This window comes from Clostridium sp. CM042 (genome assembly GCF_055080995.1).
Genome location: NZ_CM143646.1, coordinates 2,497,844 through 2,555,514 on the forward strand (window position 1 = coordinate 2,497,844; position 57,671 = coordinate 2,555,514).

Sequence of the window (57,671 nt, forward strand, 5' to 3'; positions counted from 1 at the left end):
TTCCCTAATAATTCTAATTACTGCTTCAAAAACAGCATAATGAGTTACTACTGGTGATCCTTTGCTCTCAATACTTAACATGTTAGGTTTTAAAAGTACTTTACTATTCTTTGGTATTAATTTTTTCAAAAATTGATGTCCACCTAATAATTCAAATCCCTCCCGTAACTTTTTTTCTACTAAATCAACATCATATTCCGTACATTTTAAAAGTGCAACATTTTCCATAACATTTTCTCCTTTAATAATTAAATTAATCAGAAATTAATAACAAATTAATCACAAATTAAATAATTCTTATTTTTTAACTCTTTTATAATACATTCTATAATCTCTTCATTATCTGCTTTTATAGTATGTAAATGTACTCCTTTAGTTAACAAGGATAATGGCTCGGCACTAAATTCTTTAAACTTTTTTGTGAATTTCTCAATATCCATAATTGTTTTTATCATGAGCATTGCTCTTATCTCACCGTATAAAGAGTGTTCTACTGTTACATCCTCTACTATCCCACCAAATTTAACAATGCATTCAAGCTCATTATATATATCATCTCTTGTGTGTGAAACTGCGATTACTCGCCTTACATAATTACTTTCTTCCTTGGGTATTAAATAGCCTTCAGAAGTCGCAATTATATTTACTCCTTCTGCTCTTATAATTGCAATATCTTTTACTATAACTTGTCTTGTAACACCTAATTTCTCTGCTAAAAACTGACCTTTATATGTAATATTGTCTTTAATTAGTTTATTTTTAATATATCCTCTTCTTTCCTTTGAATTCATTCCATCCTCCCATTATTTGTATTTAATTATATTCTATCACTTTTTTCATATTATTAGAAATACTTTATAACATATAATTGATTTTAAATTAAAATATACTTTTTTAGTGTGATAAGTATAAAAAAAGAAACTATATATTAGTTTCTTAATTTCTATCATCACATTCTTTTAATAAGTCTAATTCTATATCCTCTGTTATATTATTATTATGATGATTTTTCACTAAAAATAAAATTCTATCATTGTAACCATACTTTCTTAATAAATTATATCCTATATCTCCATGATTATAATAAATATTAACTTTTTTATTTTTCTTATATGCTCTAATTTTTCCATTCGTTATCTTATGAATTATAACCATTATAGCTTTATCTATTGGATTCATACTACTATATATTTTACCTATATCATGTAACAATGCAACCTTTATCAAATCTTTTGATTCTAATTTTCTTTGATTACAAGTTAATTTTACATCCCTAGCTACATTTATACAGTGTTTTTGCTCATAAGTAGGTAATTGGTTTAATAATTGTAATTCATAAGTTTCTAAATGCATTTTAAGAAACTCTATATCTTCATCATTAATCTTAGAAATCATTGACCTGTAAAACTGCTTTACTCTATATAATGACATCATAAAGTTCCTTTCATATTTTATATTTTAATACTTTTTACCTAATAAATCTATAAAATCTATAATTAAATCATCTCTTGCGGAGCTGTTGTATCTCCACAGGAGATGATTTAACGACTTCATAAGGAGATTTATACTCCCACTGAAGTTTTATTTTTGCTAGGGTAGTTCATTCCCACTTATAGAAATGGGAGACTTTCCTTCTGAAATGTCGTTAATGAGTAGTTTTTAACGAAATAAAAAACAGCCCATATTTGGACTGTTTTTTGGTGGAGATAAAGGGAATCGAACCCTTGACCCCCTGCGTGCAAGGCAGGTGCTCTCCCAGCTGAGCTATATCCCCACATATGGTGGACCTTCAGGGACTCGAACCCCGGACCGACCGGTTATGAGCCGGTAGCTCTAACCAGCTGAGCTAAAGATCCATGTATTGACCTGGCGACAACCTACTCTTCCACAAGGTCACCCCTGCAGTACCATCGGCGCATTGAAGCTTAACCTTCGTGTTCGGTATGGGAACGGGTGTTACCTTCATGCCATAATCACCAGATTTATAAGGTATTAACCTTACAATTAAAGTATACCAAGCTATTGTTAACTTGTCTATATACCTTATGAGATATTCTCTCAAAATTGCACAGTGAATTAGTCTTTTCGCTCACGCTCAAAGCCTTGCTTCTTTCTTACGAAAGAAGTATATCGCATTACTTTTAATTATATATTTAGGTCAAGCCCTCGACTTATTAGTATTAGTCAGCTGAACATGTTACCATGCTTACACCTCTAACCTATCAACCTGGTGGTCTTCCAGGAGTCTTACTAACTTGTGTTAAAAACACGCATTATGGGAAATCTCATCTTAGGGTGGGCTTCACGCTTAGATGCTTTCAGCGTTTATCCCTTCCAAACATAGCTACCCAGCGATGCCACTGGCGTGACAACTGGTGCACCAGAGGTTTGTCCATCCCGGTCCTCTCGTACTAAGGACAGCTCCCTTCAAATTTCCTACGCCCGCGACGGATAGGGACCGAACTGTCTCACGACGTTCTGAACCCAGCTCGCGTGCCGCTTTAATGGGCGAACAGCCCAACCCTTGGGACCTACTTCAGCCCCAGGATGCGACGAGCCGACATCGAGGTGCCAAACCTCCCCGTCGATGTGGACTCTTGGGGGAGATCAGCCTGTTATCCCCGAGGTAGCTTTTATCCGTTGAGCGATGGCCCTCCCACGAGGTACCACCGGATCACTAAGCCCGACTTTCGTCCCTGCTCCACTTGTAAGTGTCGCAGTCAGGCTCCCTTCTGCCTTTGCACTCTTCGCGCGATTTCCAACCGCGCTGAGGGAACCTTTGGGCGCCTCCGTTACTTTTTTGGAGGCGACCGCCCCAGTCAAACTGCCCACCTAACAATGTCCTGTGACCAGATTCATGGCCTCCAGTTAGAACCTCAGTACTGTCAGGGTGGTATCCCAAGGATGACTCCACACAGGCTGACGCCCATGTTTCTCAGTCTCCCACCTATCCTGTACAGACAATACCGAAATTCAATGCTAAGCTACAGTAAAGCTCTACGGGGTCTTTCCGTCCAATCGCGGGTAGCAAGCATCTTCACTTGCACTACAATTTCGCCGGATGTGTTGTTGAGACAGTGCCCAAATCATTACGCCATTCGTGCGGGTCGGAACTTACCCGACAAGGAATTTCGCTACCTTAGGACCGTTATAGTTACGGCCGCCGTTTACTGGGGCTTAAGTTCATACCTTCGCTTGCGCTAAGTAATCCCCTTAACCTTCCAGCACCGGGCAGGCGTCAGCCCCTATACATCAGCTTTCGCTTTAGCAGAGACCTGTGTTTTTGCTAAACAGTTGCTTGGGCCTATTCTCTGCGACCTACTTACGTAGGCACCCCTTCTCCCGAAGTTACGGGGTCAATTTGCCGAGTTCCTTAACAACAATTCTTCCGATGGTCTTAGGATTCTCTCCTCACCTACCTGTGTCGGTTTGCGGTACGGGCACCAATATCCTCGATAGAGACTTTTCTTGGCAGCGTGGAATCAGATACTTCGGGAATAAATTCCCTTCCCCATCACATCTCAGCGTTAAGAGCAAACGGATTTGCCTGCTTGCTCCGCCTAAATGCTTAGACACACATCCAATAGTGTGCACATCTTATCCTCCTGCGTCATCCCATTTCTAATAACGTCCATTGGTGGTATCGGAATATCAACCGATTGTCCATCACCTACGCCTTTCGGCCTCGGCTTAGGTCCCGACTAACCCTGAGAGGACGAGCCTTCCTCAGGAAACCTTAGGTTTTCGACCGTTAAGATTCTCACTTAACTCTCGCTACTCATGCCAACATTCTCACTTCTGTACCGTCCACCACTCCTTACGGTATGACTTCAGCCAGTACAGAAAGCTCCTCTACCGCGTACACAATTGTGTACACCCATAGCTTCGGTGGTAAGTTTTAGCCCCGGACATCTTCGGCGCAGGATCTCTTGACTAGTGAGCTATTACGCACTCTTTAAATGAGTGGCTGCTTCTGAGCCAACATCCTAGTTGTCTTAGAAATCCCACATCCTTTTCCACTTAACTTACACTTTGGGACCTTAGCTGATGGTCTGGGCTGTTTCCCTTTTGACTACGGATCTTATCATTCGCAGTCTGACTGCCGAAATAAAAGTATATGGCATTCGGAGTTTGATAGGGTTCAGTAACTGTTGTCAGCCCCTAGCCCATTCAGTGCTCTACCTCCATTACTCAATTAATCGACGCTAGCCCTAAAGCTATTTCGAGGAGAACCAGCTATCTCCGAGTTCGATTGGAATTTCTCCGCTATCCACAGCTCATCCCATGGTTTTTCAACACCAACGTGGTTCGGACCTCCACGGAATTTTACTTCCGCTTCATCCTGGCCATGGATAGGTCACCCGGTTTCGGGTCTACGACATGCAACTTCGTGAACTTGCGTTCACAACGCCCTATTCAGACTTGGTTTCCCTTCGGCTCCGTACCTTAAGTACTTAACCTTGCTACATATCGTAACTCGTTGGCTCGTTCTACAAAAAGCACGCCGTCACACATATAAAGTGCTTCGACCGGTTGTAGGCACACGGTTTCAGGTTCTATTTCACTCCCCTTCCGGGGTTCTTTTCACCTTTCCCTCACGGTACTTCTTCACTATCGGTCACTAGGTAGTATTTAGCCTTGGGAGGTGGTCCTCCCAGCTTCCCACAAGGTTTCACGTGTCTCGTGGTACTCTGGATTAGATCTGACTGTTTTTCCTTTTCATTTACAGGCCTATTACCTTCTGCGGAGCAGCTTTCCAGCTATCTTCAATTAAGGAATTGCAGTATTTATGATCTATCCTCAACCCCCAGGTCAAAGACCTGGGTTTGGGCTCTTTCCCTTTCGCTCGCCGCTACTTAGGAAATCGATATTTCTTTCTCTTCCTCCGGGTACTTAGATGTTTCAGTTCCCCGGGTCTACCTCTGCATACCTATTTATTCAGTATGCAGTACATAGTTGTTACTATGTGGGTTCCCCCATTCGGAAATCTTTGGATCACAGGCTATTTGCGCCTACCCAAAGCTTATCGCAGCTTAACGCGTCCTTCTTCGGCTCCTAGTGCCAAGGCATTCGCCATGCGCCCTTTGTAGCTTGACCTTGATTCTGTCTATTTACATAGACGGTTATATTAATTTTGCGAAATTGTATTAAATCAATTCATAAACTATTTTCATAGTTTTAATTTTTTTAAAACAACTTTTTTCACTGTGCAATTTTCAAAGAACATTTTAAGAAAAACTATTAATTAGCTAACTCCTAAGAGTTAACTAAAATTAGTCTCTCAAAATTAAACAGAGAACTAGGTACGATTAATTACAATAGATATTGTGCATCGACCGAAGTCAATACATCTACTCCCTAGAAAGGAGGTGATCCAGCCGCAGGTTCTCCTACGGCTACCTTGTTACGACTTCACCCCAATCATCAATCCCACCTTCGGCCGCTGGCTCCTTACGGTTACCTCACGGACTTCGGGTGTTACCAACTCTCATGGTGTGACGGGCGGTGTGTACAAGGCCCGGGAACGTATTCACCGCGACATGCTGATTCGCGATTACTAGCAACTCCGGCTTCATGTAGGCGAGTTGCAGCCTACAATCCGAACTGGGATGAGTTTTTGAGTTTGGCTCCACCTTGCGGTCTTGCATCTCTTTGTACTCACCATTGTAGCACGTGTGTAGCCCTAGACATAAGGGGCATGATGATTTGACGTCATCCCCACCTTCCTCCCGGTTAACCCGGGCAGTCTCACTAGAGTGCTCAACTTAATGGTAGCAACTAATGATAAGGGTTGCGCTCGTTGCGGGACTTAACCCAACATCTCACGACACGAGCTGACGACAACCATGCACCACCTGTCACCCTGTCCCGAAGGACTTCACCCATCTCTGGGTTATGCAGGGGATGTCAAGTCTAGGTAAGGTTCTTCGCGTTGCTTCGAATTAAACCACATGCTCCGCTGCTTGTGCGGGCCCCCGTCAATTCCTTTGAGTTTTAATCTTGCGATCGTACTCCCCAGGCGGAATACTTAATGTGTTAACGGCGGCACCGAGGTTCGACCCCCGACACCTAGTATTCATCGTTTACGGCGTGGACTACCAGGGTATCTAATCCTGTTTGCTCCCCACGCTTTCATGCCTCAGCGTCAGTTACAGTCCAGTAAGTCGCCTTCGCCACTGGTGTTCTTCCTAATCTCTACGCATTTCACCGCTACACTAGGAATTCCACTTACCTCTCCTGCACTCTAGACACCCAGTTTCAAATGCAGCACCCAAGTTAAGCTCGGGTATTTCACATCTGACTTAAATGTCCGCCTACGCATCCTTTACGCCCAGTAAATCCGGACAACGCTTGCCACCTACGTATTACCGCGGCTGCTGGCACGTAGTTAGCCGTGGCTTCCTCCTCTGGTACCGTCATTATCGTCCCAGAAGACAGAACTTTACAACCCGAAGGCCTTCATCATTCACGCGGCGTTGCTGCGTCAGGGTTTCCCCCATTGCGCAATATTCCCCACTGCTGCCTCCCGTAGGAGTCTGGACCGTGTCTCAGTTCCAATGTGGCCGATCACCCTCTCAGGTCGGCTACGCATCGTCGCCTTGGTGAGCCGTTACCTCACCAACTAGCTAATGCGCCGCGGGTCCATCTCAAAGTGGAATTTTCCGAAGAAAAATCCTTTGATGTTTCGATCATGCGACCAAAACATATTATGCGGTATTAATCTCCCTTTCGGGAGGCTATTCCCCTCTTTGAGGCAGGTTACCCACGTGTTACTCACCCGTCCGCCGCTAATCAACGTCTCCCGAAGGAGACGAATCATCGCTCGACTTGCATGTGTTAGGCACGCCGCCAGCGTTCGTCCTGAGCCAGGATCAAACTCTCAATTTAAAAGTTTACACTTTTTCAGTTGAAATGATTAATCTGCGCCAACTGTTAAGCTGGTTAGCAAGCTCATTACATACTTTTAGTCTTACGACTAAATTTTACTTTATACTAAAGTAATTAACTGGTTTAACGAAATATTATTTCGCTATCTTTACCTATTTCTCTGTTTAATTTTCAAAGACCAATTTGCTTTGTCATCATGTGACGACCTCTATTATTTTACTATTTAATTTAAAAATTGTCAATACATTTTTCTGTTTTTTTCAAATATTATTTTGAACTTAGAAAATCATTTGACCTTTAAAATTAAATTTCTGTTATTACTAATTCGTAACGACAAGGAGTATTTTATCAAATCTACTTACTACTGTATTTACACTAGTTCTATTCCTACATAGATTATACTAATTTTTCTATATATATCTTTGTTTTTCTCTAATTTACTGCTTGAGATACACTAGGTTAGTTATAATATTATATATAACTATAAATTAAAAAAATACTTATTTGAAATAATTTCAAATAAGTATTTTAATATTTTAATCTTCTATTTTATCATTTACTTCACTAGTTGTTTCTAAGTCATGTTCCTCATTAACAGAAGTTTCTTTAATATTCTCTTGAATAGAATTTGTTTCTTCTTGCGAAGAATTCTCATCTGTATCAATTTCATCACTACAATTTATTTTAGCTATAGCAACTATATTATCTCCTTCTCCATTCCTCATTAAAGTAACTCCCATAGTATTCCTACTTGTAGTTGATATTCCAGATACATTTAACCTTATAACAACACCATTACTGTTTATAAGTATCATTTCGTCTCCGTCTTTTACTATTCTAGCACCTACAAGTTTTCCTGTTTTCTCTGATACCTTATAAGTTATTACTCCCTTACCACCTCTACGTTGAAGTGAGTATTCTGAAACCAATGTTCTCTTTCCAAATCCATTTTCACTTATAACTAAAAGTTCTTCTTCAGGTTTAACAATATTCATAGATACTACAATGTCGCCTTTTCTTAAAGTTAAGGACTTAACTCCAGTTGCAGTTCTTCCCATACCTCTTACATCTTTTTCACTAAATCTTATAGAATAACCATTTTTTGTAACAAATAGCATTTCGCTATCTCCAGTAGTTATTGCAGCTCCAATTAGTTCATCATCTTCTCTTAAATTTATTGCATTTAAACCATTCTTTCTTATAGCAGCATATTTATCAAGTGATGTTTTCTTAATTAAACCATGTTTTGTTCCCATTACAAGATAATTATCCTCAGGAAATTCTTTAAGACATATAACAGCTTGAATCTTTTCCTCGCTAGCTAAAGGTATAATATTTATCAAGTTTGTTCCCTTGGCTGTTCTTCCACCTTCTGGAATCTCATATGCTTTTAATTTAAATGATTTTCCCTTATTTGTGAATAATAAAATATTATTATGAGTGGTAGTTGTAAAAATATGTTCCACAAAATCATCTTCTTTTGTAGTAACACCTTGTATTCCTCTACCCCCTCTTTTTTGAGCACTATAAGTATCAGCTGGAAGCCTCTTTATGTACCCTGCATGAGTTAGCGTTATTACAATATCTTGTTCTTGAATTAAGTCTTCCTCATCTATGCTATATGGATTTTTTTCTATTGACGATCTTCTAGTATCACCATATTTGTTTCTAATTTCTATAAGTTCGTCCTTAATTATGTTCAATAATATTATTTCATCTGCTAAGATTCCTTTTAAATAATTAACTGTTTTCATTATTTCGTTATACTCAGCTTCTACTTTATCTCTTTCAAGACCTGTAAGTCTTCCAAGTCTCATTTCAACAATAGCAGTTGCTTGTTTTTCTGATAAATCAAAAGCATTAATTAAACTTTCTTTAGCTTTACTAATATTTTTAGATGCTCTTATTAAACGAATTACTTCATCAATGTGGTCTAGTGCAATTTTCATACCTTCTAAAATATGAGCTCTAGCTAATGCTTTATCAAGATCAAATTGAGTTCTTCTTCTTATTACATCTTTTTGATGGTCTAAATAATGAACTAAAACTTGTTTTAAATTTAAAGTTTGAGGCTCGCCATTTACAAGCGCTATCATTATAACTCCAAAAGTGTCTTGCATCCTCGTATGTTTAAATAGCCTATTTAATACTATATTAGGGTTTGCATCTCTTTTTAGTTCTATAACAATTCGCATACCTTCTCTATCAGATTCATCTCTTAAATCTGATATTCCATCTATCTTCTTATCTTTTACTAAATCTGCAATACCTTCTATAAGTTTTGCTTTATTAACTTGATAAGGTAATTCTGTTACTATTATCGTATTTCTGCCTTTGGTCTCTTCAATATCTGTTTTAGCCCTTACGAGTATTCTTCCTCTTCCTGTTTCATAAGCACTTTTTATTCCTGCTCTTCCTAGGATAATTCCTCCCGTAGGAAAATCTGGACCTTTTATTTTTGTCATTAAATCACTTATGGTAACTTCTGGTTCATCAATAACCATAAGTACTCCATCTATAACTTCTATTAAGTTATGTGGAGGTATATTGGTTGCCATCCCTACAGCAATTCCTGTTGATCCATTAACTAAAAGATTAGGAAATCTTGATGGTAATACTGATGGTTCCTTTTCTTCTCCATCAAAATTAGGAATAAAATCTACTGTCTCTTTATTAATATCTCTAAGCATTTGCGTTGTAATTTTACTCATTTTAGCTTCTGTATATCTCATTGCCGCCGCTGAATCACCGTCTACAGAACCAAAATTGCCATGACCATCAACCAACGTACATCTTTGTGAAAAATCTTGAGCCATTCTAACTAATGCACCATATACTGCAGTATCACCATGTGGGTGATATTTACCTAAAACATCTCCTACAATTCTCGCGCACTTTCTGTATCCTTTTTCTGGTGTTAATCCCAGTTCATGCATAGAGAATAATATTCTTCTATGGACAGGTTTAAGCCCATCTCGTACGTCTGGAAGCGCACGGCTTACAATAACACTCATAGCGTAATCTATATAAGATTTTTTCATTTCATGTCTTATATCAATAGGTAAAATTTTTCCCTGATTATTAATCATGTTACACCTCTTTAAACAAAATATTTTAATGCCACTCTGGAAAGCAATTTCACCATACTCCATGGGTAACGGTAATTACTTTAATTGATTAACCTTCGTAGTAGTTAACTAACTCACTAAAGTTGCCTAATTCACTATATTGGATTGATCTGCTTTAATGTATTATCAAACTATATATCTAAGTTAAGTACACCTTTAGCATTTTCTTGTATAAACTCTCTACGAGGTTCTACTTTATCTCCCATAAGAATAGTGAATATTTCATCTGCTGCCATTGCATCCTCAACATGTACCTGAAGGAGTATCCGCTCTTCAGGGTTCATTGTTGTATCCCAAAGTTGGTGTGCATCCATTTCCCCAAGACCTTTGTATCTTTGTATATCAGTATTATTATCTTTTCCGCCTATTTCTAAAAGCAAAGCTTGTAATTCCTTATCAGTATATACATAATGCTCTTTTTTAGCTTTAGAAACCTTATATAGTGGAGGTTGAGCTACATAGACGTGTCCTTGCTCTACTAATTCTTTCATGTATCTATAGAAAAATGTTAGTAATAAAGTTCTAATATGTGCTCCATCTACGTCCGCATCTGTCATAATAATAATACGATCGTACCTTATTTTTTTTACATCAAAATCCTTTCCTATACCAGCACCAAAAGCAGTTATCATGGCCCTAATCTCTAGAGATGCGAGCATTTTATCAATTCTTTGCTTTTCAACATTCATTATTTTTCCTTTAAGAGGAAGTATAGCTTGGAATCTTCTATCTCTACCCTGTTTTGCTGAACCACCTGCTGAATCACCCTCCACCAGATATATTTCGCATTCCATAGGATCTTTTGAAGCACAATCTGATAATTTACCTGGAAGTGTAGTACTTTCTAATACAGACTTTCTTCTTGTAAATTCTCTTGCTTTTTTTGCTGCTTCTCGGGCTCTTGCTGCATTTAATCCTTTATCGATTATGTTTTTACCGAGTTGTGGATCTTCCTCTAGAACATTACTGATAGACTCACCAACTATACTATCAACTATTCCCCTTACTTCACTATTACCAAGTTTAGTTTTTGTTTGACCCTCAAATTGAGGATCAGTAAGTTTTATTGATATTACTGCTGTAAGACCTTCCCTTACATCTTCACCTGATAGATTTTTATCATTTTCTTTTAAGAAACCAAATTTTTTAGCATAATCATTTACTACTCTTGTTAATGCCGACTTAAAACCAACTAGATGTGTTCCACCTTCTACAGTATCTATATTATTAGCAAATGAGAATATATTTTCTGTATATGTATCGTTGTATTGCAGTGCTATTTCAACAACATAATCATCCTTTTTGCCTTCCATGTATATGGTCTCATGAATTGTTCCTTTATTTCTATTCAAATAATCTACAAAAGACTTTATTCCTCCCTCATACAAGAAATCTTGCTTTTTATCTTCTCGTTCATCTTCAAGGGTTATTCTTAAACCTTTATTTAAAAAGGCCAACTCTCTAAGTCTTTGAGACAAAGTTTCATAATCAAAATCAATTTCTTCAAAAATTTCCGGATCAGGGGTAAAGAATACTTTTGTTCCATGTTCCTGTGTTGTTCCTATATTTACTAGTGTACTAGTAGTTTTTCCCTTCGAAAAGGTTTGTTTCCATATTTTACCATCTGCACTAACTTCTACTTCACAAACCACAGACAAAGCATTAACTACAGATGAACCAACACCATGGAGGCCACCTGATACTTTGTATGCGCCACCACCAAATTTTCCACCTGCGTGAAGTACAGTCATTATAACTTCTACAGTAGGTATTTTCATTTTATGATGCATTCCTACAGGCATACCACGACCGTCATCTATAACAGTTATAGAATTGTCTGCGTGTATAATTACATTAATATTTTTACAAAAACCTGCTAATGCCTCATCTATACTATTATCTACAATTTCATAAACTAAATGATGAAGGCCTCGAATGCTAGTGCTACCTATATACATACCAGGTCTTTTTCTTACCGCTTCTAATCCTTCAAGTACTTGTATTTGACTCTCGTCATAAACATTATTATTTTCCATGTATATCCTCCTAACTTACTCTAAAGCGCATAATATACAGTTTCTGTTCTTTTGCATAAAGTTGAAGATGATATTGGTGATATATATATTTTACTTTTTTTATCTACCTCTGCAATTACAAAAGATTTAGCAATATTCTTTGTTATTCGCTCTACAAAACCATCTTCTTCAGCCATTCTTAAAAATTGGATAGTGTCTGAGCTATACATAGTAGTTTCCATGTCAAATATACCTATAATGTCTTTTATAGGCACTACTACATTTTCCCCTAAATGTAAAAACATATTATATCCTCCTTGATAATCCATTCTACTTTATTTTAATCTATGTAATCTCTTTTACTTCACCTGACATAACTTCAAATATCTTACTTTCTGAATTTAAATATTTTTTTATATCGTTAATTCCGGTGCATGTAATTAATGTTTGAACTTCTTTTATGGATTTTAATATATATTCTTGCCTTTTTGTATCTAATTCAGACAAAACATCATCAAGTAATAATACTGGGTATTCTCCAGTTAGTTCTTTTATTATTGCTAGAGCTCCAAACTTAATGGTTAAAACCGAAGTTCTCTGTTGACCTTGGGATCCAAATATTCTGGCATTGATACCATTAATATCTATGGAAAAATCATCTCTATGTGGACCTATTGATGTAGTTTTAGTTTCTATATCTCTTTTTCTATTTTTGCATAAAAGCAAGTAAAGGTCTTCTTGTATATTATCTAAATCCTTAATAGGTGTTAAATATTTAATATCTATTACTTCACTTTTAGATGTTATATTGCTATGTATTGTTTTCGATATTTTGTTTAATTTATCTATATAAGTTATTCTATCTTTTATTATAATTGCACCAAATTCACTAAGTTGCTTATCATATACATCTATAATATCACTATTTGTGTTCCATTTTTTTATAGTCAAGTTTCTCTCATTTAAAATTTTTTTATATTGCGCTAAGCTATAGTAGTAATGACGGCTTAACTTACATAGCTCTATATCTAAGAATTTTCTTCTGTATGATGGAGATTCTTTAACAATATTTAAATCTTCGGGTGAAAACATAATTACATTGAAACTTCCTACTAACTCGGAGAGTTTTTGAACTTTTATATAATTTATATTAACTCCTTTTCTACCTTCTTTAAAAATCTTTATTTCTATTTTTTTATCTAATCTAGTTTTACACACATAAATCTTTATATATGCTTCTGTGCCGTTCCAATTTATCAATTCCTTATCTCTATTGGTTCTGTGAGACTTAGCTAAACTACAATAATAAATAGATTCCAAAATATTTGTTTTTCCTTGTGCATTATCTCCTACAAATACGTTAGTACCTTTATTTAATTCTAGAAATAATTTATTATAATTTCTAAAATTTTCTAGTTGTAAATATTTTATATGCATACAATCACCTATTATGATTATAACATATATATATAAGTTTATTATTTTATATATATAAATAAATTCTTATAAATTTTATTATTATAGACATAAATTGTGCACCGGAGATTATTTAATAATTTTCCGGTGCATTCATATAATTTAAATTATTTTATAAGTTTCGCCGTTAAACTCAATTATATCGCCTTTAGATAATTTTTTACCTCTTTGAGTTTCTATTTCACCATTGACTTTAATATCCTCGTTTTTGATATAAAATTTTGCTTCTGAACCTAAACAAGCTATTCCAGCCCATTTTAGAAAAGAATCTAATTTTATTATATCTGTTTCTATTTTTATTTCATTCATTTCAAAACCTTCTTTTCCCAAATATTATTAAATATATATTTTAATTAATTATTATTAGATCTTATTCTTACTGGTAATACCATATAAGTACAATTACTTTTTTCTTTGTTTTTTACAACACAAGGATTAACTCCACTAGAGAATTCCATAATTATCTCTTCTTCTTCCATTATTTTCAGAAGTTCTATTAGGTATTTTGAGTTAAATGCAATTTGAAGAGGCTCGCCCTGCAAAATTATATTTATTTCCTCTCTAGCCTTTCCCAATTGAGAATTAGAAGTGATTATCATGTTATCTTCTTCTATGTTGAATTTAACTAAATTGGTATTTCCCTCTTTCGCCATAAGAGAAGCCCTTTCTATACAGCTTAATAATTCATGTCTTTTAGCTGTAATTTTTAGATTATATTCCTCAGGTATTATTGAGCTATATTTTATGAATTCACCTTCGAGTAGTCTTGATATAACCTTTGTTTTTCCAATATTAAATAAAATATGATTTGGTGTGAATGTTATATTAACGTTCTCATCTGTTTCCTCTAGTATTTTTGATACTTCACTTAATGTTTTACCTGGAATTACAGCATTTATACTAAAATCGTTATCTACCGGTTCACTTCTAAATGCAACTCTATAACCATCCAAAGCTACAAGATTAAGATTTTTATCTTTTATTTCAAATAATACGCCTGTAAGAATTGGTCTAGTCTCATCTTGAGCAACTGCAAAAATAGTACCTTTCATCATGTTTTTTAATAACTTTTGAGAAATTGAAAAAATCATGTTCTCTATTATATTGGGTAAATTAGGATAGTCATCACTATTCATATGTATTATAGTTGCATATGATTTTTGGCAAACGATTTTAATAGAGTTATTTTCTTCTGTTGCTATCTCTATTGCACTATTGGGTAATTTTCTTATGATTTCACCAAAAAGCTTAGAATCTAAAACTACACTTCCCTCTTCCATAACCTCTGCATTAATTTTAGCCTCAATACTTAAATCAACATCAGATCCTATAAGTGTTACTTCTCCATTTTTAACAATTATTAATATACCTTGTAATACGGGTAAAGTTGATTTTCCAGTAATAGCTTTTTGAACGTTTGAAACTGCTTCTTGTAATATACTTTTTTCACATATAAATTTCATATAATAAAGACCTCCTTATCCACATGGGAAATTTATTAAAGATAGGTAAGATAATAATAAATTATTAGTAGTAATAGTAGTAGGGGCTGTTGATATGTTAAGAACCTATCTTAGACTATAATCTGTAACAATGCTAGGTAGAAATGATTGTGGATAAGTATGCAAAAAAAAATCATAGTTATCCACAATATCAACAGCTAAGTTTTATGTATTATTTTATGCACAGGATTATATATGAATAGTATCAACACCTGTTAATATCGAGATTATACTATTTTTGACTAATTTTTTTAGTTAGTTCTGCTATGTTATCTTGTAAATTTTCATCTTCTTTAAGACCATTTGATATTTTCTCGCATGCGTGGATTACAGTTGTATGATCCCTACCTCCAAATTCTTCACCTATTTTAGGGAGAGACATATCTGTAAGCTTTCTGCACAAATACATTGCGATTTGTCTTGGAAATGTTATGTTCCTAGTTCGCCTTGAAGATTTAAAATCCTCAATTTTTAAATTGAAATAGCTAGAAACTATATCTTGTATTAGCTCAATAGTTACTTGTTTCGAATTTCTATTAGAAATAATATCTTTGAGTGCTTCTGACGCCAAATCTATACCAATTTCTTTATTAGTTAGTGAAGAAAAAGCTACAATTCGAATAAGAGCGCCTTCTAGCTCTCTTATATTAGATTTTATTTTAGTAGCAATATACACCAATACTTCATTTGGAATATTTAAATTCTCTATATCTGCCTTTTTCTTCAAAATAGCTATTCTAGTTTCAAAATCCGGTGGTTGTATATCAGCTATAAGACCCCATTCAAATCTAGATCTCAATCTATCCTCTAGAGTAGGTATCTCTTTAGGAGGTCTATCACTAGATAAAATAATTTGCTTATTTGCTTCATGAAGATCATTAAATGTATGAAAGAACTCTTCTTGCGTACGTTCTTTACCTGCAATAAATTGAATATCATCAATTAGAAGTACGTCCACATTTCTGTACTTGTTTCTAAATTCTACGTTTTTGTCGTCTTTAATAGAATTTATAAGTTCGTTTGTAAATTTTTCAGAAGAAACGTAAACAACCTTAGACTTTGGGTTGTTTGCTAATATATAATGACCAATGGCATGCATTAAATGTGTTTTTCCAAGACCAACCCCTCCATAAATAAATAGTGGATTATATGCCTTAGCGGGAGATTCAGCTACAGCAAGTGATGCAGCGTGAGCAAACCTATTACTATTTCCAATTACATAAGAATCAAAGGTATATTTTGGGTTTAGTGTTGCAGACATTTCATCATTAAATATTAGGCTGTTTTTTTCAGCTTCTGGTTTCGATTTAGGTGCTTCAATTTCGGCTACTTCCTCAGATAATATAAAGAATTCTATTTTATATGTTTTAGAAGTAAGTAATTTAACAGCATTCATTATTAAATCCTTATATCTATTTTCAAGAATGTCTTTGGTAAAATTATTAGGAACACCTAATTTAAAAGTATTATTATCTAAGGCCATAGGTTCTATACTTTTAATCCAAGTATTAAAACTAACCTCTGTAAGTTCACCTTTTATTATACTTAAAGTTTTTTCCCAGATATCTTTAATTTGGGTGCTCATTTCCTACCCTCCAGTTCAAATAAAAAAATTTTTTCATGTAAAAATAAACAATATATAAACAATATTATAAACAAAGTTATAAGCAATAAATTAATACATTGTAGTTTGTTGATAAATAGCATTAAAAATATGCACATGTTAATAACTATGTTTATATTTTTAATAGGACTTAAATTGTTAACAATACAAAAAAAAAACTATTAACATATTAAATAAGGAATAAATCTGCTTATATAGCTAAAAATAGATAAGCAAAAGAAGTTTAATACAATATTGTAGTAGTTATTAACAGTTTTGTCCACAAGTTGTGAATAACTTTATCAATAAACAGGTTATTAACAGTTCTTTCTTATATAATATCAAAAAATAACAAGGTGTTCAAGAAGTTATCCACAAAAAAACATATAAATATAAAAAATATTAACAATAGTAATAAAAATGCTTATCTTGACATTAAGAGGATGTGACTATATAATCTAATAGTAAAACTGTAAATATACGATTGTAAGATGATTGATATAATGTATGGTTTAAAGAAGGAGGTGTAGTAGATATGTTCATGACTTACCAACCGAAGAAAAGACAAAGAAAAAAAGAACACGGATTTAGAAAGAGAATGAAAACCGCTTCTGGAAGAAACATTCTTCAAAAAAGAAGACAAAAAGGTAGAAAAAGATTGACAGCATAAAGGCCGCTAATGTGGCCTTTTTCTGCAATTTGTGGAAAAGAGGGCGGCTAATATTAATATTAATGTTAAGAAATATAGAATTAGAAAGAATACTGAATTTAGAACAGTATATAGAAGAGGAAAATCTTTTTCTAACCAATTATTAGTATTATATATTTATAGAAATGGTAAAGATATTAATAGATGTGGAATATCCGTTAGTAAAAAGGTAGGAAACAGTGTAATTCGCGGTAGAGTTAAAAGATTAATAAGTGAAAACTATAGGCTTAATAATGAAGGATTAAAAACAGGATATGATTTAGTGTTTATTGCAAGGAACCCTTCTAATTCTAAAAATTATAAAGAAATAGAGAGTGCTTTGACTAAACTGCTTAAGAAAGCAGGTTTAATTAATAATGAAAAAAATACTTATACTGGGCATTAAGTGTTATAGAAAATATATATCACCGTTTAAGAGACCTTGTTGTATATTTTACCCTACATGTTCTCAGTATACTTTAGAAGCTATTGAAAAATACGGAGCAATAAAAGGATCTATTATGGGAATAAAAAGAATACTTAAATGTCATCCTTATAATAAGGGCGGCTTTGATCCAGTTAAATAACCACTTGGGAGGTTTTGTATTTGAAATTACAGTTTTTAAGTGATCCACTTTCAAAGTTCTTTTTCTTGATACATAATGGAGTGAATACACTTATACCAAATAATGATATATCATTTGGATTAACAATAATTATTTTTACAGTTATAATAAGAGTAATATTATTGCCATTAAGTATTAAACAAACTAAATCAACAGCTAAAATGGGTGCAATTCAACCAGAAATGAAAAAAGTTCAAGAAAAATATAAAAAAGATCCACAAAAATCTCAGCAAGAAGTAATGAAGCTATATAAAGAAAATGGAGTAAATCCAATGGGTGGATGTTTACCAATGCTTGTTCAAATGCCTATTTTATTTGCTTTATTTTATGTGTTTAACAACTTAGATATGCAGGGTGCTGGTTTCTTATGGATTAATGATTTAACAAAACCTGACCCTCTATATATATTACCAATATTGTCTACCGTTACAACATACTTTTCATCAAAGCTTATGCAACCACCTGGAGACGCTGCTAAATCTAAACAGACGTCAACAATGAATACTGCAATGGCTATTTTTATGGGATTTATGAGTCTTAAATTTAAAGGGGCATTAGTATTATATTGGGTAATAAATAACTTATTACAAGTTATTCAAACGTTAGTTATAAATAAAATAGAACTTCCCAAAAAAGAAGTTTAACGACATTTTAGAAGGAGAGTCTCTCAGTTTTATAGGTGGAAGTCTAAATTACCTTCTGAAGTCGTTAATGTTACAGCATCGAAGATGATGATTTAACACAAGTGCCTAATTTTGATATTTAGAAAGGCGGGTGAAGTGTGGTATGAAGAATATAGAAGTGATGGGGAAAAATGTAGAGGATGCAATTAATAATGCATTAATTCAGTTAAAAGTTACAAGAGATAAAGTAAAAGTGGAAACGATTGATGAAGGTAGCAAAGGATTTTTAAATATCATAGGAGTAAAACCTGCTAAAATAAGAGTTACAGTTAAAAGAGATAGTTTAAACGAGGCTAAAACTTTTTTAACGGAAGTATTGCAGTCTATGAGTATGAAAGCTGAAGTAAACCTTAAATATGAAAACAATGAAATAAAGATTGAATTAATTGGACCTAATATGGGACTATTAATAGGATATAGAGGCGAGACGTTAGATTCCCTTCAATATCTTATAAGTTTAGTTGTGAACAAAAATCATGATGAAGAGTATAAAAGAGTAACATTAGATACTGAAAATTATAGAGCAAAAAGAGAAGAAACTTTAAAAAGGCTTGCATCAAAAATTGCCTATAAGGTAAGGATTAGTGGTAGAGTATTAAAACTTGAGCCTATGAATCCTTATGAGAGAAGAATAATACACTCTACACTTCAAAACGATTCATATATTTATACTTTTAGTGAAGGTGAAGAGCCCTATAGAAGAGTTGTAGTTGATTTGAAGAAAGCCTAAGGGCTTTCTTTTTAAATTTATAAAACTAAATGTAATATTAATTATATTCTTAAGTTTCAAAGCTATTTGTGCAGTTGTAAAGGTAATAAGTTAACATTGAATTTTACGAATGTTATTAAAAATACTAATAAGAAAGTAGTAGAAATTACAGAAGATATTGAGATATAATATATTTATAATAATAAATACTCATAAAATTAGGAGGTTATATTTAATGAAAGAATTTGATACTATAGCTGCAATAGCAACTAGTATAGGAGAAGCTGGTATATCTATAATTAGAGTATCTGGTGATACGTCGATAGATATAGTCGGTAGTATATTTATAGGTAAAAATAATAGAAAACTTCATGATTTAAAATCTTATACTATGAGATATGGACATATTATTGATAAAAATGGTAGTAGACTTGATGAAGTTATTATTTCATATATGAAAGGCCCTAAAAGTTTTACTGCAGAAGATACTATTGAGATAAATTGTCATGGTGGAGTAGTTGGAACTAATAGAATTTTAGAAGAGGTTATTCGCGCTGGAGCGAGAACGGCAGAACCTGGCGAATTTACTAAAAGAGCATTTCTGAATGGTAGAATTGACTTAAGCCAGGCAGAGGCAGTTATAGATATAATAAGAGCAAAGACAGATCTAAGTATGAAGTCAGCTCTTATGCAATCAGAAGGTTCAATTTCCAGGGAAATAAAAAATATAAGAAGTAAATTACTTAGTGTAATTGCAAGTATAGAGGTTACAGTTGATTACCCTGAAGAGGATATTGAAGAAGTAACTTCAGAAAAAGTTAATGAAGATGTTATTGATATAATTAGTGAGATAGATGCACTTTTAAGTACGGCTGACGAAGGGAAAATTCTAAGAGAAGGCCTAAGTACTGTTATAGTTGGAAAACCAAATGTAGGAAAATCATCACTTCTTAATGCTCTTGTTAAAGAAAAAAGAGCTATTGTTACAGATGTACCGGGTACTACAAGGGATGCAATAGAAGAATATATAAATATTGAAGGTATACCAGTTAAAATAGTAGATACTGCAGGGATTCGCGAAACTGAAGATATAGTTGAGAAAATTGGAGTAGAAAAATCAAAGGAAAAAATTGATGAGGCGGATTTAGTTATCTTAATATTAGATTCAAGTAACAAATTAAGTCATGAAGATAGAGAAATTATTAAATATATTAAAGATAAAAAATATATTGTACTATTAAACAAAAGCGATTTAGGTGGTAAAATAGAGATAGAAGAGTTACAAAGTCTAAAATCAAAGTACATAACTAATGTTTCAGTAAAAACAGGTGAAGGATTAAATCATGTTAAAGAATATATAAAAGATTTATTCTTTAAGGGTGAGATTAAAACTGAAGGAGTATTTGTTACCAATAATAGACATAAGGAATCTTTAGTAAGAGCAAAGGAAAACTTAGAATCAGCATTAAATGCACTAGAATATACATTAGCTATAGATTTGGCATCAATTGATATACGAAATGCATGGATAAGGTTAGGTGAGATTACAGGCGAGGTTTTAGAAGAAGATATTATACATAAAATATTCTCAGAATTTTGTTTAGGAAAGTAGGGATAAATATGAAGTATGATGCAGGAAATTATGATGTTATAGTTATTGGAGCTGGTCATGCAGGTTGCGAGGCGGCACTTGCAGCTGCAAGAATAGGGTGCAAGACTTTAATTTGTGCTATAAATTTAGATAGTGTGGCTTTGATGCCATGCAACCCCAATATTGGTGGAACGGCTAAAGGACATTTAGTAAGGGAAATAGATGCTCTTGGTGGTGAGATGGGAGTAAATATTGACAATACATATATACAATCGAGAATGCTAAACAAATCAAAAGGCCCAGCTGTGTTCTCATTAAGAGCTCAAGCGGATAAAAAAGCATATGGACAAAGGATGAAACATGTATTAGAAAATCAAGAAAATTTACAATTGAGACAATTAGAAGTAATAGCTATAGACGCTCCAAAAGGAAAAATAAAGGGTGTACTTACGAAAAATGGAGCATATTTTACGACTAAGTCTATTATTATAGCTTCTGGAACGTATTTGAAATCAAAGGTTATTATTGGAGATTGTTGTTATAATGAAGGACCTAGCGGATTACTTCCAGCTAATGAACTTTCTAAATCTTTAGATGAAATGGGTATAACTTTAAGAAGATTTAAAACAGGAACTCCAGCTAGAATAAACAAACGGTCAGTAGACTTTTCTAAAATGGATGAGCAACTTGGTGATGCGGAAGTAGTTCCATTTTCATTTATTAGCGAAGATATTAGTCGAAATCAGCTATGCTGCTATTTAACTTATACAAATGAAAATACTCATAATGTAATTAGAAAAAATATTCATAGATCTCCGCTATATAATGGATCAATTAAGAGTACTGGGCCTAGATATTGTCCGTCTATCGAAGATAAAGTAATGAGATTTACAGATAAAGAAAGGCACCAAATATTCATAGAACCCGAGGGTGAGAATACGCAGGAGATGTATGTTCAAGGTATGTCTAGCTCACTTCCTGAGGAAATTCAGGTGGAAATGCTAAAAACAGTACCTGGACTTGAAAATGTAGAAATTATGAGAACGGCTTATGCCATAGAATATGATTGTATAGATTCAACGGATTTAAAACTTTCACTAGAATTTAAAAACATTCAAGGGTTATTTTCAGCTGGTCAAATAAATGGTAGCTCAGGATATGAAGAAGCTGCCTCGCAGGGTATTATTGCAGGGATTAATGCCGCACTTACTATTCAAAATAAGGATCCATTAATATTAAAAAGGTCTGATGGATATATAGGAGTTTTAATTGATGACTTAGTTACTAAAGGGACTAATGAGCCATATAGGATGATGACCTCAAGAGCAGAGTATAGATTACTGTTAAGGCAAGACAACGCTGATTTAAGACTAACTGAAATAGGATATGGAGTAGGCCTTGTTAAAGAAGATAGATACGAAATATTTAAGAAAAAGAAGATGCAAATTGAAGAGGAAATTGAGAGAATAAAACATTTGCAAATCACAAATAAAAAAGAAATTGAGGAATTTTTAGTTTCTTGTAATTCTACTCCACTGAAAAAGCCTATTAGTTTATACGAACTTATAAAAAGACCTGAACTTGATTACTATATAGTTGAAAAACTGGATAACGATAGACCTAAATTAAATAAATATATACAGCAGCAAGTTAATATTGTTTCAAAGTATGAAGGGTATATCCAGAAACAATTAGATCAAATTAATCAATTTAAAAAATTTGAAAACAAAATCATATCAAAAGATATAAATTATGACAATATAAAGGGATTAAGGATAGAGGCTATGCAAAAACTAAGTAAAATAAAACCAGAAAGTATAGGTCAAGCTTCTAGAATATCAGGTGTTTCTCCTGCAGATATGTCTGTTCTAATGATATATCTTGAGCAACAGAAGAGACTTAACAACATTTCAGAAGGAAAGTCTTAACGTTTATAAATAATATTAAACTATTTTAAAAAATGAATCTTAGGTGGAGTTAAAGCTCCTTCTGAAGTTGTTAATGCAGCTGCGAAGGTGATGAACAGCTGCGAAGGTGATGAACAGCTGCGAAGGTGATGAACAGCTGCGAAGGTGATGAACAGCTGCGAAGGTGATGATTAACTAACAATAAAAAAACATGGAGTTGAAATATGAAATACTTTGATATATTAAATAAAGCTAGTAATAACGAAGGACTTGAATTTAGTGAAAAGAAATATGAGCAATTTATGAAATATAAAGATCTTATAAAGGAATGGAATGAAAAAGTAAATTTGACTGCTATAAAAGAAGATGAAGAAATAGTAAAGAAACACTTTATTGATTCTATGAAGGTTTTTAAGTTTGATCAGTTAAAGAATGCAAAGAACATTATAGATATAGGTACTGGAGGGGGTTTCCCAGGTATACCTATGAAAATAATAAAACCTGAAACAAATATAGTTTTATTAGATTCACTGAATAAGAGAATTAAATTTTTAAATGAAGTAATTAAATCACTTAATCTAGAAAATATTAAAGCTATTCACGGTAGAGCAGAAGATTTTGCACAAGAAGTACAATATAGAGAAAAATTTGATATTGCAGTATCTAGAGCTGTTGCTAATTTAACAGTTCTGAGTGAATATTGTATACCTTATGTAAAGGTTGGAGGATATTTTGTTGCAATGAAGGGGCCTGCAGTTGAAGAGGAAATTAAGCAATCAAAGAATGCAATTAGGATGCTCGGTGGACGAATCGAACATATAGAAAAGGTACAAATTGAAGACAGTGATTTAAACCATAACTTAGTAATAATAAGTAAAATTTCGCAAACACATAGAAAATATCCTAGAAAAGCAGGTATGGTTACTAAAGAGCCTTTATTTTAATGTTATAATTTGTCGTACGAAATAATAAAAAAAAAGAAGGAAATAAGATAAAAACGGAGAATTGTTAATAAAAGGTAATGAAAAGGAAAAATTGAGGGATGGTATATTATGAAAAATAATGTAAATCACGTATCTATAGAATTAATTTCTCCAAATGTTTATCAGCCTAGAAAGCATTTTAATGAAGAAACTATTGAAGAACTATCTCAGTCAATAAAATCCTATGGGATAATTCAACCGCTAACAGTTAGAAAAATTGGGGAAAACAGATATGAACTAGTAGCAGGAGAGCGAAGACTAAGAGCAGCAAAAAAAATAGGGCTTGAACAAGTCCCAGTAATTATTATAGATATTACAGATAAAGATTCCGCAGCAATTGCACTATTAGAAAATTTGCAAAGGGAAGATTTGAATTTTTTGGAAGAAGCTGTGGCTTATTATAATCTTATTCAGGATCATTCTTACACACAAGAACAGTTAGCACAAATGATAGGCAAAAAACAATCAACTATCGCAAATAAATTAAGATTACTAAGATTGGATAAGCAGATAACAAGTATTTTGATAGAAAATAAGCTTACTGAAAGACATGCTAGAGCTTTGCTAAGATTAACTGATATAAACATCCAAAAGAAAGTGCTTAAAATAGTAGTTGATAAGTCGCTTAATGTTAAAAATACAGAGGAACTTATTGAAAAAGAACTATTGAAGTTATGTAGAGATGGAGTTCCTGTTGGTGGCAAGAAAAGAATCAAAGGAATTTTTGCACCTAGAGTATATATAAATACTATAAAACAAGTTTTTGATAAGTATGGCATAAATGCAGAATACAAGTCTAAAGAATTAGAAGATAGTATAGAGGTAATAATAAGGATACCTAAAAAATAGACATTAAAAACAGAATGTTTCACGTGAAACATTCTGTTTTTTTGATGTTTTTTTGAAAAATTCAAAAAAGTACTATTAAAATATTTAACATAAATATATAATGAACTATATAGAAAAATCAAATTATATAGAAAAATCAAATTATAAATTACAAATTATAGTTTATATAGCTTTAACCTATATAAATCGTAAGTTATAGATGGTTATATAACTTATAAACTATAGAAATACAAATAATATTATGAAGGGTAAGTGTAGCCATGAAAACCATATGTATATTTAATCAAAAGGGTGGAGTAGGTAAAACTACTACAAATATAAACCTATGTTCTTATTTAGCTATGCAAGGGAAAAAAATATTAACAATAGATATTGATCCTCAAGGAAATACTACAAGTGGATTAGGATTTGATAAGAAACAAATGAATTTATCAACATATGATTTATTAACATCAGATATTTCAATTAGGGATACTATAAAGGAATGCGAGTTAGTAAATAATTTGTATTTAGTACCTTCTACAATGGAACTTGCAGGTGCAGAAGTAGAATTGATTAGTATAAATAACCGTGAAAATAAGCTAAGAGAAAAGATTAAAGAAGTTGAAGGTGAGTTTGACTATATTTTTATAGATTGCCCACCTTCATTAGGGATTTTAACCATAAATGCGCTTACAGCTGCGAGTAGCGTGCTTACGCCTATTCAATGTGAATTTTATGCATTAGAAGGTGTGGGCCAATTAGTTAATACAATCCAATTGGTTAAAAAATCTTTAAATAAAGAATTAGAAATTGAGGGTATAATTCTTAGTATGTATGATAATAGAACAAAGCTTTGTAATGAGGTTGTATCAGAAGTGAAAAAATATTTCAATGATAAAGTTTATAAAACAACAATACCTAGAAATGTGAGGCTAGCTGAAGCTCCAAGTTTTGGATTACCAATTATGTTGTATGATGATAAATGCAAGGGAGCAGAAGCTTACGAAAAGTTAGCAAATGAATTTTTAAATAGACAAAGGGGATGTTAAATATTGAACAAAAAATTTGGATTAGGTAAAGGGTTAGGAGCTTTAATACCAGAAGAAAAATTTACAGAAGATAGTTCCACAGTTTTCAAAATATCCATGAATTTGATTAAAGCTAATAAAGATCAGCCAAGGAAAAGCTTCGATCCTGAAAAAATATCCGAATTAGCACAATCAATAAAAGAACATGGAGTTATTCAACCTATTATTTTGAATAAAGAAGAGGATGTATATATAGTAGTAGCAGGTGAAAGAAGATTTAGAGCAGCAAAAAGTATTGGACTCGCAGAAATACCTGCAATCATTATGAATATAAATAATAAAGAAGTATTAGAAATATCATTAATAGAAAACATTCAAAGAGAAGATTTAAACCCAATTGAAGAAGCTATAGCCTACAAAAAACTATTAATAGACTTTAATCTTACTCAGGAAGAAATAAGTAAAAAGGTTTCCAAATCAAGAACAGCTATAACAAATTGCATGAGATTATTAAACTTAGATGAAAGAGTTCAAGATTACATAATAGATGGAGTAATTTCGGAGGGACATGGAAGGGCAATACTCGGCATAAGTGATACACAGCTTCAGTATCAAATTGCTCAAATGGTTATAGATGATAGTCTTAACGTGAGAGAAACAGAAAGGTTAGTAAAAAACTTTGGAAATGAAAAACCAGAAAAAATAGTTAAAAATCAAAATAATATATATTATAAAGATATAATGAATAAATTAGAAAATCGTTTTGGCACTAAAGTCCTTATAAATTCTAAAAATAAAAATAAGGGTAAAATAGAAATTGAGTATTATTCAGAAGAAGATTTTGAAAGGATTTTAGAGGTTTTTAATATATAATGTTTCACGTGAAACATAATGGAGAGGATGTAATTCAAAATGCAAAGTATAATTAATTTTATAGACAATGAACAGATTTATATAGTAATAGCTCTTATGATTATTGTATTTATACTAATAGTAATAATTATAATAACCTATGCATCTTTAAATAAATTAGAGAGAAGATACAGAAAATTAATGAGAGGTGTAAATAGTAAAAATTTAGAAGAAGTTGTTACATCTTATTTAGACAAAATTGACGAAGTTAAAGATCAAAATGAAACTATAAAACAACGGTATGAACAAATAAATGGGGAACTGAAAACTTGTGTGCAAAAAACTTCAATGATAAGATACAAAGCATTTGATGATAGTGGAAGTGATTTAAGTTTCTCTATAGCATTGATTGACGGAAACGGTAGTGGTGCTATATTAACAAGTATTTATGGTAGAAACGAGAGTACTACTTATGGTAAACCAATAGATAAAGGGATATCTAGGTATGAATTATCTCAGGAAGAAAATAAAGTTTTAGAGCAAGCTATAAATTTATAAAAATAAAAAACAAATATAAATCCCAAGATATCCATTAGATACCTTGGGATTTTATATTTGTTTAATAAAACTTAAAATCTAATAAAGCAGTTAATCAATATAAATTAACCTTCAACGTCCTTTATGTTGAAATCACCATAAATGGAATTGGATTTTTTTCCGCCTGCGATTTTGAGTATTGAATGGTATAAACCATTGGATATAGCATCAGCAAGCATCATTACTGTATATAATCTTGTGTTTTGAAGAACCATAAATTCAAAGGCTCCAGATATATTTACAACGCCTGTTATGCTTAAATCGCCTACTTTAGGTAAATCTTTATTCATAGCAGCACCAGGACTTAATGGTTTTTCCTCAACAATGATTTTTCCTACATTTTGCAAACTTCCCAGACAAGCATCTATTGCAATAATGTAAGGGTTGGTATAGGAATAGTTAATTTCATCAATTGTTTCACATAAATTTTTTGCATGGACTGGACATTCAAGACTACCGTAAATATGAATTCTATTTCTAACTAAAAATTTAAGCTTGTTTCCAACTAGGGGTCCTAAACTATCACCAGTAGACCTGTCGGTGCCAATACATAAAACAACAATAGGACGTGAGCATTTTGCTATGGGAAAAATATATTGACTTATAATATCTCTTAACTTAAAAGTGCAATCTCTGGACATAGAATCTAAAATAACTTTATCTACCATAAAAAAACCTCCTATTTGGATATTAGCCATTTAGGAGGTTTTCTATTCTATAAAACTTCAACTTTTTTCAATATATTGTAAAAGACTAAAAAGAACATACAGAACAACATCCCAACAATACCATTTGCTTTTAATCCTATAAATATAGAAGCGAGAACTGCTACGGGGTGAATACCTAGTGATGAAGACACAATCTTAGGTTCTATAATTTGTCTTACTATAGTGACAATTATATAAGATATCAGAAGGCCTAACGCAGCTACATAATTATTAGATATAAAAAATATTATTATTACAGGAAGGTAGATAGCTCCTATACCGAAAATAGGGAGTAAATCAAATACTCCACATAATACACTCAGAGTAACAGCATAATTAACTTTGAAAACTAAAAAAACAACTAATGTTTCTAAAAATGTTATAGTGATTATCAGTAAGTAAGAAAGTAAATAATTTTTAAGCATTTTTTTTGATTCATCAAGTATAGAATGTAATCTATCTTTATTTTTTAAGGGAATTAAATCAAACTTTTTTTTACTTGAAGATGAGAAATCTTTTGTGAAGAAATATGTAGTAAGTAAAGTAAATAATAAAACCATTAAAATATAAGGTATAGTAGATACAAAACCTAGAGTTTGCGAAAAAATTTTTGTGGATGCATTCATGCTAATATTTATAGTCTTGGTTATATAATTAGTAATATTTGACTCAATATTACTGACTACGCTTGGATCTAAAGTTTTATAATAATTTTGTAAATTACTAAAAAGATTAAGTAGAATGTTTTTGTTTAAAGTTATATATGATTGAATGTTTTTTCCAAGTAGTATAGATTCTGAAGTTAAAGTGGTGATGATTAAAGATAATAATACAACAATTACAGTGAAAAATATGGTAGTAGTAAATAATGAAGCTATAGTGTTTTTTAGTTTGAATTTTTTCATCAAAAATTTTGTTGGTATCTTAAGTAGTGAAGCTAAAATAAAAGCAAATACAAAGGGAAGGGTGTAACCGATAGTTCCAAAAAATATTACAAAAATAAAGGTATACAAAACAAAAAATATAGCTAGTTTATCAATTTTTTTTAGAATATTTTCCATGTAAATAAAATCACACCTTTCTAATAATGGTATTTAGAGCGTTAAGGGTATAGTTAATGTCTTTAATATCGTTAAAAGGGCCAATTCCAAATCTTAAAGTACCAGTTGGATATGTTCCAATGCACTTATGGGCCAGGGGTGCACAGTGAAGGCCAGTTCTTGTTGTAATTCCATAGTCATTATCTAGAATAAACCCTAATTCGGAATTGTCGATTTTTGTTGAATTAACAGAGATAGTAGCGGTTCTTTTAGAACTATCCGTGAGACCATAGACATTAATAGAGGATATATTTAGAAGCCCCTCTATAAAATTTTTGCACAAATATTCTTCGCTTTCACGAATGGAGTCTAAACCCTGGTCATTAATAAAATTAATACCTTCTAAAAGGCCAGCTATACCTGGGGCGTTTAGAGTCCCGCTTTCGAATTTATCAGGCAAAAAATCTGGTTGAACAATACTAGATGAAAGACTACCTGTTCCGCCTTCTATAAAGGGGGTGCATCTTTCATTTAAATTATCGTCAATTAAAAATCCACCGGTACCTTGAGGTCCAAGTAAACTTTTATGACCTGTAAAAGCTAGGGCATTACAATTTAATTTATAAAAATCTATTGGTAATGCTCCGGCAGTTGCCGCAGTATCTATAACAAAATAAATGCCCTTGTCTTTACATATCCTACCGATAGATTCTAAAGGCTGAATACTTCCAATGATGTTAGACGCATGTGAGAGAACTACCAATTTTGTATTAGGTTTAAGTGTATTTACAAAATCGTCTACATTAATTAAGCCTTCTTTTGAACAAGGGACAATGTCTAATTCTATAATCCCTTTTTCGCAAAGGGAGTTTAATGGTCTTAAGGTAGCATTATGATCCATTGAAGAAGTTATTACATGCCAGCCTTTTTGGCATGTAGATTTTATAAGTATATTTAAAGAAGTAGTAATATTTGGTGTAAAAATTATGTTTTCAACTTTATCAAAGTGAAAAATGTCCATTAAGGCATATCTACAATTTAAAATAACTCTATTTCCGGTAAGTGAAGTTGTAGATACACCTCTTCCTGGGTTTGAACCTATATTCATCATGTAATTCATCATTGAATTATACACTGCGGGCGGCTTAGGAAAGGTGGTGGCTGCGTTGTCTAAATATATTTTCATGATTTCCTCCAATATTACATAATAATTTATTATTATATTCTATAAAAAATATAGAAGCTATTAATATTATGTATAACAAGTTAAATTTTGTTTTCATACAATTAAGGCTATAAATAGTTTATAATAAAATTAGATAAATAATAAAATACATTTTTTATAAGAATATTTTAAAAGTTAGAATTTTAGATTCATATAATATGAAATGATAGACAATATTGCATTATAAATACATTTTTTTAATTAACATATTATACAATATTATAATCTAAAGTTCTGTAAATGTATATGAAGTGATTAATATTATGACGTGGAAGTAGGGTGAAAAATATTGAATAAATATTATATAGTAACATTTCAAAATACACATGAAGCCATGAAAGCGGAAAGAGAAGCACTGCGAAAACAGGTTAAGGTAGTAGTTGTTCCTACACCTACGTATATAACTAAAAGTTGTGGGATTAGTTTAAAAATAGATGATGAGAATATTCAAAGTATAATTGAGCTAATTAAATTAGAAAAGATAAAGGTAAAAGAAATTTTTGTACGGGATAAAGAAAGTGTAAAAGTTATGACAATATAGTAATAATAAATTAAAGGCGGGATGTGTAATGAAGGTATTCAATTTAGGCGATATTGTTGAAATGAAAAAAACTCACCCTTGTGGCAGCAAGAATTGGGAAATAATTAGGTTAGGTGCGGATATAAAAATAAAATGTTTAGGTTGCGCTCGGATAGTGATGCTTCCAAGGATAAAATTTGATTCTGGTGTAAAGAAAATTATAAAAGAAAATGTACTAAATAAAGAAAAAGAGCTTTAAAGAAAAAGCACCTATAAAAAAATAATTACTTGATTAATGCATAATTAAATGATATAATCTATTATTGTAATCCCTGCCGTGCAATGCATGGCCGTTAGTCCGAGGGGAGGAGGTGAAATTAATGAGAAAATATGAAACTATATTCATATTACATCCTTCATTAGACGAAGAAGCTGTTAAAGCTAACGTTGAAAAATTTAAAGGTGTAATAGAAAATAATGGTGGAGAAATTGAAAATGTTGATGCGTGGGGCAAAAGAAAATTAGCTTATGAAATACAAAAAGTTGGTGAAGGTCACTATACATTAATCAATTTCAATGCAAAACCTGAATTACCGAAAGAATTAGATAGAGTATTCAGAATTACTGACAGTGTTATAAGACATATCATAATAAATCCAGAAAAATAGGTGGTGCATTTATGAATAAAGTTGTTTTAGTTGGTAGATTAACAAAAGACCCTGAGTTAAAGTTTGCTCAAGGGACAGGAACAGCTGTAGCCACTTTCACTGTAGCCGTCAATAGAAGATTTAAAAGAGAAGGTCAACCAGAAGCAGACTTTATACCAGTAGTGGTATTTGGAAAGCAAGCGGAAGCTACTGCTAATTACATGAGTAAAGGCAAGCTTTTAAGCGTATCTGGAAACATTCAAACTAGAAATTATGAGGCTAAAGATGGTACTAGGAGATATGTTACTGAAGTGATTGCTGATGAAGTTGACTTCCTTGAATGGGGAGGAAATAAAACATCAGGTACGAATACTAATCAAGGTGGAAATAATAGCGAATCAAATGCTGGATCTCATAGTTTTAGCAATGATAGTGATATAACACCAATTGATGATGGAGATATTCCATTCTAATATTAGGTAAGGAGGAAAAACAACAATGGCTATGAACGAACATAAAAGAAGCGGCGGCGGTGCTGGCGGAAACAGAAAGAGAATGAAAAGAAAAGTTTGTGCTTTCTGTATGGATAAAGCAACTGCAATCGACTATAAAGATATAAATAAATTGAGAAAATATGTTACAGAAAGAGGAAAGATTCTTCCAAGAAGAATTTCTGGAAACTGTGCAAAACACCAAAGAATGCTTACTGTATCTATAAAAAGAGCAAGAAACATAGCATTATTACCATTTACTACTGAATAGTAAACTCTTACTAATAAATAGTAAATGACTGAAAGCAGCGCCTTAAGGTAGCTGCTTTTATTTTTTTACAAATAAAAATAAATATTTTACTCAATAATCAAAATATAAATATAAAAGTATATATTATGCAGTATGATTTGTAGTATACTTGTAGTTGTAACCCATAAAATGTAAACGAGAAAAATATTAGATATTAACCTACGAATTCTCTATATAGAAATAAACTTTAGTTGCATAAATTTAGAAAACTAACTAAAATGGAGTTATAAGCATAAGCCTACAAGGGGAGATGATATACTATGAAGAGACAAGATTTTAATATAATGTCTAATGTTAAGATAATTGAAAGTTTGAAGGCTGAGCTATTATGTATAATAGGTGATTTCTTCAAGTTGCTAAGTAAAGGAAGCAATGTTGCTCAAGACGCCATACTAGATTGCATTTCCGGGGCAATAATACTTTTATATATATTAGGCGAAAGGCTAGGATATTCCAATGTAGCCGTGGATGAGAGTATGAAAAAGAAACTAAAGGTGGGAATAGTTGAAGGAGATAATATAGAAAAGGATGGAAAAGATCTAAGTAAACTATATTCGCATATAAAGGAAAGATAAGTAATGGAGGAAAAAATGGAGAATAAAAAGTATAGTACAAAGGCAATTGTAGAGGCTTCGCTTATAGCTGTTATAATTTCAGTAATAATGATTATAACGGGATACTTGCCAATTGTTTCATTTATAGGAACTTTAATATTGCCAATTCCGGTGGCAATACTCTACATAAGGCATAACATCAAAATAACAATCACTGCTATATGTTTGAGTATAATTTTAACATCTTTAGTATATAATCCAATAATGGCAATATATTCAGCTATAACTTATAGTATTATTGGAATTGCGCTTGGGTATTGTGTTAAAAAAAATAAAAAGTCATCCATAACTTTATTCTTTTTAGCTATCGGCTCTGCAATATCAAATATACTAACCATAGCTTTTTCTATGTTATTTATAGAAAAAGTAAGTTTTGTGAATTTTATTTCCAAAAACTTAGAATTTTTTAAGCAAACAATGAAAGTTTCCTTTGATGGAGCAAAAAAATTTTATTCGCAAGCAGGAATTACCCCGGAACAGTTGAAGATTTTAGATAAAAATTATGAAATGATAAACAAAATGGATGTTATGACAATTTTGGTAGGAATACCGGTAGTTATTTTTATGTATTCCTTTATATCAGCTTATTTGAATTATATAGTGTCTAGAGCCATATTAAAGAAACTAAACTACAAAATGGTTGAAGTATTACATTTTAGCAGAGTTTACGTTTCTAACATACTAGGAGCTGTATTAATAGGCATAGTATGTATAGGCATAATACTTTCATCAAAAAAAATAGCCGGAGGGAATTATATACTAAATTCCTCCCAATTACTTGTGCAACTTGTATTTGTGATAAATGGACTTGCGGCAGCTACGTATTTTTTAAGAGTTAAAAAGAATTTATCTAAACCAGTAGTACTACTAATTTTAGTGTTAACAGTGCTTTCGCCTCTAGGTAATATTTACTTTTCAATAGGACTCATGGAGATGGCTTTTGATTTTAGAAAGCTTGATCCATATAGAATTAAAAGAAAATAATTGGGGGCTAATTATGGATAATAAATATAATTATTTTAGTGTTAATAATAAAATATATATGGTGACAATGGCCCTACTCATATGTATAATATTTTATTATGGACACTTTGAAGTGGGAACCCTAACACTGGGACTATACGCAATACTAGTAGTGTATAATATCTATAACTCGAAGGTTAAAAAAAATGAGTGGAAAAAATTTATTGAAAATTTTTCATCTAAACTTGATATAGCAACCACAAGCACCTTAGTAAAACTTCCTTTTCCACTAATAATAATAGGGTATATGGGAAATATATTATGGTATAATCAAAGTGTAACTACAATGCTTGAAGGGGAAGATCTTCTAAATAAAAATATTAGAGATATAATTAAGGAACTAAATCTAAAACAGGTTTTAGAGGGTAAGAAGAATATATTTCCAAATATTAAAATAAAAGATAATTGGTATGAAATTTACACAAATATTGTTGACACAAACGAGAATAAAAATGTTAAAGATAAGATTATGCTTTTATATTTTTATGATATAACAGAAAAAACCAATTTGATAAAAGGTATTAACGGTAACAGGGAAAGCGTTATGCTAGTGGAGGTTGATAACCTTGCTGATGTTGTTAAAACTACAGAAGAAGATAAGGCGCCTTTACTTGTAGCAGATATTGAGAGAACAATAAACAGCTATGGACAGAGCGTAAATGCTGTGGTAAAAAAGTATACATCGAATAAATATGTTATTATAGTTCAAGACAAGTATATTGAAAAAGAAATAGAAAAGAAATTTGATATACTAGATAGTGTTCGCGAAATAAGTAATGGTAATAAACTCGCAGTTACTTTAAGTGTGGGCGTTGGTAGGGGAGAAGATACACCACTTAAAAACTATGAATTTGCTACCTCAGCTAAGGAACTTGCCTTAGGTAGGGGTGGTGATCAAGCAGTTGTAAAAAAAGGTGAAAAGTTATCTTTCTTTGGAGGGAAAACAAAAGAAGTTGAGAAAAGAACTAAGGTTCGTGCAAGGGTTATAGCTCATGCATTAATGGATTTAGTAAATGAGAGTAACACAATTTTCATTATGGGACACAAAAATGCTGATCCTGATTGTTTAGGTTCGGCCATAGGGCTATATAGTATTATTAAAAAATCAAACAAAGAATGCTATATTATTCTCGAAGGAATAAATAGTGGTATAAAAAGCATGATGGATATAATACTCGCAGATGAAGAATACAAAAATACTTTTATAACAAGTGAAAAATTTAAAAGTGTTAAAAATTCAAATAGCCTAATTATATTAGTAGATGTGCACAATGAAAGTCATGTTCAAAATTTAGAAATAGTTAAAGAGGTAGAAAAAGTAGTTATAATTGACCATCATAGAAAGTCACAAGATTTTATACAAGGGGCGGTCCTGAGTTATATGGAAACTTACGCATCATCTACTGCTGAATTAGTTACTGAGATGATTCAATATATGGTAGATAAGCCAAAGCTTAAACATATAGAAGCAGTAAGTCTTTTGGCAGGAATATGTGTGGATACAAAAAATTTCTCTTTTAAAACAGGAGTCAGGACCTTTGAAGCAGCAGCTTTTTTAAGGCGGCATGGTGCAGATACTATGGATGTTAAAAAAATGTTTTGTGATGATTTGAGTATTTATTTGAAAAGAGCTGATATTATAAGATCAGCGAAAGTTAAAAATGAAATTGCTGTAGCCGTCTGTCCAGAAGTAATAGAGGATACTGTATTAGCTGCCCAAGCTGCGGATGAACTTCTAAATATTACTGGTATCGAAGCGTCATTTGTTATTGTAAAAACAGGAGATGAAGTATTTATTAGTGGAAGGTCTCTTGGGAAAATAAATGTACAGTTAATACTCGAGACATTAGGTGGAGGCGGACATATGACTATGGCTGGTACGAAATTTACTTCATTGAAACTTGAAGAAGTGGTGGTGAAATTAAATGAAGCTATAGATGAATATTTAAAGGAGGGCGAAAAATAATGAAAGTTATATTATTAAAGGATATTAAAAGTATGGGTAAAAAGGGTGATGTGGTAAACGCTGCAGATGGATATGTAAGGAATTATTTAATTCCTAGGCAATTAGTCGAGGAAGCTACAGACTCAAATATGCACATATTAAATAAAAAAAATGATATTGAAAGAAAAAGGAAAACATCTGAAATTGAAGATGCACAAAAATCAGCTAATGAACTTAAAGATAAAGTTGTAAAAATAATTGGTAAAGCTGGAGAAAATGGAAAACTTTTTGGTGCGATTACAACTAAAGATATAGCGTTAGAATTAAATAAACAGTGTAATTTAGATATTGATAAAAAGAAAATAGTAACAGATACAATAAAATTATTAGGAACTTACGATGTAGAAATTAAAATATACCCAGAGATATCTACTAAGATAAAAGTTCTTGTTTGTGAGGAATAATCATATAAACCGAAGGGAGGAAACGCTTTAGTAAATAAATGATAATCATATTTATTAAAGCGGATTACGTTTGAAGACATTATTAGTTAATCAAATTGGAGAACAGGTTGAAAGAGATGCATTACCTCTGGATACACAAATAGACGTTTTATATGAAATAATGAGGAATGTGCTAGATGAAGGCACTATAAAGTCTAAAATTATAAAATTTAAACTTCAGAAGCATATTAAAAGCGAAAGTATATATAGAAGGTTATTCGCTTTAAATAAAATTATCAGCAATGGTAAGGGTATAGAGATAGTGCCTAATGAAAAAAATATACAAGAAGCACTAGATAATACTAATGAATGGTTGACTGATGAAATAGCTAAAAGATATGTGCAAAATAAGATTGAAGCTGAAGTAGAAAAAAATCTAATGGAAAAGCAAGATAAGTATATTGATGAAGTAAGACTTGGAATAATTAAGAAACAAAAGGGTCCTGAAAATGCTAAAACACTTAAAAAATATGCGGATTTAGAAGAACTTGATAGCAGAAAACTTACTAAAAATATACAAGCTATATTAAGACCTGAGAGTTTTAGTGAAATAGTTGGTCAGGAAAGAGCTATAAAATCTCTGTTATCTAAAATGGCATCGCCGTATCCTCAACACATTATTCTTTATGGACCACCAGGAATTGGAAAGACTACTGCGGCTAGGCTTGCCCTTGAGGAAGCTAAAAAGCTAAGTTATACTATTTACCATAAAGATGCTAAATTTGTAGAAGTGGATGGTACAACACTACGGTGGGATCCAAGAGAAATAACAAATCCACTTTTAGGCTCTGTACATGACCCGATATATCAGGGAAGTAAAAGAGATCTAGCTGAGGGTGGGATCCCAGAACCAAAAATAGGTCTTGTAACAGAGGCTCATGGAGGAGTATTATTTATTGATGAAATAGGTGAACTTGATAGTATACTTCAAAATAAATTACTTAAAGTATTAGAAGATAAAAGAGTTGAGTTTTCATCATCTTACTATGATCCTGAAGATGAAAACACACCCAAATATATAAAATATTTATTTGATAAAGGTGCTCCAGCAGATTTTGTTTTAATAGGGGCTACTACCAAGGAACCATCAGAAATAAACCCAGCATTAAGATCAAGATGTACTGAAGTTTATTTTGAACCATTAACTGCTAAGGATATAGAAAATATAGTGGTAAATGCTGCGAAAAAATTAGAAGTTAAAATAGGTGATGGGGTTGCACAAACTATTAGTAGATATACTATTGAAGGAAGAAAAGCTATAAATATTTTAGCAGATGCTTATGGATTTGTACTGCATAATAGAAAATCAGTAGATGATTCTCAAGTCAAAATTGAGGTTAAGGACTTGTTAGATATTATATCTATAAGTAGACTATCTCCCTACGAGGAATTAGATAAAGAGGTTAAAGCTGAAGTTGGCCACATATATGGACTTGGGGTATCAGGATATATAGGATCAACTATAGAAATAGAAACATCGGTATTTGAGGCCAAGGAAAAAGGTAAAGGTCAAGTAAGGTTTAATGATACTGCTGGAAGTATGGCTAAGGACTCAGTGTTTAATGCTGCCTCTGTAATAAGGAAAACAACAAATAAAGATATTAAGGATTATGACATACATGTAAATATAGTAGGTGGAGGTAAAATTGATGGACCATCGGCCGGAGCAGCTATAACTGTATGTATAATTAGTTCTCTTTTAGACAAACCTCTAAGGCAGGATGTTGCAGTAACTGGAGAGATATCCCTTCGGGGTATTATAAAACCAGTAGGTGGCATATTTGAAAAAATTTACGGTGCAAGAAGAAAGGGAATTAAGCTAGTTATAGTTCCGAGTGATAATGAAAAGGAAATTCCTATTGACCTTAAAGATATTGAAATAAAAACATCATCAAACATTGAAGAACTAATGAAATTAGTATTTGAAATAAAATAAATTAACTATAATTAATGGCCCTGTTAAATCATCACCTTCGGTGATGCATTTTTAGCAGGGCATAAAACATTACTTTAGGGGAGATAAAAAAATGGATACACCTCTTAGAAGTTTACCCTATAATTTAGAAGCAGAACAATCAGTAATTGGATCAATGCTTATAGATAAAACCGCGATATCACAAGTAGTAGAGGTTCTAAAAAGCGATGACTTTTACAGAGATTCCCATAAAGTTATATTTAGCGCTATTTTTGATTTATATCAAAAAGATACACCTATTGACATGATTACTTTGCTCGAGCATTTACGTTCTTCTGAAAAGTTAGAAGCTTCAGGGGGAATTACTTATATTTCAGAGATAAGTAACTCGATACCCTCCACAGCTAATTTAAGTTCGTATATAAAAATTGTAGAAGATAAAGCTACTTTAAGAAAACTTATTAGAGCTTCTACGGAAATTATAGAAAATTGTTATAATAAGCAAGATGATGTAGAAGCTGTAATGGATCTTGCAGAGCAAAAAGTATTTAATATATCACAGAAAAAAAATGCAGGTGACTTTGAACCAATGAACACGGTTCTAGAGCGAGGTTTCTTAGAAATAGAAAGAATATTTAATAATAAAGGGGAAACAACAGGAATATCTAGTGGGTTCCCAGAACTTGATGATAAAACCGCTGGATTTCAAAAGGGTGATATGATTCTTATTGCTGCAAGGCCGTCTATGGGCAAAACTACCTTTGCATTAAATTTAGCAGAGTATGCAGCTCTTAGACAAGGGAAAAGTGTAGCTGTATTCTCCCTGGAAATGTCTAAGGAACAACTTTCTTATAAACTGCTTTGTTCAGAAGCAAATGTTGATATGTCAAAGCTTAGACATGGTGATTTAGAAGATAGGGACTGGGAAAACATAGCGAAAGCATCCGGACCGCTTGCTGCTGCTAAAATATTCATTGATGATACAGCAGGAACTTCTGTTATGGATATGCGTTCAAAATGTAGAAAATTAAAAATGGAGCATGGCATAGATCTGATAGTTATAGATTATCTTCAACTTATGACTGGTAGCAATACAGAAAGCAGACAACAAGAAGTATCAGAAATATCAAGATCTATTAAAGCTCTTGCAAAGGAGATGCAGTGCCCTGTTATAGCATTGTCACAGCTATCACGTGCGCCAGAGCAAAGAACTGATCATAGGCCTATGTTATCTGATCTTAGAGAGTCAGGGTCTATTGAGCAGGATGCTGACCTTGTTATGTTCTTATACAGAGATGAGTATTATAATGAGGAAACGGAAGATAAAAATGTAGCAGAACTTATAATAGCAAAACAAAGGAATGGTCCTATAGGCACAGTAAAACTTGCATGGATAGGCCAATTCAGTAAATTTGCAAGACTTGATGTAATTCATAGAGAGTAAGAATACGCTAAAGTAGATTTATCTACTAGATTAGATAAATTATGATAGGATAACAAAATTTATAAAATTTTGTTATCCTATTTCTATTTGTGTACATATAGTGTGGGAGAGGTTGATATGACTAGTGAGCTATTAAGGATATTTTCTTTAATGTGGATATATATATGTTTACATTTGTAGATAGATATATATATAGATATATCTATCTATATTTACAAGGATGTAGACAAACATCTATAAATAGGTTTATAAATATATATATAAATATTTTATTACAAAAGAAGGATATTGATACATAATATAGAATATATAACAATAAGGAATAATTAGAAAAATTTAGGAGGAAAAATAAATGAACTTAACAGAAATATCAAAAAAGTATCCTGTATTAAAGAAAGCGCTAGCATCTGTACTAACTGTTGACATAGGAAATACATTTACAAAAACAAGTACCAATGTAACTTTTGCTAGTAGAGTCTCTGCTGTAAGCAAGCATGGTTCTAGGGCTACTGGAATAAGTAACATCACTTGGAATGGAAAGTTATACACCGTAGGTAATAAAGAAGGCAAGCTTAACATGGAATCTAATAAATACATGTCCGAGCATTATAAGTTGAATCTGCTTAACGCTATTGCACTAAGTTTTAAGGGGGAAACTAAAATAAAAGTAAGACTCGCTGTAGGACTTCCAGCAGAATATTATATAGATCACAGTATTCCACTTAAAAATGAAATAAAGAAGATGGAAAAGCAGTCTATAACAATAAATAATATAACATATGATATAGAAATATTAGATGTACAAGTATTTAAACAAGGAGGTACATTAAGCGCTGAAACCATGGAAACATTTACTTATCCAATGTTATTACTTGACTTTGGTGGTGGTACTTTAGATGTATCTCATTGGAAATATGAGAAAGATGAATTCGGTAACAAGGTGCTTGGAATGACTAAGGCTAGTAGTTTTGCACAACATGGATTTGAGCCAACAATAGAAGCGTTACTCACTAAGTTCAACTCTGCTGACGGATCTGATGGTAATTATGATATATCAGATGCTATCGAATATTTAGAAGATGACGAACTACCTTTTGGGGAAGCAAATGTATTAAAAGACATTAAAGATCTAGTGTTAAAACCATACGTGGAGAAAGCAATAAGTTCAATTAATAGCTCTTTTAAACCAAATACTTGTAAAGATATAAGAATAATAGGAGGGCCTGCGCAGTTACTATTAGAATATTTACAAACTGAGTTCATGAAAACTCAGCCAAAACTTATAGACAATAAAAATCCTCAATGTGCAAATGCTATACTGTTCGCTGAAAGATATAAAGAATTGTTAGTACTTGAATACTTAGATGGAAATAAAGAAGTTGCTGCAACGACAGTAGCAGGTCAATAAGTATGGGAGCACTCCGTAAAACTGTATCATCAAATTTAGGAGAGGAAACAGATAAAGACTTAATTAATTATGTGAGCAATATGGAGAAGAAAGGTATTAATAATTCTAAACTTATAAAGCAGGCTCTGAGATTTTACAGGGACTACGGCAATAAAGTTAAGAAGCTAGATACAGTAGATATTGCAAATATTTTAGATAACCCTGAAGTTAAAGATTATATAGGTAATATAGTTGGAGAGCTTTTTAAAGGTGCTATGCCAAACTCAATTCCACAAATTAACGATGCAGTTATTGTTAAAAAATCAAATGAGAGAGAGATAGATTCTGTTGAAAGTGATTATATGAAAAAACTTAATTGTGTGAAAGATATGTCGTTATAGCTTGGAGTGGCGTCTTCGCCACTCCTTTTTACTTTTAAGAATTCATTTTATTTTAAAAACACTTATTTCATACATATAGTAAAATGATACCACATATGATAAAATATAAGAAAGTCATTTAAAATAAGCTAAAAAGGGTGATTTAATGTTCTGTCCTAGTTGTGGATCTCAAAATGAAGATAGCTCTAATTTTTGTAAAATATGTGGGATTAATTTATTAATTCAACCTAATACGACTGGTGAACGGATTATTAGTGAAAAAAACTGGTTAGTTGCTTTATTGCTGTGTATTTTTCTTGGCGCATTTGGTATTCATAGATTTTATGTAGGTAAAATAGGTACGGGAATTTTAATGATTTTAACCTTTGGTGGTTTTGGAATATGGGTGTTAGTTGATATTATTTTGATTGCTACTAATTCATTTAAAGATATAAATGGATTACAACTAAATAAAAATCTATATAGGTATTAGTTTAAATCGTTTTGTATATGCTGAAATAGCTCAGTTGGTAGAGTAACGCACTCGTAATGCGTAGGTCGAGGGTTCGACTCCCTTTTTCAGCTCCAAGTTTGTAACATGAAAACAAAGCTTTTTTTTAAGCACTGGCATAACTGCTGGTGCTTTTTTGTACGTTCAGCATAGCTAAAGTAGGCAGACGGTGGGTTATAAAGTGGCATAGTAAATGAATAGAAATATAGTAAAACGCAGCTTGAGGGTAGAGAAATCTATCTTCAGGCTTTTATATTTAACGGATTGATTAATATTACATATATTGGGTAATAATACTGATAGACAGAATAAATAAGAGGAAATAATCGTGTTTTATTAGTACTAGAAGTGTAATTATATATAAGGTGAGGTTGAATGTAAATGAAAAAGATAAAAGTGAAAGTTGGAATAGATAAAAGTAAATTAATAAAAGGTAACAAACGAATCGTTGCTTGTGGCAAGAACTTTTAACGACATTCCAGAAGGTAAGTCTCCTACTTATATAAATGGGAGTTACATACCATAGCAAAGATAAAACTTCAGCGGGGGTATAAATCTCCTTCTGAAGACGTTAATGCAGCTCCTGCTGAGCTGTTGCAGCACCGCAGGTGATGGTTTAAAAGCATAGCAAAAAAGTAGTTGAGAGTTATATCTTAACTACTTTTTTAGTGTAGCATTTATTTCAGAATACTTTCAAGGAGGAGTCTTATTCCTTCACTCTTTTTTATATTGCTTGCCTTGCAGAAACTTTCTAAAGAGTTTGATATGTCTTCACTTATTCTTACATGAATCAATTCGCTTTTAGAATTTTCAATTTTCTTTCTTCCTCTGGGCATAATTATCACCTCGCAAGATTTGTGTTACATAAAATAAGCTTATGTATGCTAAATAGAATGTTGTAACACAATAATAATTATAATACATATTGACAAATATTACCATAGAATTTAAATCGGAAAGTATAAGGATTATTTGTATAATTACATTCTCATTTTATTTGACTTAATAAGTGAAATTTAGGTAAGAATCATGAAAATCAGTGATTTTTTATAAATTATATGTATATAAAAAATTATTACTTTCTGTTACAATGGTATTATATAAAAAAAGTGAAAATTTATGCCATTTGTGTTAGTGTCAAGTTAAAGGGGAAGATTGATGTAAACATATTCATAGTACTAGTTATAATAAGTAGACAAGCTAACGTTCAAAACATTTCCTGGAAAATATTGCAGAGAATAAATATGCAAGCAAAACTCTAGGAGAAAAAAATAAAATATTTACATTAGAAATAATTTACATATTTCAATAATTTATATTCATCTAAAATATAGGAGGTAGTATATGAAAAAGAGAGTAGCTTTTATAGCAATGTTATTAACTATGGCGGGTTCACATGTTGTATTCGCGGACAATGGAACGGTGACTGCAAGTTCATTACGTGTCAGGCAAAAATCATCAATTTCATCATCGATTATAGCTTCTCTTGCGAGAAATACGGCGGTAGAGACACTTGGTAAAGAAGGTGAATTCTATAAAATAAATTATAAAGGACAAACTGGATATGTACATAGCTCATATATAAAATTATCGTCAAATACGTCTGGTTCTACAAGTACAATAAATGGAGCGGGGACTGCAGGAATAATAACAACAGACTATTTAAATGTAAGATCTGGATCTGGAATAAATTATTCTGTTGCTAATGTTATTACACGCGGAACTAAAGTGACAATGTATGAAAAATCAAACGGTTTTTATAAGATAAATTATGGTGGCAAAACAGGTTATGTAAGTGAGCAATATGTGAAGGCTGCAACAGGACAGGATACAAGCACAAATACAGATAGTACAAGCAGTGTGACTACTGGAATTGGTTATATTACAGCATCAAGTTTAAATGTAAGAAAAACGGCGTCTATGGGTAACAATATTATGGGCGCAATAAAAATAAATGCAAAAGTGGATTTATATGGAACACAAAATGATTTCTATAAAATCAAGTATAACGGACAATGGGGATATATAGCTAAAACATACGTAAGCCTAGGTAATGACACTCCAAGTAGAGGTGATACCACAGAAAATAATTCAAATGGACAACAAAGTACTGCAACAAAAAATATAGAGAGTTTAATCTCGCAATTAAACACGTTTTTAGGAATGCCATACTTATGGGGTGGTACAACACCAGCGAAGTTTAATTCTAATGGCAAATATGTAAGTGGTGGTTTTGATTGTTCAGGTCTTATACAATATGCTTATAAAAACATAGGTATAAATTTACCTAGAACGACTATGGACCAAATAAATATAGGTACCTCAGTTAATATAAATAGTCTCCAAAAAGGTGATCTGGTATTCTTTAGGACAAATCCAGCATCGCCTTCCCAAGCATCTCACGCGGGAGTATATATTGGTAATAATAAATTTATACAATCTCCCAAAACTGGTGATGTTGTAAAAATATCTGAATTAACTGGATATTATAAAAGTAATTTTATAATTGGAAAAAGAGTAGTAAAATAAGTATATTTAATATAAACCAGGAATAATTAATATTATAGATGAATGTATGATTTTTATTAAATCATACATTCATTTTTTATATCCAGTTTATCATAATTAAAAAAGTTAATTTAAAAATATTTCTTAACTTAAAGATTTCTAAATTTTACAAACGATATTGATGTATAATTGAAAGATATATTAAAGTTATGTAATTTAATTGATTGATATAGAGATATTAAGCACTTGTATCAGCATAATGTATTAGATATAATAAGTTTATTACAATATAAGGAGATAAATATGGAAATGAAGAAAATAAGTGGAATGAAGAAAGGCGATAGGATTGAAGGTTTTTATGTTATAAAATCTGTAGATAGCAAGGTTTCCAACAATAGTAACACAAATAAATATTTAGATTTTAATTTAGGCGATGCCACCGGCGATATAAATGCAAAACTTTGGGAATGCAATGAAAAATTAGAAAATACATTTAAACAAAGCATCTTAGTGAAAATTAAGGGTACAGTAAATGAGTGGAGAGGAAAGCTTCAATTAAAAATTGAAATGATAAGACTAACTGAGGAAAAAGACGAAGTAAACATTTGTGATTATGTTGCAGTGGCACCGTATTCACCAGAAAAAATGTATGATGATATTTTAAAATATTTATCTAAGATTAAAAATATAGATATTCAAAATATAGTTAGCAATATTTTAGGTCATAATGAGGAAAAGCTAATGCATTATCCAGCTGCTAAGTCTAACCATCACTCTATAAGATCAGGTCTGTTATATCACACAACCACCATGCTTAAGGCAGGAGAAAAATTAAGCGAAATTTATACGTTTCTAAATACGGATTTGCTATATGCAGGTATAATACTTCATGATATTGGTAAAATATATGAAATGAAGGCTAGTGAACTTGGAATCGTAAGCGAATATTCAGTGGAAGGACAGCTTTTAGGTCATATAATTCAAGGAATTAAAATGATAGAAACAGCAAGCCTTGAGGTTAAAGCAGATACTGAAGTATCTATGTTACTACAGCATATGGTGCTAGCTCATCATTATGAAGCAGAGTATGGAAGCCCTAAAAAACCTATGATACCAGAAGCGGAAATGCTACATCATTTAGATATAATGGATGCAAGAATGTATGATATGAATAAGGCTTTAGGGGATACAGAGGAAGGCAAATTTTCAGAAAGAATAAGGTCCCTAGATAATATAAATGTTTATAAGAGTTTTGTTAATAAATAGATTAAAGTATAAAATGCTTTTAACTACATTTGAGAAGCACCGCAGGTGATGATTTAATAGAGAAAATACAGTTATTCAATGTGAGTAAGTGTATTTTTTATTTTAGATAAACAATGTATATACGAACTATTACTTAAAATAATTTATTAATATTCGCATTTTATATTGACTGGGTTATACTGCTCTGATATCATTAAGTAGTATGGCAACCATTGATAAATTTTATTTCCTACAGAGTAATTCAAGGAGGTATATGAAATGAAAAATTTTTATGATATAGTTATTGTAGGAGCTGGTCCAGCGGGAATATTTACGGCACTAGAAATTTCTAATAAAAAACCTGAACTTAGAGTACTTATAGTTGATAAGGGAAGAAATATAGAAAAAAGAAAATGTCCAGCTAGAGATACAGGAAAGTGTGTTAAATGTAATCCGTGTGGGATAACATTTGGTTGGGCAGGTGCTGGAGCTTTTTCAGATGGTAAGCTTTCTCTAAGCCCAGAGGTGGGTGGAAAACTTCTTGAATATTTTTCTGAAGACGAATCAAAAAAATTAATAAAGTATTGTGATGATATATATATAAAATTTGGGGCAAATGAGAAGGTATATGGGCTTAATAGTGACAAAGTTGACGAAGTTGAATATGAAGCAAGTAAGCACAATATTCGTCTTGTTGAATGTCCAGTAAGACATTTAGGAACAGAACTTGCCTATGAAGTTTTAAAATCTATGTACCATCATTTAATAGATAATACAAATACTGAGTTTATAGAACTTAGTGAAGTGGAAGAAATATTAATAGAAGATAATAAAGCTACTGGAGTATTATTAAAGAATAAAGAAGGTGTGTTTAGGGTTAATGCAAAGTATGTTGTAGCAGCACCAGGTAGAGGTGGGGCGGAATGGGCTTCAAATGAAGCTAAAAAACATAATATTAAGGTTACTAATAATGCAGTAGATATTGGAGTAAGAGTTGAGGTACCTAATTCTGTTATGGACCATTTAACAAAGGACTTATATGAAGCAAAATTAGTATATTATTCTGATACCTTTGATAACAAGGTTAGGACCTTTTGTATGAATCCAGGGGGAGTAGTGTCAGCGGAATATTATGATGATAACACGATTGCAGTTGTGAATGGTCATAGTTACTCAGACCAAAAGCTTAGGACAACTAATACAAATTTTGCGATGCTTGTATCTACTACTTTCACAGAGCCTTTTAATCAACCTATAGGTTATGGAAAATATATAGCTCAGCTAGGTAATATGTTAACTGGCGGGGGGATAATGGTTCAAAGACTCGGGGATTTACTAAAAGGAAGAAGAACAGATTATGACAGATTAGGTAAATCGACTACGACACCTACTTTGAAATCAGCAGTACCAGGTGATTTAAGCTTTGTATTACCACAAAGGCACTTAACGTCTATTGTAGAAGCATTAAAGGCTTTTGACAAGATAGCACCAGGTTTATATAGCAAAAACACATTGCTATATGGAGTTGAGGTGAAGTTTTATTCTAGTAAAATTAGTACAAATGATAAGTTTGAAACATCTGTTAGTAATCTATATACCATAGGGGATGGAGCAGGGATAACTAGAGGACTAATGCAAGCATCTACAACAGGAGTCGTAGTAGCAAGAGACATAGCTCAGAAAGAAGACTAAGAATTTAATATAAATAATTGGTTATATGAATATTAAAAGTGTATAATTCAACATGAAGTAAACATAGAAGACAATAAAAATTCTTAACACTAGTAGTTAAGAAATTTTATTGTGAATTAAAGAAAGCGAGGAATTTATATGTCAGCATTTATAGTTTTAGGAGCCCAATGGGGAGATGAAGGTAAAGGTAAGATGACAGATTATCTTGCCGAGGGAGCTAACGTAGTAGTCAGGTTCCAAGGTGGAAACAATGCAGGTCATACAGTAGTAGTAGGAGAAAAGGAATATAAACTTCACTTAATACCATCAGGAATATTATATAAAGAAAAATTGAATGTAATAGGTAATGGCGTGGTTGTAGACCCAGAAGCGTTATTTACAGAAATTGACTATTTAGAAGCTTTAGGTGAAAAAATAACTCCAGAAAGATTGATGATTAGTGATAGATCACAGGTTATAATGCCATATCATAAAGAGTTAGATAATTTATACGAAATAGCTAGAGGTAAAAATGATATCGGAACTACAAAAAAAGGTATAGGACCTTGTTACACTGACAAGTTTGAAAGAAGTGGAATCAGGGTTTGTGACTTAATGAAAAAAGATGTTTTTAAAGAAAAGCTTAAAACTAGTCTAGCAATGAAGAATGATATAATAACAAAAGTTTTGGGTGGAAAAGCTTTAGATTTTGATAAAATATATACAGAGTATTTAGAGTATGCAGAAAGAATGAGACCTTTTGTAAAAGATATATCAGTTAAAGTTTACGATTCAATAAAGTCCGGAAAAAATGTTTTATTTGAAGGAGCACAAGGAACGTTGCTTGATATAGATTATGGTTCATATCCTTTTGTAACTTCATCAAACACTATTGCGGGCGGAGTTTGTGTTGGAGCAGGAATAGGACCTACTATGATAACAAATGCTGTAGGGGTAGCGAAAGCTTATACTACAAGAGTAGGAAAAGGACCATTCCCAACAGAACTTAATGATGAGGTAGGAGAATGGATTCGCGAAAAAGGTTTTGAATTTGGCGTAACAACAGGTAGGGCAAGAAGATGTGGATGGCTTGACCTTGTTATATTAAAAACTGCAGCAAGAGTTTCAGGACTTACTAGCTTTGCTGTAACTAAAATAGATACATTAGCAGGACTTGAAAAAATAAAAATTTGTGTAGGATATAAATTTGAAGGTAGTGTTATAGATTATTTCCCAGCAAGCCTCGAGGATTTAGCTAAATGCGTGCCAGTATATGAAGAGTTCGATGGTTGGGATGAAAATATAGCTGATGCAAGAAGCTATGAAGAACTTCCTGAAAATGCAAAAATATACTTAAAGAAAATTGAAGAGTTTACAGGAGTTAAAGTTTCCATAGTTTCAGTTGGACCTAAAAGAGATCAAACAATGGTGCTAACTGAAATATAGCATATAGACATATATTATACAAAGGTTATTTTTTTAATATGTATGTTTTTTAATATTATAGGAAATTATAATTATTGTGGGAAATATATATTAAGGTATACAAGTGCATACTAGAGATTAAAAAAGTGCGTACTAGTAAAATTCAAGTATATAAAATATAATGAGAATTAAAGTTAAATAATATTTTTATTTATTTGACATTTCAATTCTGGTATAATTATTTTAAATTAACATAAAGTGAGGTAGATAATATGAAAATAACTAAAGACATGACAATAGGCGAAGTTGTAAGACAAAAGCCAGAATCAGTTGAAGTATTAATGAGCTTTGGAATGGGTTGTGTAGGATGTCCTTCAGCACAAGCTGAAACACTAGAAGAAGCAGCAATGGTTCATGGTCTTAATTTAGAAGAATTAATGACTGCATTAAACGCATAAAAAAATTAAGACACTTAGCAAATGCTAAGTGTCTTGTTTTTTATCTTTTCTTTATTTTCTTAATGGCGAGGATAACAGGTATGGTAATTACAGTAGCTATGATGGCCTCTGGAACACCGTTTATTATACCTATACCATAAATCGTCTTTGCAGCAATAGATGGATCTATGCACTTAGAAGCAGCAAATCTAGCCGCATATAAAATATATATCATAGTAAGAACCCCAAAAGTGTTAGTTAGAGAACCAACAACGGTAGCAAGTCCAATCCTTAGGCTATCGTTTTTAACGTGGATTAGGTTATAAACATAGTAAGAAGTAAGACCAATAAGAACTCTTGGTAATACAGATACTAAAGGATTTATAAAAGCAAAAGAGAGTATATTGGGAGTTGTTATGTTTTGCATAATACTAAACAGCCCAAATATGAAACCAATAGTCATTCCTACCATAGGGCCACCTATTATTGATCCTATAATAACGGGAATGTGCATGATAGTAGCTTTGGCACCAGGAAGTGGAATAAAACCATATCCAGTTAATCCAAGTACGACGCAAATAGCTGATAGCATACCAATAGTTGTAAGTTCACTTGTTTTTATTCTTCTGAGTTTAATAGAATTATTATTAATCATGTGTTCCCTCCGCTCTTATTCCATAAGGATATAAGTCGTTCTATTCATAATCCTTATTTATAGTTCAGTTTCATAATGAATACTGACTACAATATTTTAACACTATTTTGAGAACAATTACATAGCTAAATAAAAATTTAACAAACTTTATGTTAACACTATACGGTTAATGTTTACTATATTGGTTTAGTTTGGTATTATTTTAAATATGAAGAAAATTAAGAGGCATAAATTAATAGTTATTATGTACTCATGAGAAATATAGGAGGGGTATTATGGGAAAAATCCCAGCGGTTACAGATAGAGATTATAATATTCATTATTATGAAGTGGATATTCATAAAAGAGCTTTGATGACAAGCATTATAGATTATCTTGGTGACATGGCAATGTATCAAAGTGAAGTGCTCGGAGTCGGCATAGAACATCTTAAAGAGAATAAATCAGCTTGGGTGTTATATAAATGGGATATAACAATGGAGTCATATCCTTTATTAAACGAAACTATAAAGATTAAAACTTTTGCATATTCTTTCAATAAATTTTATGCATACAGGAAATATGAAATCTTTGATGTGAAAGGGAATAAAATAGGCTATGCGAGTTCTGTGTGGATTTTAATAAATACAGACAGAAGAAGGCCAATAAGGATTACGAAAGATATGTATGAGGCTTATGGTGTAGATGATAGCAATAATGCAATTATAGATATCGAAGATATACCAACAATAACTAAAGTGGACAGTGAGAAAAGTTTTGATGTGAGGTATAGTGATATTGATACGAATATGCACGTAAATAATGTTAAATATGCTGCATGGGCTTTAGAAACAATTCCTAAGGATATAGTAATAAACTATGAACTAAGGAATATTAAGGTAACTTACAAAAAGGAAACAACATATGGAGAAACCATAAAGGCGAGCACAGAAATTATAAGAGAAGAAGATAAAATAATATGTAGACATAAAATTATAAATGAAGAGGGAACTGAGCTGACGCTCTTAGAAAGTACTTGGATATAGATGTGCGATATAGTATGAAATTTCTCTGGAAGTGAATTTTTTAATCAACTTTTACGTTTCAAAATCTTATTTCAATTCACGCAGGAGAAACTTCATAGGTATCGCACTCTTATTTTTTATTTGGAGGCATTTTTTCCTGCAATAGCACCAGAACTCCATGCCCATTGAAGGTTAAAACCACCACAATCGCCATCTACATCTAATATTTCTCCTGCAAAGAATAAGTTCTTAGTAATATTAGATTCTAGAGTTTCGGGATTAATTTCTTTTGTATTAATGCCTCCTGCAGTTATCTGAGCATTTGCAAAAGAATTAGTACCTGAAACCTCAAATTGCCATTGTTTTAACAAAGTATATATAGCATTTTTTTCGTTTAAGGTCAAATCGCAACAAGGCTTATGAATGTCATCTATTTTTGCTTCTTTTAAAATTATTGGAATGATCTTTTTGTTAATTATTCCGATGAATGAATCATGAACGCAGCGACTCGGAAATACTGACCAATGATTGTTTAAAAATGTTTTTAGATCTTCGCAGCCAATAGTTGGTAGCATATCAATACTTAAAGAAACATTGCTATTTTTAGACAAACCATAAGATGCAGTTCTACTAAGTTGAAGAATAGGAGGTCCAGAGATGCCGTAATCTGTGAAAAGTATTTCTCCGAATTCCTTTTGAACATATTTATCATTTATAAATATGTTCGCAAAACCATCAAATTTTACTCCAGATAGAGCCTTTAGTTTATTATAGTTTAATTTAAGCTGTACAAGGGCTGGTACGGGAGAGATTATACTGTGGCCTAATTGTGTAGCCAATGAATAGCCGGAGCCGTCAGAACCTGTTTTAGGGGCCGATTTACCACCGGTGGCAATAATCAACTTTTCACATTCATATGTAGAATTATCTGTGCTGTAAATTTTAAAACCATTCTTTGTTTTAATAATCTCCTTAGATTTGGTGTTTGTATACAGTGGAATTTTTTTTTCTTCTATAGCAAAGCGTAGTATATCAAGTACTGATGAGGCTTGCAATGACATAGGAAACATTTTACCCCCATCTGTTGTTACTAAAGGTATTCCTAAAGATTCGAAAAAATCTATAGTATCCTTTATGGTAAAAGAATCTAGTGTATAACCTGCGAAATATGGATTTTCACTGTGATATCTATTATTATTTATATGTGCATTACTGATATTACACCTGCCGTTACCGGTGGTTAGTATTTTTTTACCTACTCTGTCGGTTCCTTCAATTATTGCTACATCTATTCCAAAATCTTTTGCTATTAAAGCAGAGGTTAAACCAGAGGCACCTCCGCCAATTACTATAAGAGAATGTTTCAAGAAAATCTCTCCTTTCGAGAAAAAAATATTTTTATAATATAAAGTGGTTGCCTATAATCTTACCCTAAAATGAGTAGGATGAAAATGAATTTTTATTTTGTTTTATAAGAAACCATAGAATTTGGGTAGGTTGTTTAGTGAAAAGGTAATTATTTTAAAAAAAATATAAATATTTATCTATAAGATGAACCCTTGATTTAACTGGATTCGATCATTTTGTGAAAAAAAAACAAAAAAAAAACAAGAAAACATGTTGACACTTTAAGAAAAATTAGGTATTATAGTTTATGTCGGGTTGCGAGACGAAAGCCCATAATAAATAAAGTGACAAATTAGTATGGCTCCTTGGTCAAGCGGTTAAGACACCACCCTTTCACGGTGGTAACAGGGGTTCAATTCCCCTAGGAGTCACCATAAAACATATATGGGAGCATAGCTCAGCTGGGAGAGCATCTGCCTTACAAGCAGAGGGTCACAGGTTCGAACCCTGTTGTTCCCACCATATATGGCTCAATAGCTCAGTTGGTTAGAGTGCCGCCCTGTCACGGCGGAGGTCGAGGGTCCGAGTCCCTTTTGAGTCGCCATTTTTACTAAACTGGTATGGTTTAGTAAAAAAATAGTTAATTTGCAAGTATGATTCTTATGGCAAGAGTCATTGGAAAATAATAAGGCTCCTTGGTCAAGCGGTTAAGACACCACCCTTTCACGGTGGTAACAGGGGTTCAATTCCCCTAGGAGTCACCATTAAAACATATATGGGAGCATAGCTCAGCTGGGAGAGCATCTGCCTTACAAGCAGAGGGTCACAGGTTCGAACCCTGTTGTTCCCACCATATATGGCTCAATAGCTCAGTTGGTTAGAGTGCCGCCCTGTCACGGCGGAGGTCGAGGGTCCGAGTCCCTTTTGAGTCGCCATTTTTGCTGGCATGGCTCAACGGTAGAGCAGCTGACTTGTAATCAGCAGGTTGTAGGTTCAATTCCTATTGCCAGCTCCAAAAAGTCCTAAACATTAGTTTAGGACTTTTTTTTATTTAGGGTCGGGAAAATAACGTGGATAAACATGAATATAGATACGCATAATAGTATGAACTTTATCCAGAGTGACTTAAAATAAGAAGATCAGAAACATTGAAAATCCATTTAGTAATTCTTCTTTTGCCAATATAAAATTCTCGTGAGACTTCCTGTAAGGAAGTCTAGCAAACCGGCTGTAAGCCGAATGTGAGCGCTAGAGAAATTTATATTGGCAAAAGATTAGAATTATTTAATGGATTTTCACGTTTCAAGCTCTTATTTTGAGTCATGCAGGATAAAGCTCATACTGATGAATCCATTTACTTTGATTTATTCAAATTTTTCTTTATTCTTATGTCGTCTCCAAAGAATTTGCAAAGTGTAAAATTGCCAATTAATCTAGAAGTTATTCTCTCAGTATAGGTATTTAATAAATTTTCAAGAGTTAAATTAGTAGACACTAGCATTTTTTTTTGTTTTAATAATTTGGTGTTAAGTAGATTGAACATTTCTGTTTTAGTAAAATCTGAAATTTGCTCAGTACCCAAATCATCTATAATAAGTAGATCACAATTTATTAGTAGTTCCTCTAAAGAGGTGTCGCCATTAAATCGAATTTCTTTTAAAGCCTTTATCAATTGTTCGGCTGTTCTATATACTACAAAAGAACCTTTGTCGAGTAATTCCTTTGTAATGCAATGAGACAGAAAGGTTTTTCCTGTACCAGAACTTCCATAGAATAATAAATTTTCATCAGTGGTATTGAAATTCTTTAAAAAGTTCATAGATCTAGATAAAATCTTTTCAATGTTCTTTTTAGGAGATTCTGATTCAATGTCACTTTTTCTAGAAGGATAGTAATCTAATTTGAAATTATCAAAGTTATGGGTATTTAACATACCTCGAAGTTCAGAACTAGTATAATAAACATCTATAACTTTTTGCTTAAAACAAGAGCATTTAGTATTTCCAATAAAACCTGTATCGCGACATTTTATGCATCTATAATGCAAATTCAAGTATTCCATATCAAAACCATTAGATACTAGCAGCTCAGATTTTTTCATTCTTAAATCTAATATTTTTTCCTTCAAAGCATGTAAATATTCATCTCTATTGTTAATACTTTTCAAAGCACTAATAGATAATTCTATACATAGCTTACCTATTTTGTGATCTAGTTCAATAATTTCAGGGTGAGCCTTTTCTATGTGAACTTTTCTTTTTCTAAAGTCAGCTTCTTCTTCTTGCCTTATTCGATCATACATAGCTAATATTTTGGTTTGATATCCTTTAATCATTATTATCCCATCCTAGTAATTTTTTTTCTAGTTCATTAAAGTCATAGGCTCTTTGTTCATAATCATTGAAACTTCCTTTGGCAGGTTTTCCACCAGCGGTAGTCTTTTTATTAGTAACTAAACGTTTTTTATCTTTTTTCTCTATATCCTCTAAAGATTTTATGCCGTCTTTAAACCAACTATTTAGAATTCCGTCGATATATTTAAAATCAGCGCGGCTTAGCCTATTAAAACAAATATCGCAAGCTTTAAATATAATTTCTAGAGAAAATTTATAAACATTTATCCATTTATCTAATAGTTGTTCTTGAGGTTTCATTATTTCTGGAGCTTTTATTCCTAGGTAATTTAATATTTTTCTGATGTTTATCCATTTATCCTCATGTTTTTTTATATAGGATTGGGCCTCTTCAATATTTTGAATATTAGCATCATGCCAAGCAATTGCAATGGTTTCAATGTATCTATAGTCAACTTTACCTTTTGATACACAATATTGAATTAATAAAAGTATTAGTTCTGGAGGAAAATTATAATCTTTTTGCCAGCTTAGGTACATAGTCATTTCTTTTGGTGAAAGAGGTTTGGCTAATAGTTTTTCAATATCTTGAAGCATACCCTTTATTGAAGAATTAGTTAATTCTTCAAGTAAATTTATGCCTTGGATATTGTCACTTGGAACATCTAATAAATCCAAGAATTCAATATTAAAGTTACCCATATTATCAATGGGAGTCATTTTAATTAGGTTCTCATCATTCCAATAGTTCCAAGCATTTACAACATCTGTTTCTAGAAGTCCGAGCGTATTTGCTATAACTTGCGAGGTAGCGCCTATTTCTCCAGTTGTACAATATTTTAGCCCAAGAAGATAAACTTTAACAAATTCTCCTCTAGCTCTAGGCATAAACTTATCTATAAAGATATTACTCACAGGAGTATATTTATAGTTTTCATTCTTAAACATGAAAGTACTCATAAAGTCACTACCTTTCTTTTTATATTATAGAACTATAATTTTAAAATACAAAATCGCGGGTTATTTATATAATGTATTAATCTATAGGAATTTTATTATTCAACATATAGTATACCATACACTTAAAGATACAAATAAAAAAAATATTTCAACAATGCATATTATTTGTCATAAAAGGGCATATTAAGTAAGTATCACAGGAGGTAGAATATTGAATGCTCTAAAACGAAATAAAATGAATATAGGTGTGGTAATTATAACACTTATGATCACTGCTACTATGGTGTATTTAAATGTATATAGGTTTTATGGTTATAAAGTTTCTATAGGGAGCAGTACCATAACATTTGTAAAAAATAAGAAGGAATTTAATAAAACATATAAGGAATTGCAAAGCGAAATTAAATCCAAATATGGAAACATAATTACAATAAAAGATTTAACTTTAGATAAAGTAAAAGTAAATAATGATGCTATGTTTATAAGTGGAGATAGACTTAAGAAAGTAATGCTAAAAGAATCCAATATAGTAGTAGACGTATTTTTAATGAAATCAGATAATAGAAAAATGGCATATGTAATAAATGAAAATCAAGGAAAAGAAATTTTAAACTCTGTAAAAGATTATTATTCTGAGAATTCGAAGCTAAATAGTATAAGAAAAATAGATATAGAAAATAAAATTAGTTATGAACCTGTTAAGGTTAAAACAGGAAATTTATATGAAAATCATGAAATTATTAAGGAATTAATTAAATATAACAATAAAGCACAAGTTCCATTAATTACTGTGAAAATAGTAGGAAATACAATTAAGGAACAAGCAATATACCCTGCTACAATTATAAAATCCTCGAGTAAACTAATGAATGGTGTTAAGGAGGTGGAGCGTGAAGGTATCGATGGAATAAAAGAGGTTACTAGCGAAGTAATAGCACTTAACAATAATATCATATCTGAAAAGGTCTTAAAAGAAGATACTATAACGCCAGTGCAAAACAAAGAAATATTGGTAGGAACTAATAACCCAATAACACCTCCATTGGAAGCTATAAATAGTCCATCAAGAGGTAGTATAAGTTCAAGATTTGGTGAGCGCTGGGGAAAAATGCATAAAGGAGTTGATATAGCAGCGAGTTTTGGTGCAACAATAAGTGCGGCATTAGATGGTAGTGTCACTTATGCAGCTTGGCAGGATGGGTATGGTAATGTGATAAAAATCAACCATGGTGGAGGAATAGAAACTACATATGCACATTGTAGTGTTATTACTGTAAAAAAAGGTGAAGCAGTAAAGAGTGGTATGAAAATAGGAGAAGTAGGAAGTACCGGGAATAGTACAGGGCCTCATCTACATTTTGAGGTAAGAGAAAATGGTAAGCCTAAAAATCCTCAAAAATACATTAAGTAAAAATAAATATATGAATAAAATTATCTTAAAAGTGAAAAATACTTTATAAAGGAGTGATTTTATGCCATATAAAGAAATGAAGTATCCAGCGAAGGAAAAAGATGATAAGCCTAAAAAACCAAACACTATAGAAGAGTCTGATATGAAAAAGGCAAAACGCAAATCTGCAATAAGAGCTGAAGAGTAATAAAACTACTTTGTGAATTTTAATAAAGAGAGTTTTAATGCTCTTTTTATTTTTTTAAAATATAATTAATCATTTGTAAAATAGTAATTAATTTATAGTGGTGTACATATGGTAACATAAGTTACCGTAAGTATAGGCTAAATATAGTATTATTAAATTATAGATTTGTAAATTCAAAGAATAAATAGATATTGGAGGAATAATAATGAGCGCTTTTTTAGCACCTATTCACACATGGTTATTTAGTAAAATTTTATTGGCAGAGGATTTAGAGACAAATTTAAAAAAAGTTTATATAGATAAATATGGAGATAATGCAAAAGATATTGCACAAAAATCACTGGATTACGGAAGTCCGATAGACATCACAAAAAATATAGAGGATATAATTGATGCAGCCAATATACATGGGTGGTTACAGGATAAAATTGGAAAAGTAGAAACTAGGACAGCATTTATAATAACAGAAATGATTAGAAATTATGGGGAAGAAGCAGAAATTATTGCTATGGAATGTTTTGCAAAGCAAGGTAAAACTGTTGGAGAAACTTTAAAAGAAAAAGAGATGCCAGGAAATCCAGAAGAAGTATTTAATGCCATTAACAATTATTTATTAGAAGGTATGCCTTGTGATAGAGTAACAAGACTTATAAAATCAGAAAATGACATATTTGAATGGGAAACTACAAGCTGTATTC

53 protein-coding genes, 10 tRNA genes and 3 rRNA genes (2 of these 66 running past the window's edge) are annotated in these 57,671 nt (G+C 32.0%); 43 read left to right on the plus strand and 23 right to left on the minus strand.

From position 1 onward, the window contains the following. From ACWJJ7_RS11825 to dnaA, 15 genes are all read right to left on the minus strand, one after another. On the minus strand, window positions 1–228 hold the 5' portion of the coding sequence (locus tag ACWJJ7_RS11825; RefSeq protein ID WP_462962284.1) for a DUF362 domain-containing protein. Its footprint begins 936 nt before the window's first position; only the first 228 of its 1,164 coding nucleotides appear in the window; its start codon is at window positions 226–228; the stop codon falls past the left edge of the window. A 47-nt stretch (window positions 229–275) separates the two neighbouring features. Then, window positions 276–791, minus strand: a complete 516-nt coding sequence (locus ACWJJ7_RS11830; protein WP_462962285.1) for a 3H domain-containing protein — start codon at window positions 789–791, stop codon at window positions 276–278. A gap of 145 nt (window positions 792–936) precedes the next feature. Continuing rightward, entirely contained in the window at window positions 937–1,434 is a 498-nt protein-coding gene (locus ACWJJ7_RS11835) for an HDIG domain-containing metalloprotein (protein ID WP_462962286.1), read from the minus strand. A gap of 264 nt (window positions 1,435–1,698) precedes the next feature. Next, window positions 1,699–1,774, minus strand: a tRNA-Ala gene (locus ACWJJ7_RS11840). A 5-nt stretch (window positions 1,775–1,779) separates the two neighbouring features. Then, window positions 1,780–1,856 (minus strand) — tRNA-Ile (locus ACWJJ7_RS11845). Between the two features lie 8 nt (window positions 1,857–1,864). Next, window positions 1,865–1,981 (minus strand): 5S ribosomal RNA (gene rrf, locus ACWJJ7_RS11850). A gap of 173 nt (window positions 1,982–2,154) precedes the next feature. Then, window positions 2,155–5,097, minus strand: a 23S ribosomal RNA gene (locus ACWJJ7_RS11855). A gap of 265 nt (window positions 5,098–5,362) precedes the next feature. After that, a 16S ribosomal RNA gene (locus tag ACWJJ7_RS11860) occupies window positions 5,363–6,888 on the minus strand. Together the 16S, 23S and 5S rRNA genes with 2 tRNA genes alongside form the textbook arrangement of a ribosomal RNA operon. 536 nt (window positions 6,889–7,424) lie before the next feature. Next, a complete protein-coding gene (gyrA, locus tag ACWJJ7_RS11865) occupies window positions 7,425–9,977 on the minus strand; it encodes a DNA gyrase subunit A (protein ID WP_462962287.1) in 2,553 nt (850 codons plus the stop codon). A 170-nt stretch (window positions 9,978–10,147) separates the two neighbouring features. Continuing rightward, window positions 10,148–12,052, minus strand: a complete 1,905-nt coding sequence (gene gyrB / locus ACWJJ7_RS11870) for a DNA topoisomerase (ATP-hydrolyzing) subunit B (protein ID WP_462962288.1) — start codon at window positions 12,050–12,052, stop codon at window positions 10,148–10,150. Between the two features lie 20 nt (window positions 12,053–12,072). Beyond that, the gene (gene remB, locus ACWJJ7_RS11875) at window positions 12,073–12,336 is read right to left on the minus strand and encodes an extracellular matrix regulator RemB (RefSeq protein WP_165411855.1); all 264 of its coding nucleotides are present in this window, start codon (window positions 12,334–12,336) and stop codon (window positions 12,073–12,075) included. Between the two features lie 40 nt (window positions 12,337–12,376). Beyond that, window positions 12,377–13,468, minus strand: coding sequence for a DNA replication/repair protein RecF (gene recF / locus ACWJJ7_RS11880; RefSeq protein WP_462962289.1), 1,092 nt, complete (start codon window positions 13,466–13,468; stop codon window positions 12,377–12,379). 141 nt (window positions 13,469–13,609) lie between these two features. Continuing rightward, on the minus strand, window positions 13,610–13,816 hold the full coding sequence (yaaA, locus tag ACWJJ7_RS11885; RefSeq protein WP_462954759.1) for a S4 domain-containing protein YaaA: 207 nt from the start codon (window positions 13,814–13,816) through the stop codon (window positions 13,610–13,612). Window positions 13,817–13,860: 44 nt separating this feature from the next. Next, the gene (gene dnaN, locus ACWJJ7_RS11890; RefSeq protein WP_462962290.1) at window positions 13,861–14,970 is read right to left on the minus strand and encodes a DNA polymerase III subunit beta; all 1,110 of its coding nucleotides are present in this window, start codon (window positions 14,968–14,970) and stop codon (window positions 13,861–13,863) included. A 271-nt stretch (window positions 14,971–15,241) separates the two neighbouring features. Next, a complete protein-coding gene (gene dnaA / locus ACWJJ7_RS11895; RefSeq protein ID WP_462962291.1) occupies window positions 15,242–16,594 on the minus strand; it encodes a chromosomal replication initiator protein DnaA in 1,353 nt (450 codons plus the stop codon). A gap of 553 nt (window positions 16,595–17,147) precedes the next feature. Between dnaA and rpmH the strand changes: the two genes are divergently transcribed. The 12 genes from rpmH (at window position 17,148) to ACWJJ7_RS11955 (ending at window position 27,068) form a co-directional block, all read left to right on the plus strand. Continuing rightward, complete coding sequence (gene rpmH / locus ACWJJ7_RS11900) at window positions 17,148–17,282, plus strand: 50S ribosomal protein L34 (protein ID WP_071614800.1); 135 nt, start codon at window positions 17,148–17,150, stop codon at window positions 17,280–17,282. Between the two features lie 31 nt (window positions 17,283–17,313). Next, window positions 17,314–17,706 carry a ribonuclease P protein component gene (gene rnpA, locus ACWJJ7_RS11905; protein WP_462962292.1) on the plus strand — a complete coding sequence of 131 codons (393 nt, stop codon included), beginning with the start codon at window positions 17,314–17,316 and terminating at the stop codon, window positions 17,704–17,706. Beyond that, window positions 17,678–17,887, plus strand: coding sequence for a membrane protein insertion efficiency factor YidD (gene yidD / locus ACWJJ7_RS11910; RefSeq protein ID WP_462962293.1), 210 nt, complete (start codon window positions 17,678–17,680; stop codon window positions 17,885–17,887). The genes rnpA and yidD overlap by 29 nt, the downstream gene beginning before the upstream one ends. Window positions 17,888–17,907: 20 nt before the next feature. Further along, on the plus strand, window positions 17,908–18,570 hold the full coding sequence (yidC, locus tag ACWJJ7_RS11915; RefSeq protein WP_462962294.1) for a membrane protein insertase YidC: 663 nt from the start codon (window positions 17,908–17,910) through the stop codon (window positions 18,568–18,570). A gap of 142 nt (window positions 18,571–18,712) precedes the next feature. Beyond that, window positions 18,713–19,339, plus strand: a complete 627-nt coding sequence (gene jag / locus ACWJJ7_RS11920; protein WP_462962295.1) for an RNA-binding cell elongation regulator Jag/EloR — start codon at window positions 18,713–18,715, stop codon at window positions 19,337–19,339. A 214-nt stretch (window positions 19,340–19,553) separates the two neighbouring features. Continuing rightward, window positions 19,554–20,930 carry a tRNA uridine-5-carboxymethylaminomethyl(34) synthesis GTPase MnmE gene (gene mnmE, locus ACWJJ7_RS11925; protein ID WP_462962296.1) on the plus strand — a complete coding sequence of 459 codons (1,377 nt, stop codon included), beginning with the start codon at window positions 19,554–19,556 and terminating at the stop codon, window positions 20,928–20,930. Window positions 20,931–20,938: 8 nt separating this feature from the next. Continuing rightward, window positions 20,939–22,837 carry a tRNA uridine-5-carboxymethylaminomethyl(34) synthesis enzyme MnmG gene (mnmG, locus tag ACWJJ7_RS11930; protein WP_462962297.1) on the plus strand — a complete coding sequence of 633 codons (1,899 nt, stop codon included), beginning with the start codon at window positions 20,939–20,941 and terminating at the stop codon, window positions 22,835–22,837. Window positions 22,838–23,040: 203 nt separating this feature from the next. After that, window positions 23,041–23,760: a 16S rRNA (guanine(527)-N(7))-methyltransferase RsmG gene (rsmG, locus tag ACWJJ7_RS11935; protein WP_462962298.1), complete on the plus strand. Its 720-nt coding sequence runs from the start codon at window positions 23,041–23,043 to the stop codon at window positions 23,758–23,760. A gap of 108 nt (window positions 23,761–23,868) precedes the next feature. After that, window positions 23,869–24,648 (plus strand): nucleoid occlusion protein, encoded by a 780-nt coding sequence (gene noc / locus ACWJJ7_RS11940; protein ID WP_462962299.1) that lies wholly within the window; start codon window positions 23,869–23,871, stop codon window positions 24,646–24,648. Between the two features lie 260 nt (window positions 24,649–24,908). Beyond that, window positions 24,909–25,679 (plus strand): ParA family protein, encoded by a 771-nt coding sequence (locus ACWJJ7_RS11945; RefSeq protein WP_462962300.1) that lies wholly within the window; start codon window positions 24,909–24,911, stop codon window positions 25,677–25,679. A gap of 3 nt (window positions 25,680–25,682) precedes the next feature. Further along, complete coding sequence (locus ACWJJ7_RS11950) at window positions 25,683–26,531, plus strand: ParB/RepB/Spo0J family partition protein (protein ID WP_462962301.1); 849 nt, start codon at window positions 25,683–25,685, stop codon at window positions 26,529–26,531. 39 nt (window positions 26,532–26,570) lie between these two features. After that, window positions 26,571–27,068 carry a DUF4446 family protein gene (locus tag ACWJJ7_RS11955; protein WP_462962302.1) on the plus strand — a complete coding sequence of 166 codons (498 nt, stop codon included), beginning with the start codon at window positions 26,571–26,573 and terminating at the stop codon, window positions 27,066–27,068. A 104-nt stretch (window positions 27,069–27,172) separates the two neighbouring features. Here ACWJJ7_RS11955 and yyaC read toward each other — a convergent pair whose 3' ends face one another. From yyaC to ACWJJ7_RS11970, 3 genes are read right to left on the minus strand one after another with little or no spacing between them, the layout of a single operon-like run. After that, window positions 27,173–27,775 (minus strand): spore protease YyaC, encoded by a 603-nt coding sequence (gene yyaC / locus ACWJJ7_RS11960; RefSeq protein WP_462962303.1) that lies wholly within the window; start codon window positions 27,773–27,775, stop codon window positions 27,173–27,175. A 47-nt stretch (window positions 27,776–27,822) separates the two neighbouring features. After that, window positions 27,823–28,875: a sporulation integral membrane protein YtvI gene (gene ytvI, locus ACWJJ7_RS11965; RefSeq protein ID WP_462962304.1), complete on the minus strand. Its 1,053-nt coding sequence runs from the start codon at window positions 28,873–28,875 to the stop codon at window positions 27,823–27,825. Window positions 28,876–28,885: 10 nt separating this feature from the next. Further along, a complete protein-coding gene (locus ACWJJ7_RS11970; protein WP_462962305.1) occupies window positions 28,886–30,040 on the minus strand; it encodes an aminotransferase class V-fold PLP-dependent enzyme in 1,155 nt (384 codons plus the stop codon). Between the two features lie 328 nt (window positions 30,041–30,368). Between ACWJJ7_RS11970 and ACWJJ7_RS11975 the strand changes: the two genes are divergently transcribed. The 15 genes from ACWJJ7_RS11975 to ACWJJ7_RS12045 all read left to right on the plus strand — a co-directional run bounded on the left by ACWJJ7_RS11975 (window position 30,369) and on the right by ACWJJ7_RS12045 (window position 41,846). Further along, complete coding sequence (locus ACWJJ7_RS11975) at window positions 30,369–30,620, plus strand: DUF3343 domain-containing protein (protein ID WP_462962306.1); 252 nt, start codon at window positions 30,369–30,371, stop codon at window positions 30,618–30,620. A gap of 28 nt (window positions 30,621–30,648) precedes the next feature. After that, on the plus strand, window positions 30,649–30,858 hold the full coding sequence (locus ACWJJ7_RS11980) for a DUF951 domain-containing protein (protein ID WP_462962307.1): 210 nt from the start codon (window positions 30,649–30,651) through the stop codon (window positions 30,856–30,858). A 121-nt stretch (window positions 30,859–30,979) separates the two neighbouring features. Further along, window positions 30,980–31,267: a 30S ribosomal protein S6 gene (gene rpsF, locus ACWJJ7_RS11985; RefSeq protein ID WP_165411835.1), complete on the plus strand. Its 288-nt coding sequence runs from the start codon at window positions 30,980–30,982 to the stop codon at window positions 31,265–31,267. Between the two features lie 11 nt (window positions 31,268–31,278). After that, window positions 31,279–31,719, plus strand: a complete 441-nt coding sequence (locus tag ACWJJ7_RS11990; RefSeq protein WP_462962308.1) for a single-stranded DNA-binding protein — start codon at window positions 31,279–31,281, stop codon at window positions 31,717–31,719. Window positions 31,720–31,744: 25 nt separating this feature from the next. Next, window positions 31,745–32,008 (plus strand): 30S ribosomal protein S18, encoded by a 264-nt coding sequence (gene rpsR, locus ACWJJ7_RS11995; protein WP_165411833.1) that lies wholly within the window; start codon window positions 31,745–31,747, stop codon window positions 32,006–32,008. 299 nt (window positions 32,009–32,307) lie between these two features. Continuing rightward, window positions 32,308–32,622 carry a MazG-like family protein gene (locus tag ACWJJ7_RS12000; RefSeq protein ID WP_462962309.1) on the plus strand — a complete coding sequence of 105 codons (315 nt, stop codon included), beginning with the start codon at window positions 32,308–32,310 and terminating at the stop codon, window positions 32,620–32,622. A 15-nt stretch (window positions 32,623–32,637) separates the two neighbouring features. Then, window positions 32,638–33,645, plus strand: coding sequence for a DUF2232 domain-containing protein (locus ACWJJ7_RS12005; RefSeq protein ID WP_462962310.1), 1,008 nt, complete (start codon window positions 32,638–32,640; stop codon window positions 33,643–33,645). 13 nt (window positions 33,646–33,658) lie between these two features. Next, window positions 33,659–35,650: a DHH family phosphoesterase gene (locus ACWJJ7_RS12010; RefSeq protein ID WP_462962311.1), complete on the plus strand. Its 1,992-nt coding sequence runs from the start codon at window positions 33,659–33,661 to the stop codon at window positions 35,648–35,650. After that, on the plus strand, window positions 35,650–36,093 hold the full coding sequence (gene rplI, locus ACWJJ7_RS12015; protein WP_462962312.1) for a 50S ribosomal protein L9: 444 nt from the start codon (window positions 35,650–35,652) through the stop codon (window positions 36,091–36,093). Before ACWJJ7_RS12010 ends, rplI begins: the two co-directional genes overlap by 1 nt. A 70-nt stretch (window positions 36,094–36,163) precedes the next feature. Continuing rightward, window positions 36,164–38,068: a Lon family ATP-dependent protease gene (gene lonC, locus ACWJJ7_RS12020; RefSeq protein ID WP_462962313.1), complete on the plus strand. Its 1,905-nt coding sequence runs from the start codon at window positions 36,164–36,166 to the stop codon at window positions 38,066–38,068. A 91-nt stretch (window positions 38,069–38,159) separates the two neighbouring features. Further along, entirely contained in the window at window positions 38,160–39,491 is a 1,332-nt protein-coding gene (locus tag ACWJJ7_RS12025) for a replicative DNA helicase (RefSeq protein WP_462962314.1), read from the plus strand. 352 nt (window positions 39,492–39,843) lie between these two features. Further along, window positions 39,844–40,899, plus strand: a complete 1,056-nt coding sequence (locus ACWJJ7_RS12030; RefSeq protein ID WP_462962315.1) for a ParM/StbA family protein — start codon at window positions 39,844–39,846, stop codon at window positions 40,897–40,899. 2 nt (window positions 40,900–40,901) lie between these two features. Further along, complete coding sequence (locus tag ACWJJ7_RS12035; RefSeq protein WP_462962316.1) at window positions 40,902–41,279, plus strand: hypothetical protein; 378 nt, start codon at window positions 40,902–40,904, stop codon at window positions 41,277–41,279. Between the two features lie 145 nt (window positions 41,280–41,424). After that, the gene (locus ACWJJ7_RS12040) at window positions 41,425–41,751 is read left to right on the plus strand and encodes a TM2 domain-containing protein (RefSeq protein ID WP_462962317.1); all 327 of its coding nucleotides are present in this window, start codon (window positions 41,425–41,427) and stop codon (window positions 41,749–41,751) included. Window positions 41,752–41,770: 19 nt separating this feature from the next. Next, window positions 41,771–41,846 (plus strand) — tRNA-Thr (locus ACWJJ7_RS12045). Between the two features lie 600 nt (window positions 41,847–42,446). Here the strand turns inward: ACWJJ7_RS12045 and ACWJJ7_RS12050 are convergent. After that, window positions 42,447–42,605: a hypothetical protein gene (locus ACWJJ7_RS12050; protein ID WP_462962318.1), complete on the minus strand. Its 159-nt coding sequence runs from the start codon at window positions 42,603–42,605 to the stop codon at window positions 42,447–42,449. A gap of 508 nt (window positions 42,606–43,113) precedes the next feature. Between ACWJJ7_RS12050 and ACWJJ7_RS12055 the strand changes: the two genes are divergently transcribed. The 5 genes from ACWJJ7_RS12055 (at window position 43,114) to ACWJJ7_RS12075 (ending at window position 49,076) form a co-directional block, all read left to right on the plus strand. Continuing rightward, window positions 43,114–44,298 carry a C40 family peptidase gene (locus ACWJJ7_RS12055; RefSeq protein ID WP_462962319.1) on the plus strand — a complete coding sequence of 395 codons (1,185 nt, stop codon included), beginning with the start codon at window positions 43,114–43,116 and terminating at the stop codon, window positions 44,296–44,298. 282 nt (window positions 44,299–44,580) lie between these two features. Beyond that, entirely contained in the window at window positions 44,581–45,543 is a 963-nt protein-coding gene (locus ACWJJ7_RS12060; RefSeq protein WP_462962320.1) for a 3'-5' exoribonuclease YhaM family protein, read from the plus strand. 258 nt (window positions 45,544–45,801) lie between these two features. Beyond that, window positions 45,802–47,214 carry an NAD(P)/FAD-dependent oxidoreductase gene (locus ACWJJ7_RS12065; protein WP_462962321.1) on the plus strand — a complete coding sequence of 471 codons (1,413 nt, stop codon included), beginning with the start codon at window positions 45,802–45,804 and terminating at the stop codon, window positions 47,212–47,214. Window positions 47,215–47,352: 138 nt separating this feature from the next. Continuing rightward, window positions 47,353–48,639, plus strand: coding sequence for an adenylosuccinate synthase (locus tag ACWJJ7_RS12070; RefSeq protein ID WP_462962322.1), 1,287 nt, complete (start codon window positions 47,353–47,355; stop codon window positions 48,637–48,639). Between the two features lie 251 nt (window positions 48,640–48,890). Beyond that, window positions 48,891–49,076 (plus strand): DUF1858 domain-containing protein, encoded by a 186-nt coding sequence (locus ACWJJ7_RS12075; protein ID WP_462962323.1) that lies wholly within the window; start codon window positions 48,891–48,893, stop codon window positions 49,074–49,076. A 40-nt stretch (window positions 49,077–49,116) separates the two neighbouring features. On the opposite strand, the gene ACWJJ7_RS12080 is transcribed toward ACWJJ7_RS12075, so the two are convergent. Beyond that, the gene (locus ACWJJ7_RS12080) at window positions 49,117–49,710 is read right to left on the minus strand and encodes an ECF transporter S component (protein WP_462962324.1); all 594 of its coding nucleotides are present in this window, start codon (window positions 49,708–49,710) and stop codon (window positions 49,117–49,119) included. A gap of 275 nt (window positions 49,711–49,985) precedes the next feature. Between ACWJJ7_RS12080 and ACWJJ7_RS12085 the strand changes: the two genes are divergently transcribed. Continuing rightward, window positions 49,986–50,735: an acyl-[acyl-carrier-protein] thioesterase gene (locus tag ACWJJ7_RS12085; RefSeq protein ID WP_462962325.1), complete on the plus strand. Its 750-nt coding sequence runs from the start codon at window positions 49,986–49,988 to the stop codon at window positions 50,733–50,735. 116 nt (window positions 50,736–50,851) lie between these two features. Here the strand turns inward: ACWJJ7_RS12085 and ACWJJ7_RS12090 are convergent, their stop codons facing one another. Continuing rightward, a complete protein-coding gene (locus ACWJJ7_RS12090) occupies window positions 50,852–52,081 on the minus strand; it encodes a BaiN/RdsA family NAD(P)/FAD-dependent oxidoreductase (RefSeq protein ID WP_462962326.1) in 1,230 nt (409 codons plus the stop codon). Between the two features lie 339 nt (window positions 52,082–52,420). On the opposite strand from ACWJJ7_RS12090, the gene ACWJJ7_RS12095 reads away from it, so the two are divergent. From ACWJJ7_RS12095 to ACWJJ7_RS12125, 7 genes are all read left to right on the plus strand, one after another. Then, window positions 52,421–52,495, plus strand: a tRNA-Glu gene (locus ACWJJ7_RS12095). Between the two features lie 12 nt (window positions 52,496–52,507). Continuing rightward, a tRNA-Val gene (locus ACWJJ7_RS12100) sits at window positions 52,508–52,583 on the plus strand. Between the two features lie 5 nt (window positions 52,584–52,588). Beyond that, window positions 52,589–52,665: transfer RNA gene (locus ACWJJ7_RS12105), tRNA-Asp, on the plus strand. Window positions 52,666–52,750: 85 nt separating this feature from the next. Next, window positions 52,751–52,825, plus strand: a tRNA-Glu gene (locus ACWJJ7_RS12110). Window positions 52,826–52,838: 13 nt separating this feature from the next. Further along, window positions 52,839–52,914: transfer RNA gene (locus tag ACWJJ7_RS12115), tRNA-Val, on the plus strand. Between the two features lie 5 nt (window positions 52,915–52,919). Beyond that, a tRNA-Asp gene (locus ACWJJ7_RS12120) sits at window positions 52,920–52,996 on the plus strand. A gap of 5 nt (window positions 52,997–53,001) precedes the next feature. Continuing rightward, a tRNA-Thr gene (locus tag ACWJJ7_RS12125) sits at window positions 53,002–53,076 on the plus strand. 339 nt (window positions 53,077–53,415) lie between these two features. Here ACWJJ7_RS12125 and ACWJJ7_RS12130 read toward each other — a convergent pair. Both ACWJJ7_RS12130 and ACWJJ7_RS12135 read right to left on the minus strand, forming a co-directional pair. Further along, on the minus strand, window positions 53,416–54,396 hold the full coding sequence (locus ACWJJ7_RS12130; RefSeq protein WP_462962327.1) for an ATP-binding protein: 981 nt from the start codon (window positions 54,394–54,396) through the stop codon (window positions 53,416–53,418). After that, window positions 54,389–55,375 carry a DnaD domain protein gene (locus ACWJJ7_RS12135; protein WP_462962328.1) on the minus strand — a complete coding sequence of 329 codons (987 nt, stop codon included), beginning with the start codon at window positions 55,373–55,375 and terminating at the stop codon, window positions 54,389–54,391. The genes ACWJJ7_RS12130 and ACWJJ7_RS12135 overlap by 8 nt, the downstream gene beginning before the upstream one ends. A 211-nt stretch (window positions 55,376–55,586) precedes the next feature. Between ACWJJ7_RS12135 and ACWJJ7_RS12140 the strand changes: the two genes are divergently transcribed. The 3 genes from ACWJJ7_RS12140 to ACWJJ7_RS12150 form a co-directional block, all read left to right on the plus strand. Beyond that, window positions 55,587–56,786 (plus strand): peptidoglycan DD-metalloendopeptidase family protein, encoded by a 1,200-nt coding sequence (locus ACWJJ7_RS12140; RefSeq protein ID WP_462962329.1) that lies wholly within the window; start codon window positions 55,587–55,589, stop codon window positions 56,784–56,786. Window positions 56,787–56,847: 61 nt separating this feature from the next. Further along, window positions 56,848–56,973 (plus strand): hypothetical protein, encoded by a 126-nt coding sequence (locus tag ACWJJ7_RS12145; RefSeq protein ID WP_462962330.1) that lies wholly within the window; start codon window positions 56,848–56,850, stop codon window positions 56,971–56,973. Window positions 56,974–57,178: 205 nt separating this feature from the next. Further along, window positions 57,179–57,671: the 5' portion of a hypothetical protein gene (locus ACWJJ7_RS12150; RefSeq protein ID WP_462962331.1), read on the plus strand. 170 nt of this gene lie beyond the right edge of the window; only the first 493 of its 663 coding nucleotides appear in the window; its start codon is at window positions 57,179–57,181; its stop codon lies beyond the right edge, outside the window.

Coding starts and splice junctions, on each gene's coding strand:
- ACWJJ7_RS11830 (WP_462962285.1), bottom strand. CDS start 791: ATGAATTCAAAGGAAAGAAGAGGATATATTAAAAATAAACTAATTAAA.
- ACWJJ7_RS11835 (WP_462962286.1), bottom strand. CDS start 1,434: ATGATGTCATTATATAGAGTAAAGCAGTTTTACAGGTCAATGATTTCT.
- gyrA (WP_462962287.1), bottom strand. CDS start 9,977: ATGATTAATAATCAGGGAAAAATTTTACCTATTGATATAAGACATGAA.
- gyrB (WP_462962288.1), bottom strand. CDS start 12,052: ATGGAAAATAATAATGTTTATGACGAGAGTCAAATACAAGTACTTGAA.
- remB (WP_165411855.1), bottom strand. CDS start 12,336: ATGTTTTTACATTTAGGGGAAAATGTAGTAGTGCCTATAAAAGACATT.
- recF (WP_462962289.1), bottom strand. CDS start 13,468: ATGCATATAAAATATTTACAACTAGAAAATTTTAGAAATTATAATAAA.
- yaaA (WP_462954759.1), bottom strand. CDS start 13,816: ATGAATGAAATAAAAATAGAAACAGATATAATAAAATTAGATTCTTTT.
- dnaN (WP_462962290.1), bottom strand. CDS start 14,970: ATGAAATTTATATGTGAAAAAAGTATATTACAAGAAGCAGTTTCAAAC.
- dnaA (WP_462962291.1), bottom strand. CDS start 16,594: ATGAGCACCCAAATTAAAGATATCTGGGAAAAAACTTTAAGTATAATA.
- rpmH (WP_071614800.1), top strand. CDS start 17,148: ATGTTCATGACTTACCAACCGAAGAAAAGACAAAGAAAAAAAGAACAC.
- yidD (WP_462962293.1), top strand. CDS start 17,678: ATGAAAAAAATACTTATACTGGGCATTAAGTGTTATAGAAAATATATA.
- jag (WP_462962295.1), top strand. CDS start 18,713: ATGAAGAATATAGAAGTGATGGGGAAAAATGTAGAGGATGCAATTAAT.
- mnmE (WP_462962296.1), top strand. CDS start 19,554: ATGAAAGAATTTGATACTATAGCTGCAATAGCAACTAGTATAGGAGAA.
- mnmG (WP_462962297.1), top strand. CDS start 20,939: ATGAAGTATGATGCAGGAAATTATGATGTTATAGTTATTGGAGCTGGT.
- rsmG (WP_462962298.1), top strand. CDS start 23,041: ATGAAATACTTTGATATATTAAATAAAGCTAGTAATAACGAAGGACTT.
- noc (WP_462962299.1), top strand. CDS start 23,869: ATGAAAAATAATGTAAATCACGTATCTATAGAATTAATTTCTCCAAAT.
- ACWJJ7_RS11945 (WP_462962300.1), top strand. CDS start 24,909: ATGAAAACCATATGTATATTTAATCAAAAGGGTGGAGTAGGTAAAACT.
- ACWJJ7_RS11955 (WP_462962302.1), top strand. CDS start 26,571: ATGCAAAGTATAATTAATTTTATAGACAATGAACAGATTTATATAGTA.
- yyaC (WP_462962303.1), bottom strand. CDS start 27,775: ATGGTAGATAAAGTTATTTTAGATTCTATGTCCAGAGATTGCACTTTT.
- ytvI (WP_462962304.1), bottom strand. CDS start 28,875: ATGGAAAATATTCTAAAAAAAATTGATAAACTAGCTATATTTTTTGTT.
- ACWJJ7_RS11970 (WP_462962305.1), bottom strand. CDS start 30,040: ATGAAAATATATTTAGACAACGCAGCCACCACCTTTCCTAAGCCGCCC.
- ACWJJ7_RS11980 (WP_462962307.1), top strand. CDS start 30,649: ATGAAGGTATTCAATTTAGGCGATATTGTTGAAATGAAAAAAACTCAC.
- rpsF (WP_165411835.1), top strand. CDS start 30,980: ATGAGAAAATATGAAACTATATTCATATTACATCCTTCATTAGACGAA.
- ACWJJ7_RS11990 (WP_462962308.1), top strand. CDS start 31,279: ATGAATAAAGTTGTTTTAGTTGGTAGATTAACAAAAGACCCTGAGTTA.
- rpsR (WP_165411833.1), top strand. CDS start 31,745: ATGGCTATGAACGAACATAAAAGAAGCGGCGGCGGTGCTGGCGGAAAC.
- ACWJJ7_RS12000 (WP_462962309.1), top strand. CDS start 32,308: ATGAAGAGACAAGATTTTAATATAATGTCTAATGTTAAGATAATTGAA.
- ACWJJ7_RS12005 (WP_462962310.1), top strand. CDS start 32,638: ATGGAGAATAAAAAGTATAGTACAAAGGCAATTGTAGAGGCTTCGCTT.
- ACWJJ7_RS12010 (WP_462962311.1), top strand. CDS start 33,659: ATGGATAATAAATATAATTATTTTAGTGTTAATAATAAAATATATATG.
- rplI (WP_462962312.1), top strand. CDS start 35,650: ATGAAAGTTATATTATTAAAGGATATTAAAAGTATGGGTAAAAAGGGT.
- ACWJJ7_RS12025 (WP_462962314.1), top strand. CDS start 38,160: ATGGATACACCTCTTAGAAGTTTACCCTATAATTTAGAAGCAGAACAA.
- ACWJJ7_RS12030 (WP_462962315.1), top strand. CDS start 39,844: ATGAACTTAACAGAAATATCAAAAAAGTATCCTGTATTAAAGAAAGCG.
- ACWJJ7_RS12035 (WP_462962316.1), top strand. CDS start 40,902: ATGGGAGCACTCCGTAAAACTGTATCATCAAATTTAGGAGAGGAAACA.
- ACWJJ7_RS12040 (WP_462962317.1), top strand. CDS start 41,425: ATGTTCTGTCCTAGTTGTGGATCTCAAAATGAAGATAGCTCTAATTTT.
- ACWJJ7_RS12050 (WP_462962318.1), bottom strand. CDS start 42,605: ATGCCCAGAGGAAGAAAGAAAATTGAAAATTCTAAAAGCGAATTGATT.
- ACWJJ7_RS12055 (WP_462962319.1), top strand. CDS start 43,114: ATGAAAAAGAGAGTAGCTTTTATAGCAATGTTATTAACTATGGCGGGT.
- ACWJJ7_RS12060 (WP_462962320.1), top strand. CDS start 44,581: ATGGAAATGAAGAAAATAAGTGGAATGAAGAAAGGCGATAGGATTGAA.
- ACWJJ7_RS12065 (WP_462962321.1), top strand. CDS start 45,802: ATGAAAAATTTTTATGATATAGTTATTGTAGGAGCTGGTCCAGCGGGA.
- ACWJJ7_RS12070 (WP_462962322.1), top strand. CDS start 47,353: ATGTCAGCATTTATAGTTTTAGGAGCCCAATGGGGAGATGAAGGTAAA.
- ACWJJ7_RS12075 (WP_462962323.1), top strand. CDS start 48,891: ATGAAAATAACTAAAGACATGACAATAGGCGAAGTTGTAAGACAAAAG.
- ACWJJ7_RS12080 (WP_462962324.1), bottom strand. CDS start 49,710: ATGATTAATAATAATTCTATTAAACTCAGAAGAATAAAAACAAGTGAA.
- ACWJJ7_RS12085 (WP_462962325.1), top strand. CDS start 49,986: ATGGGAAAAATCCCAGCGGTTACAGATAGAGATTATAATATTCATTAT.
- ACWJJ7_RS12130 (WP_462962327.1), bottom strand. CDS start 54,396: ATGATTAAAGGATATCAAACCAAAATATTAGCTATGTATGATCGAATA.
- ACWJJ7_RS12135 (WP_462962328.1), bottom strand. CDS start 55,375: ATGAGTACTTTCATGTTTAAGAATGAAAACTATAAATATACTCCTGTG.
- ACWJJ7_RS12145 (WP_462962330.1), top strand. CDS start 56,848: ATGCCATATAAAGAAATGAAGTATCCAGCGAAGGAAAAAGATGATAAG.